59 protein-coding genes and 1 riboswitch (2 of these 60 running past the window's edge) are annotated in these 57,671 nt (G+C 32.4%); of the genes, 11 read left to right on the forward strand and 48 right to left on the reverse strand.

Annotated elements, in window-relative coordinates; translation table 11 throughout:
• The 8 genes from AC3WQX_RS04575 to cmk all read right to left on the reverse strand — a co-directional run.
• Window positions 1-849 carry the 5' portion of a polyprenyl synthetase family protein gene (locus AC3WQX_RS04575; protein WP_023350241.1) on the reverse strand. Its footprint begins 111 nt before the window's first position, so 849 of the gene's 960 nt are visible here — the first part of the coding sequence; the start codon lies at window positions 847-849; its stop codon lies beyond the left edge, outside the window.
• Window position 850: 1 nt separating this feature from the next.
• Window positions 851-1,576, reverse strand: coding sequence for a demethylmenaquinone methyltransferase (locus tag AC3WQX_RS04580; RefSeq protein WP_002433785.1), 726 nt, complete (start codon window positions 1,574-1,576; stop codon window positions 851-853).
• A 1-nt stretch (window position 1,577) separates the two neighbouring features.
• Window positions 1,578-2,150 (reverse strand): hypothetical protein, encoded by a 573-nt coding sequence (locus AC3WQX_RS04585; RefSeq protein ID WP_023350240.1) that lies wholly within the window; start codon window positions 2,148-2,150, stop codon window positions 1,578-1,580.
• Between the two features lie 434 nt (window positions 2,151-2,584).
• On the reverse strand, window positions 2,585-2,857 hold the full coding sequence (locus AC3WQX_RS04590) for an HU family DNA-binding protein (RefSeq protein ID WP_002433931.1): 273 nt from the start codon (window positions 2,855-2,857) through the stop codon (window positions 2,585-2,587).
• Between the two features lie 170 nt (window positions 2,858-3,027).
• Window positions 3,028-4,026 (reverse strand): NAD(P)H-dependent glycerol-3-phosphate dehydrogenase, encoded by a 999-nt coding sequence (locus AC3WQX_RS04595; protein ID WP_023350239.1) that lies wholly within the window; start codon window positions 4,024-4,026, stop codon window positions 3,028-3,030.
• A gap of 19 nt (window positions 4,027-4,045) precedes the next feature.
• Entirely contained in the window at window positions 4,046-5,356 is a 1,311-nt protein-coding gene (gene der / locus AC3WQX_RS04600) for a ribosome biogenesis GTPase Der (protein WP_023350238.1), read from the reverse strand.
• A gap of 212 nt (window positions 5,357-5,568) precedes the next feature.
• Window positions 5,569-6,747: a 30S ribosomal protein S1 gene (rpsA, locus tag AC3WQX_RS04605; RefSeq protein WP_002453288.1), complete on the reverse strand. Its 1,179-nt coding sequence runs from the start codon at window positions 6,745-6,747 to the stop codon at window positions 5,569-5,571.
• Window positions 6,748-7,153: 406 nt separating this feature from the next.
• A complete protein-coding gene (gene cmk / locus AC3WQX_RS04610) occupies window positions 7,154-7,813 on the reverse strand; it encodes a (d)CMP kinase (protein WP_002433890.1) in 660 nt (219 codons plus the stop codon).
• 77 nt (window positions 7,814-7,890) lie between these two features.
• On the opposite strand from cmk, the gene AC3WQX_RS04615 reads away from it, so the two are divergent.
• Window positions 7,891-8,859, forward strand: a complete 969-nt coding sequence (locus tag AC3WQX_RS04615; RefSeq protein WP_002433810.1) for an asparaginase — start codon at window positions 7,891-7,893, stop codon at window positions 8,857-8,859.
• 56 nt (window positions 8,860-8,915) lie between these two features.
• Here AC3WQX_RS04615 and ypdA read toward each other — a convergent pair whose 3' ends face one another.
• The 4 genes from ypdA to AC3WQX_RS04635 all read right to left on the reverse strand — a co-directional run bounded on the left by ypdA (window position 8,916) and on the right by AC3WQX_RS04635 (window position 14,310).
• On the reverse strand, window positions 8,916-9,902 hold the full coding sequence (gene ypdA, locus AC3WQX_RS04620; protein WP_023350237.1) for a bacillithiol disulfide reductase YpdA: 987 nt from the start codon (window positions 9,900-9,902) through the stop codon (window positions 8,916-8,918).
• Between the two features lie 189 nt (window positions 9,903-10,091).
• On the reverse strand, window positions 10,092-11,738 hold the full coding sequence (gene ebpS, locus AC3WQX_RS04625) for an elastin-binding protein EbpS (RefSeq protein WP_023350236.1): 1,647 nt from the start codon (window positions 11,736-11,738) through the stop codon (window positions 10,092-10,094).
• A gap of 243 nt (window positions 11,739-11,981) precedes the next feature.
• Window positions 11,982-13,361: a RecQ family ATP-dependent DNA helicase gene (locus tag AC3WQX_RS04630; protein ID WP_023350235.1), complete on the reverse strand. Its 1,380-nt coding sequence runs from the start codon at window positions 13,359-13,361 to the stop codon at window positions 11,982-11,984.
• Window positions 13,348-14,310 (reverse strand): YpbB family protein, encoded by a 963-nt coding sequence (locus AC3WQX_RS04635; protein ID WP_023350234.1) that lies wholly within the window; start codon window positions 14,308-14,310, stop codon window positions 13,348-13,350. The genes AC3WQX_RS04630 and AC3WQX_RS04635 overlap by 14 nt, the downstream gene beginning before the upstream one ends.
• 108 nt (window positions 14,311-14,418) lie before the next feature.
• On the opposite strand from AC3WQX_RS04635, the gene AC3WQX_RS04640 reads away from it, so the two are divergent.
• Window positions 14,419-14,667, forward strand: coding sequence for a ferredoxin (locus AC3WQX_RS04640; protein WP_002433578.1), 249 nt, complete (start codon window positions 14,419-14,421; stop codon window positions 14,665-14,667).
• Between the two features lie 148 nt (window positions 14,668-14,815).
• On the opposite strand, the gene AC3WQX_RS04645 is transcribed toward AC3WQX_RS04640, so the two are convergent.
• From AC3WQX_RS04645 to AC3WQX_RS04670, 6 genes are all read right to left on the reverse strand, one after another.
• The gene (locus tag AC3WQX_RS04645) at window positions 14,816-15,355 is read right to left on the reverse strand and encodes an ECF transporter S component (protein WP_023350233.1); all 540 of its coding nucleotides are present in this window, start codon (window positions 15,353-15,355) and stop codon (window positions 14,816-14,818) included.
• Between the two features lie 62 nt (window positions 15,356-15,417).
• Window positions 15,418-15,567: riboswitch (FMN riboswitch) on the reverse strand.
• Window positions 15,568-15,882: 315 nt separating this feature from the next.
• Complete coding sequence (locus AC3WQX_RS04650) at window positions 15,883-17,649, reverse strand: ATP-binding protein (protein ID WP_023350232.1); 1,767 nt, start codon at window positions 17,647-17,649, stop codon at window positions 15,883-15,885.
• Complete coding sequence (locus AC3WQX_RS04655; protein ID WP_002433904.1) at window positions 17,633-18,358, reverse strand: response regulator transcription factor; 726 nt, start codon at window positions 18,356-18,358, stop codon at window positions 17,633-17,635. Before AC3WQX_RS04655 ends, AC3WQX_RS04650 begins: the two co-directional genes overlap by 17 nt.
• 135 nt (window positions 18,359-18,493) lie before the next feature.
• A complete protein-coding gene (locus tag AC3WQX_RS04660; protein ID WP_002433632.1) occupies window positions 18,494-19,231 on the reverse strand; it encodes a pseudouridine synthase in 738 nt (245 codons plus the stop codon).
• Complete coding sequence (scpB, locus tag AC3WQX_RS04665; RefSeq protein ID WP_002453300.1) at window positions 19,224-19,766, reverse strand: SMC-Scp complex subunit ScpB; 543 nt, start codon at window positions 19,764-19,766, stop codon at window positions 19,224-19,226. The genes AC3WQX_RS04660 and scpB overlap by 8 nt, the downstream gene beginning before the upstream one ends.
• A complete protein-coding gene (locus AC3WQX_RS04670; RefSeq protein ID WP_002433782.1) occupies window positions 19,759-20,490 on the reverse strand; it encodes a segregation and condensation protein A in 732 nt (243 codons plus the stop codon). Before AC3WQX_RS04670 ends, scpB begins: the two co-directional genes overlap by 8 nt.
• Window positions 20,491-20,587: 97 nt before the next feature.
• Between AC3WQX_RS04670 and AC3WQX_RS04675 the strand changes: the two genes are divergently transcribed.
• Window positions 20,588-21,121: a DUF309 domain-containing protein gene (locus tag AC3WQX_RS04675; RefSeq protein ID WP_023350231.1), complete on the forward strand. Its 534-nt coding sequence runs from the start codon at window positions 20,588-20,590 to the stop codon at window positions 21,119-21,121.
• Between the two features lie 52 nt (window positions 21,122-21,173).
• Here AC3WQX_RS04675 and xerD read toward each other — a convergent pair whose 3' ends face one another.
• From xerD to AC3WQX_RS04690, 3 genes are all read right to left on the reverse strand, one after another.
• Window positions 21,174-22,061, reverse strand: coding sequence for a site-specific tyrosine recombinase XerD (gene xerD / locus AC3WQX_RS04680; protein WP_023350230.1), 888 nt, complete (start codon window positions 22,059-22,061; stop codon window positions 21,174-21,176).
• An 88-nt stretch (window positions 22,062-22,149) separates the two neighbouring features.
• On the reverse strand, window positions 22,150-22,599 hold the full coding sequence (gene fur / locus AC3WQX_RS04685) for a ferric iron uptake transcriptional regulator (RefSeq protein ID WP_002433885.1): 450 nt from the start codon (window positions 22,597-22,599) through the stop codon (window positions 22,150-22,152).
• A gap of 104 nt (window positions 22,600-22,703) precedes the next feature.
• Complete coding sequence (locus AC3WQX_RS04690) at window positions 22,704-23,246, reverse strand: NUDIX domain-containing protein (RefSeq protein WP_023350229.1); 543 nt, start codon at window positions 23,244-23,246, stop codon at window positions 22,704-22,706.
• An 82-nt stretch (window positions 23,247-23,328) separates the two neighbouring features.
• On the opposite strand from AC3WQX_RS04690, the gene AC3WQX_RS04695 reads away from it, so the two are divergent.
• Window positions 23,329-24,237, forward strand: a complete 909-nt coding sequence (locus AC3WQX_RS04695) for an aldo/keto reductase (protein WP_023350228.1) — start codon at window positions 23,329-23,331, stop codon at window positions 24,235-24,237.
• A gap of 177 nt (window positions 24,238-24,414) precedes the next feature.
• Here AC3WQX_RS04695 and AC3WQX_RS04700 read toward each other — a convergent pair whose 3' ends face one another.
• Together AC3WQX_RS04700 and AC3WQX_RS04705 are read right to left on the reverse strand one after the other, a co-directional pair.
• The gene (locus tag AC3WQX_RS04700) at window positions 24,415-24,657 is read right to left on the reverse strand and encodes a hypothetical protein (RefSeq protein WP_023350227.1); all 243 of its coding nucleotides are present in this window, start codon (window positions 24,655-24,657) and stop codon (window positions 24,415-24,417) included.
• Window positions 24,658-24,711: 54 nt separating this feature from the next.
• Window positions 24,712-25,467 (reverse strand): SDR family NAD(P)-dependent oxidoreductase, encoded by a 756-nt coding sequence (locus tag AC3WQX_RS04705; RefSeq protein WP_023350226.1) that lies wholly within the window; start codon window positions 25,465-25,467, stop codon window positions 24,712-24,714.
• A gap of 166 nt (window positions 25,468-25,633) precedes the next feature.
• Between AC3WQX_RS04705 and proC the strand changes: the two genes are divergently transcribed.
• The gene (gene proC / locus AC3WQX_RS04710) at window positions 25,634-26,449 is read left to right on the forward strand and encodes a pyrroline-5-carboxylate reductase (RefSeq protein WP_030059028.1); all 816 of its coding nucleotides are present in this window, start codon (window positions 25,634-25,636) and stop codon (window positions 26,447-26,449) included.
• A gap of 57 nt (window positions 26,450-26,506) precedes the next feature.
• Here the strand turns inward: proC and rnz are convergent, their stop codons facing one another.
• Window positions 26,507-27,427 carry a ribonuclease Z gene (gene rnz / locus AC3WQX_RS04715; RefSeq protein ID WP_023350224.1) on the reverse strand — a complete coding sequence of 307 codons (921 nt, stop codon included), beginning with the start codon at window positions 27,425-27,427 and terminating at the stop codon, window positions 26,507-26,509.
• A gap of 408 nt (window positions 27,428-27,835) precedes the next feature.
• On the opposite strand from rnz, the gene zwf reads away from it, so the two are divergent.
• Both zwf and AC3WQX_RS04725 read left to right on the forward strand, forming a co-directional pair.
• Window positions 27,836-29,320 carry a glucose-6-phosphate dehydrogenase gene (gene zwf, locus AC3WQX_RS04720; RefSeq protein ID WP_002433925.1) on the forward strand — a complete coding sequence of 495 codons (1,485 nt, stop codon included), beginning with the start codon at window positions 27,836-27,838 and terminating at the stop codon, window positions 29,318-29,320.
• Between the two features lie 255 nt (window positions 29,321-29,575).
• The gene (locus tag AC3WQX_RS04725) at window positions 29,576-30,451 is read left to right on the forward strand and encodes an AraC family transcriptional regulator (RefSeq protein ID WP_002433855.1); all 876 of its coding nucleotides are present in this window, start codon (window positions 29,576-29,578) and stop codon (window positions 30,449-30,451) included.
• Window positions 30,452-30,555: 104 nt separating this feature from the next.
• Here the strand turns inward: AC3WQX_RS04725 and AC3WQX_RS04730 are convergent, their stop codons facing one another.
• The 3 genes from AC3WQX_RS04730 to AC3WQX_RS04740 form a co-directional block, all read right to left on the reverse strand.
• The gene (locus AC3WQX_RS04730) at window positions 30,556-32,208 is read right to left on the reverse strand and encodes a glycoside hydrolase family 13 protein (RefSeq protein WP_023350223.1); all 1,653 of its coding nucleotides are present in this window, start codon (window positions 32,206-32,208) and stop codon (window positions 30,556-30,558) included.
• A 212-nt stretch (window positions 32,209-32,420) separates the two neighbouring features.
• A complete protein-coding gene (gnd, locus tag AC3WQX_RS04735) occupies window positions 32,421-33,827 on the reverse strand; it encodes an NADP-dependent phosphogluconate dehydrogenase (RefSeq protein WP_002433673.1) in 1,407 nt (468 codons plus the stop codon).
• 78 nt (window positions 33,828-33,905) lie between these two features.
• Window positions 33,906-35,030 carry a M20/M25/M40 family metallo-hydrolase gene (locus tag AC3WQX_RS04740; protein ID WP_023350222.1) on the reverse strand — a complete coding sequence of 375 codons (1,125 nt, stop codon included), beginning with the start codon at window positions 35,028-35,030 and terminating at the stop codon, window positions 33,906-33,908.
• A 163-nt stretch (window positions 35,031-35,193) separates the two neighbouring features.
• Here AC3WQX_RS04740 and prli42 point away from each other — a divergent pair, with 163 nt between their 5' ends.
• A complete protein-coding gene (prli42, locus tag AC3WQX_RS04745) occupies window positions 35,194-35,289 on the forward strand; it encodes a stressosome-associated protein Prli42 (RefSeq protein ID WP_150130644.1) in 96 nt (31 codons plus the stop codon).
• 57 nt (window positions 35,290-35,346) lie between these two features.
• On the opposite strand, the gene AC3WQX_RS04750 is transcribed toward prli42, so the two are convergent.
• The 17 genes from AC3WQX_RS04750 to AC3WQX_RS04830 all read right to left on the reverse strand — a co-directional run bounded on the left by AC3WQX_RS04750 (window position 35,347) and on the right by AC3WQX_RS04830 (window position 51,833).
• Entirely contained in the window at window positions 35,347-36,324 is a 978-nt protein-coding gene (locus AC3WQX_RS04750; RefSeq protein ID WP_023350221.1) for an aromatic acid exporter family protein, read from the reverse strand.
• A gap of 14 nt (window positions 36,325-36,338) precedes the next feature.
• On the reverse strand, window positions 36,339-36,776 hold the full coding sequence (gene brxB / locus AC3WQX_RS04755) for a bacilliredoxin BrxB (protein ID WP_023350220.1): 438 nt from the start codon (window positions 36,774-36,776) through the stop codon (window positions 36,339-36,341).
• A 173-nt stretch (window positions 36,777-36,949) separates the two neighbouring features.
• Window positions 36,950-38,257, reverse strand: coding sequence for a dihydrolipoamide acetyltransferase family protein (locus AC3WQX_RS04760; RefSeq protein ID WP_023350219.1), 1,308 nt, complete (start codon window positions 38,255-38,257; stop codon window positions 36,950-36,952).
• A 12-nt stretch (window positions 38,258-38,269) separates the two neighbouring features.
• Window positions 38,270-39,253 (reverse strand): alpha-ketoacid dehydrogenase subunit beta, encoded by a 984-nt coding sequence (locus tag AC3WQX_RS04765; protein WP_023350218.1) that lies wholly within the window; start codon window positions 39,251-39,253, stop codon window positions 38,270-38,272.
• Complete coding sequence (locus AC3WQX_RS04770) at window positions 39,246-40,244, reverse strand: thiamine pyrophosphate-dependent dehydrogenase E1 component subunit alpha (protein ID WP_023350217.1); 999 nt, start codon at window positions 40,242-40,244, stop codon at window positions 39,246-39,248. Before AC3WQX_RS04770 ends, AC3WQX_RS04765 begins: the two co-directional genes overlap by 8 nt.
• Window positions 40,245-40,258: 14 nt before the next feature.
• Entirely contained in the window at window positions 40,259-41,680 is a 1,422-nt protein-coding gene (gene lpdA, locus AC3WQX_RS04775) for a dihydrolipoyl dehydrogenase (protein ID WP_023350216.1), read from the reverse strand.
• Between the two features lie 276 nt (window positions 41,681-41,956).
• Window positions 41,957-43,633, reverse strand: a complete 1,677-nt coding sequence (gene recN / locus AC3WQX_RS04780; protein WP_023350215.1) for a DNA repair protein RecN — start codon at window positions 43,631-43,633, stop codon at window positions 41,957-41,959.
• A gap of 15 nt (window positions 43,634-43,648) precedes the next feature.
• Window positions 43,649-44,101 (reverse strand): transcriptional regulator AhrC/ArgR, encoded by a 453-nt coding sequence (gene ahrC, locus AC3WQX_RS04785; protein ID WP_002433875.1) that lies wholly within the window; start codon window positions 44,099-44,101, stop codon window positions 43,649-43,651.
• A gap of 354 nt (window positions 44,102-44,455) precedes the next feature.
• Entirely contained in the window at window positions 44,456-45,337 is an 882-nt protein-coding gene (locus tag AC3WQX_RS04790) for a polyprenyl synthetase family protein (protein ID WP_023350214.1), read from the reverse strand.
• The gene (locus AC3WQX_RS04795) at window positions 45,315-45,545 is read right to left on the reverse strand and encodes an exodeoxyribonuclease VII small subunit (RefSeq protein ID WP_030059022.1); all 231 of its coding nucleotides are present in this window, start codon (window positions 45,543-45,545) and stop codon (window positions 45,315-45,317) included. Before AC3WQX_RS04795 ends, AC3WQX_RS04790 begins: the two co-directional genes overlap by 23 nt.
• Window positions 45,538-46,875: an exodeoxyribonuclease VII large subunit gene (xseA, locus tag AC3WQX_RS04800; protein WP_030059020.1), complete on the reverse strand. Its 1,338-nt coding sequence runs from the start codon at window positions 46,873-46,875 to the stop codon at window positions 45,538-45,540. Before xseA ends, AC3WQX_RS04795 begins: the two co-directional genes overlap by 8 nt.
• 14 nt (window positions 46,876-46,889) lie before the next feature.
• On the reverse strand, window positions 46,890-47,279 hold the full coding sequence (nusB, locus tag AC3WQX_RS04805; protein WP_002433628.1) for a transcription antitermination factor NusB: 390 nt from the start codon (window positions 47,277-47,279) through the stop codon (window positions 46,890-46,892).
• A 238-nt stretch (window positions 47,280-47,517) separates the two neighbouring features.
• Window positions 47,518-47,880: an Asp23/Gls24 family envelope stress response protein gene (locus AC3WQX_RS04810; RefSeq protein WP_002453324.1), complete on the reverse strand. Its 363-nt coding sequence runs from the start codon at window positions 47,878-47,880 to the stop codon at window positions 47,518-47,520.
• Between the two features lie 11 nt (window positions 47,881-47,891).
• A complete protein-coding gene (accC, locus tag AC3WQX_RS04815; RefSeq protein ID WP_002433804.1) occupies window positions 47,892-49,247 on the reverse strand; it encodes an acetyl-CoA carboxylase biotin carboxylase subunit in 1,356 nt (451 codons plus the stop codon).
• The gene (gene accB, locus AC3WQX_RS04820; RefSeq protein ID WP_002433598.1) at window positions 49,247-49,720 is read right to left on the reverse strand and encodes an acetyl-CoA carboxylase biotin carboxyl carrier protein; all 474 of its coding nucleotides are present in this window, start codon (window positions 49,718-49,720) and stop codon (window positions 49,247-49,249) included. The genes accC and accB overlap by 1 nt, the downstream gene beginning before the upstream one ends.
• 467 nt (window positions 49,721-50,187) lie before the next feature.
• Window positions 50,188-50,745, reverse strand: coding sequence for an elongation factor P (gene efp, locus AC3WQX_RS04825; RefSeq protein ID WP_002433618.1), 558 nt, complete (start codon window positions 50,743-50,745; stop codon window positions 50,188-50,190).
• A gap of 26 nt (window positions 50,746-50,771) precedes the next feature.
• Window positions 50,772-51,833, reverse strand: coding sequence for a M24 family metallopeptidase (locus AC3WQX_RS04830; protein WP_023350210.1), 1,062 nt, complete (start codon window positions 51,831-51,833; stop codon window positions 50,772-50,774).
• 104 nt (window positions 51,834-51,937) lie between these two features.
• Between AC3WQX_RS04830 and AC3WQX_RS04835 the strand changes: the two genes are divergently transcribed.
• Both AC3WQX_RS04835 and AC3WQX_RS04840 read left to right on the forward strand, forming a co-directional pair.
• Window positions 51,938-52,519: a hypothetical protein gene (locus AC3WQX_RS04835; protein ID WP_030059019.1), complete on the forward strand. Its 582-nt coding sequence runs from the start codon at window positions 51,938-51,940 to the stop codon at window positions 52,517-52,519.
• A gap of 13 nt (window positions 52,520-52,532) precedes the next feature.
• Window positions 52,533-52,751 carry an SA1362 family protein gene (locus AC3WQX_RS04840; RefSeq protein ID WP_002433847.1) on the forward strand — a complete coding sequence of 73 codons (219 nt, stop codon included), beginning with the start codon at window positions 52,533-52,535 and terminating at the stop codon, window positions 52,749-52,751.
• A 55-nt stretch (window positions 52,752-52,806) separates the two neighbouring features.
• Here AC3WQX_RS04840 and AC3WQX_RS04845 read toward each other — a convergent pair whose 3' ends face one another.
• Window positions 52,807-53,637 carry a lipoate--protein ligase family protein gene (locus tag AC3WQX_RS04845; RefSeq protein WP_023350208.1) on the reverse strand — a complete coding sequence of 277 codons (831 nt, stop codon included), beginning with the start codon at window positions 53,635-53,637 and terminating at the stop codon, window positions 52,807-52,809.
• Between the two features lie 161 nt (window positions 53,638-53,798).
• Here AC3WQX_RS04845 and AC3WQX_RS04850 point away from each other — a divergent pair, with 161 nt between their 5' ends.
• Window positions 53,799-54,185, forward strand: a complete 387-nt coding sequence (locus AC3WQX_RS04850; protein WP_002433796.1) for a rhodanese-like domain-containing protein — start codon at window positions 53,799-53,801, stop codon at window positions 54,183-54,185.
• Between the two features lie 229 nt (window positions 54,186-54,414).
• Here AC3WQX_RS04850 and gcvPB read toward each other — a convergent pair whose 3' ends face one another.
• The 3 genes in view from gcvPB to gcvT are tightly spaced (at most 18 nt apart) and all read right to left on the reverse strand, a layout consistent with a single transcriptional unit that may run on beyond the window.
• A complete protein-coding gene (gene gcvPB / locus AC3WQX_RS04855) occupies window positions 54,415-55,899 on the reverse strand; it encodes an aminomethyl-transferring glycine dehydrogenase subunit GcvPB (RefSeq protein ID WP_023350207.1) in 1,485 nt (494 codons plus the stop codon).
• On the reverse strand, window positions 55,892-57,238 hold the full coding sequence (gene gcvPA, locus AC3WQX_RS04860) for an aminomethyl-transferring glycine dehydrogenase subunit GcvPA (protein ID WP_023350206.1): 1,347 nt from the start codon (window positions 57,236-57,238) through the stop codon (window positions 55,892-55,894). Before gcvPA ends, gcvPB begins: the two co-directional genes overlap by 8 nt.
• 18 nt (window positions 57,239-57,256) lie before the next feature.
• On the reverse strand, window positions 57,257-57,671 hold the 3' portion of the coding sequence (gcvT, locus tag AC3WQX_RS04865) for a glycine cleavage system aminomethyltransferase GcvT (protein WP_023350205.1). 677 nt of this gene lie beyond the right edge of the window; 415 of the gene's 1,092 nt are visible here — the last part of the coding sequence; the start codon falls outside the window, past its right edge; it ends in the stop codon at window positions 57,257-57,259.

Below are 57,671 nucleotides of genomic sequence, written 5' to 3' on the forward strand. Positions count from 1 at the left end.
TATTGCTTTAGATTCTTCAATGTTATCGGATTTTCGAATAGTTTGAATACATGTATCGAAATCAGATTGAGGACTTTGAGCATTTAAGTTAGTGATTTTTTGTTTGAAATCCTTATTCTTTCTCATTTCTAAAAGTACTGGCAAAGTAATATGACCGTTCATCAAATCGCTACCTACAGGTTTGCCCAATTTCTTTTCTGAGCTTGTGAAATCCAAAACATCATCAATGATTTGGAAACTCATTCCAATATAATGACCAATAAGTTTCAATTTGCGTATAGTTTCTTTAGAAGCACCAGAAGTAATTGCACCTACTTCAGTAGCTAATTGAATCAGTAAAGCAGTTTTACGATTAATACGACGCAAATAATTTGTAATATTTTGTTCGCTATTAAATTGATCTTGAAATTGAAATAACTCTCCCCTACATACGTCTACAATAGAGTTAGAAATAATAGAGTGAACGCGAGCATCTTTAATCTCAGATAGATGTTGAAGACCTAATGCAAGTAGGAAGTTTCCTGTTAATATAGCAGTGGTTTGATCCCATTTTTTAGAAATTGTAGGACGTCCTCGACGCTTGTCACTCTTATCAATAACATCATCATGGACGAGAGTAGCCATATGAATGAGTTCTAGTGCTACAGCCACACGATAGGTATCTTCTGAAGTACCTTCACTTGTGCCAAACTGACTGCTTAAAATTACAAAAACAGGACGTACTCTTTTACCACCTGAAGATAATAAGTGGAAAGAAGCCTCTTCTAGAGTTTGATCCGTACTTTGAATCGCACGTTCCAAACGTTCTTCAACTTTTTTTATTTCATTATTAATGTTTAACTTTGCCACGTTAATCACCTTTGGTAGAATCTTTTTCTTTATAGCCAAGGTGCATTGCAGCAACGCCACCTGTGAAGCTACGTACTGTTATATCATTAAATCCTGCTTCAAAGAATAAACGTTTTAACGTTTGCTTATCAGGAAAATTAAATGTTGATTGCTGTAACCATTCATACTCTTCTTTAGACTTAGCGAACATTTTACCGAATATAGGCATTACAAACTTGAAGTATAAGCTATAAACTTGTTTGAATAATGGTAAAGTAGGTTGACTTGTTTCAAGGCATACTACCATACCACCTGGTTTTAGTACACGGTGCATTTCTTGTAATGCAACAAGATAATCTGGTACATTTCTAAGTCCAAATCCAACTGTCACATAATCAAATGTATTATCATCAAATGGTAAGTTCATAGCATCACCATGAACAAGTTTCACATTGTTTAATGAAGATGTTTTTTCTTTTCCAACTTCTAGCATGTTCTCGCTAAAATCTAATCCAGTCACATGTCCCTTGTTGCCGACTGCTTTACTTAATGCGATTGTCCAATCAGCAGTGCCACAACAAACATCTAATGCTTGACTACCTTCTTTAACACGCATGTGTTTCATCACGTGTTTTCTCCAAACTTTGTGTTGTTCAAAGCTAATAATATTATTTAATCGATCATATTTTTGAGAAATATTTTGGAATACTGTATGTACTTGTTCTTTTTTTGCTTGATTTTCACCCATGTTAATTACCTCTTCTTTTTATATAGCTTTGATTAATTGTATTGAAATATTGGTCGATTGCTTGTTCATCATATTGATTTAAATATGAAGGATAATAGCCATCATCATTGTTAGTTAATTCATAGAATAAAGCGTACTTATCAACTTTCTTTCCAAAATGAGCAAGCGTAATATAAGGGAAAAGTACTTCAATATCAATGATAGCTTCACTTATCTCATATTCTGACAATGTTTGCTGATGAAGTGAAGATTTTAATTCATTTACTTTTACAATAGCTTCACTCATTGATAATTGATAAGAAAGATCATTAATTTCTGCTAATAACGTATAATAATGAGCACTTAGCAAATCTCCAATTAAAATTCCATTTTTAGATAAGTTATTCTTAGCAATATCATCTAGATGACTCATTGAAGTGTCAATAGTGAGGCAAGCAAGCTTAGCTTTTTCAGGAATAGAATATGAATCAAGTAAATTTCCTAAAGAAGAATTAATATGAATTGATTCGTAATCGTTTATACCTTTAAGCCTTTGTTCTATTTGTTTATTTAGTTTGCTTATTGTCGTTTCCATGTTCACACCTCACGATATTATCATAATAATATTAACATTATATGTATGAAATTAAAATCTATAGGAGTTGTTCTTTTATGTAAAACTCCATTTGTTTAAAAGTGTTGATGTAAATATTACTCTTAATGTTATATATGTAAAAAAATTGGGAGTAGAATAAAAAACTAATTCCTTTGTTAGCTTCATTACTCTACCCCTATTTAGTCAATTTATTTTATTTAAAAAGAAAATTAAGTATGTAAAAAAGAATACCTACTATTAAATAATATTAGGAATACATTAGTCTTTGACTAATGCATAAAACCAACTAATAACAACACAGTTGTAAAATGAACGCATTAGTCTTTGACTAATGCATAAGAACACCTATTTATTAATAAATAAAGGTGTTCTAAAAATAAAAAAAGCCCCTGTGGGGCTTTTTGTAAGTAAAATTATTTAACAGCATCTTTTAATGCTTTACCAGCTTTGAATGCTGGTACTTTACTTGCAGGAATGTCAATTTCTTTACCTGTTTGAGGGTTACGACCTTTACGAGCAGCACGTTCACGTACTTCGAAGTTACCGAAACCGATTAATTGTACTTTTTCACCTTTAGCAAGTGATTTTTGGATTGATTCGAATACAGCGTCAACTGCTGAACCAGCTTCTTTTTTAGTTAAGTCTGCTTGTTCTGCAACTGCATTGATTAAATCTGTTTTATTCATTATGAATTCACCTCCTGAGGTTTTATAATGATATATTAAATATCATTATGTTTTGACTTTAACACACTGATTACTGTCATCGCAACGATTTATGCGTCAGAAACATTGATTTTACGCGTTTCATGATGAATTTTTTGAATATTCCTTCTAAAAGTGTAATTATACACTTATTATTCAGCTTTTTTATCTCTACCCATAAGCTCTTTAACGCTCTCATTAACGGGTACATCTTCAAATAGTACACGATATAATGCACTTGTAATAGGCATATCTACATGTTCTTTTTTAGCTAAATGATAAACAGATTTAGTCGTATAAACACCTTCGACTACCATTTTCATTTCTTGTAAAGCTTCATCCATTGTTTTACCTTGTCCTAATTTAAAGCCAAGCGTATAGTTTCTTGAATGTGTTGAGGTACATGTCACGATCAAATCACCAATACCTCCTAATCCTAAGAAAGTCATTGGATCAGCACCTAATTTTTCTCCTAGACGACTAATTTCTGCTAAACCGCGCGTCATTAGCGCAGCTTTAGCATTATCACCGAAGCCCATACCCGCTACAATACCGCTAGCAACGGCTATAATATTTTTGAGTGCGCCTCCAAGTTCAACACCCACCAAGTCATTATTAGTATAAACACGTAAATAATCATTCATAAATAGATCTTGGATTAAAGCACTGATTTTCTCATCCTTAGAAGATGCTGCTACAGTAGTGGGTTGTTTAATAACTACTTCTTCTGCATGACTTGGACCTGAAAGAACACCAATACCCGCATTGTGTTCTGATGAAATAGAATCATCTATCATTTCAGACACACGTTTAAATGTACCATTTTCAATTCCCTTAGCAACGTGTATAAATGTTTTTTTAGAAGTAAGCAGTTTATCAATATTAGTAGCTACTTCTCTCATTGCTTTCGTAGGTAGAGCCATTAGATAAACATCTGCATGTTGTATTGCTTCTTCAAGATGAGTTGTTGCTTGAATCGTTTCATCTAATTTAGCATCTTTTAAATAATTTTTATTCATATGGTGCGTATTTAATTCGTTAACACTATCGTTGTTTTTTCCCCACATTAATACGTCGTGACCATTTTGGGCTAAAACATTAGCAAGTGCAGTACCGAAACTACCCATGCCAAAAACTGTTATTTTTGTCATAATTAAATCCCCTTTTTAATTAATTTCTCTTTCTAGGAATAATATGGATTGGCGTTCCTTCGAAACCAAACGCATTTCTAATTTGATTCTCTAGATAACGTTTATATGAGAAGTGCATTAATTCTACATCATTAACAAAAACTACAAAGGTAGGTGGTTCTATTGCAACTTGTGTTGTATAGAATACATTTAATCTTCGCCCTTTGTCTGTTGGTGTTGGATTCATTGAAATTGCATCCGTTACGACTTCATTAAGTGTTGAGCTTTGAACACGTTTTTTATGATTTTCACTTGCCTCAGTTATGTATGGGAAAAGTGTTCTTAAACGTAAGCTCTCTTTAGCTGATACAAATGCAATTTGAGCATAATCCAAGAATTGAAATTCATTTCTAACATCTTCAGTGAACTTTTTCATTGTTTTGCTATCTTTTTCAACGGTGTCCCATTTATTTACAACAATAACAATTGCTTTACCTTCTTCATGAGCATATCCAGCTACACGTTTATCTTGTTCAATAATACCTTGTTCAGCATCGATGACGACAAGTACGACATTTGAACGTTCGATTGCTTTTAAAGCGCGTAATACTGAATACTTTTCAGTGGATTCATAGACTTTCCCCTTTTTACGCATACCTGCAGTATCAATAAGAACATAATCCTGTCCTTCATATGAATATTCAGTATCCACAGCATCTCTAGTTGTACCTGCAACATTTGAAACGATAACACGCTCTTCCCCTAGAATTGCATTAACTAGACTAGATTTACCAACATTTGGTCTACCTATAATAGAAAGTCTAATTGTATCTTCATCATAAGGATCTTCGGTTTCTTCGCCAAAGTTCTCAACTACGACATCAAGTAAATCCCCAAGTCCTAAGCCATGTGACCCAGATATTGGATAAGGATCCCCAAAACCTAATGAATAGAAATCATAAATATCATTACGCATTTCAGGATTATCTACTTTATTTACTGCTAATACAACAGGTTTCTTAGATTTATATAACATTTGTGCAACCATTTCATCACTTTGTGTAAGTCCTTCTCTTACATTCACCATGAAAATGATAACATCCGCTTCATCGATAGCAATTTCTGCTTGTGCACGTATTTGAGTTTGGAAAGGTGCATCCCCAATTTCAATACCACCCGTATCAATGATATTAAATTCATGAGTTAACCATTCACCAGAAGAATAGATACGGTCACGTGTTACGCCTGGGGTATCTTCAACAATCGATACACGTTCGCCCACTACTCTATTAAAAATTGTAGATTTACCAACATTAGGTTTGCCTACAATTGCAACTATCGGTTTAGTCATAAGGTAACTTCCTCTCTTTCTTAATCTCTATAATTTTATCACATGAATGCGCTTATTCAAAACTTCATTAGATGTTTATCGTCATGTATAAAGGGCTTTTTCCAATTTCATAAAAAATAAAACTCCAATTAATGTTCTAAGAACTACTTAAAGTTCTAAGACTTAATTGGAGTTTTATAATATAAAATATACAAGAAAATTAATCGATAATATTAAAATTTAAGGTCTTTAAATTTATCTCCGAAAACATCCCCTAAAGTTGGGTTATCTTCATCATTATCATTTTCTAAATAAGATTGTGTTGTAGATTCATCACTTTCGATAACATCTTCTTTAGGTAATGTAGCTTTAATTGATAAAGAAATTCTTTCATTTTCTTCATCTATTCCTAAGATTTTAACGTTAACTTGTTGACCTGGTTCTAATTTTTCACTAGGTGAACCAATATGTTTATGGTCGATTTCAGAAATATGAACTAAACCTTGTACGGCAGGTGCAATTTCTACAAATGCACCGAAGTTAGCTAAACGTACAACTGTACCTTCAATAACGTCATCTTCGTGGAATTTACCTTTGATATTTTCGAAAGGTGTTGGTAAAGTGTCTTTAATTGATAATGAGATACGCTCAGAATCTTTTTCGACTGATTTGACTTTGACTTTTACATTGTCACCTACAGATACAACTTGTTCAGGTGATTCAACATGTTCGTGTGATAGTTCTGAAACGTGAACTAAACCATCTACACCACCGATATCAATGAAAGCACCAAAGTTAGTTAAGCGAGCTACTTTACCGTCAATAACGTCACCTTCGCTTAATGAATCTAATAATGATGCTTTTTTAACATCATTTTCAGCTTGTTCTACAGCTTTACGGCTTAAAATGACTCTATTGTTTTCAGGATCTAACTCTTCCACTTTAATGCGAATAGTTTGTCCATCAAATACAGAGAAATCTTCAATGAAATCAGTTGAAATTAGTGAAGCTGGTACGAATCCTCTTTGACCAACATCTACGACTAATCCACCTTTTACTACTTCAGTAACTTCAGCTTCAATCACTTCATCATTATCAAGTTTTTCTTGTAAATATTCATATGATTTTTCAGTTTCAAGCTGTCTCTTAGATAAAATATACGCGCCTGAGTCGTTTTCTTCATCGAACTCAATTTTAGTGACGTAAGCTTCAACCTCATCGCCGACTTTAACTACTTCACTTGGATTTTCGATGTGGTGAGTAGAAAGTTGACTGATTGGGATGATACCATTAAATTTACCACCGTTGATGTGCACAACAACTTGTTTATCTTCAACTTGTTGAACCTCACCAGTGACTTTGTCACCTTCTTTAATATCATTAATCATTGATTCATTGAATTCTTCAGTCATCTTGTTTGCCTCCTTATACACTACATAATTATAACATCTTATAAACTGACAGAATTGTCAAGAAATTCTACTTTAAATATACTTTCTTATTCAAGTTAATCACTTAAGAAAGTTGACTGTCAGTCATTAGCCAACCACTTCATTTAATATTATGGCTTAGATTATGATTTAAATCTTTTAAATGCATCCATCAATTCCTTAATATTATTTCAATGATATCTACTTATTAAGATATGTTAAATTATAAATTTGAAAAAATATAGTTTGTAACTATTCACGGATGCAAATCTTATTTTCCAAGTTAATTATATAGAACATTAATACTTAGTTAAACTGATATGCTTAATAAAAAGACTATAATCATATACCAAGTGGTACATCAATTATAGTCTTTAATAACTTATACTTATTTAAGATGATCTACCATAGATAAAATTTCGTTAGTTACTACTTCAATAGACTTTCCAGTTGTATCTAATGTGATTGCATCGTCAGCTTTCTTTAAAGGTGAAATCTCTCTATTCATGTCGTAGTTATCACGATCTTCAATTTCTTGTTTTAATTGCTCTAGATTAGATTCAATACCACGTAATTCATTTTCCTTTTGACGACGTTCTGCTCTCTCTTCAACGGAAGCAATCATGTAAACTTTAAGTTCAGCATTAGGCAATACAACCGTACCTATATCTCTTCCATCCATAACAATCCCTTTTTTGGCTGCTAAATCTTTTTGAATTTGTACTGCAAATGAACGAACAGGTTCTTTTGAAGCAACGTAAGAAACATGATTAGTGACGTCATTTTCTCTCAAATAATCAGTCACATCTTTCCCATCTAAAATAATTCTTTGTCCTTTTTCTTTATCATAAGTTAATTCTAACTCAGTACTTTGAATTAACTCGTCAAAATTACTCGGTTTGCCATTTTGTAAGTATTTATATGTTATGGCACGATACATTGCTCCTGTATCAACATATATCATAGTTAAACGGCTAGCAACTTGCTTAGCAATGGTACTTTTCCCTGCAGCTGCTGGACCGTCTAATGCAATATTGATTGAACTCATTATTCATTAACCTTCCTTGTTGTTTTGTAAATATTATTTTATCATAAAAAAGTAAAAGATTAATAGGAGGAAAGACAATGAAAAAACTCCTTGTTATACATACTGGTGGCACTATTAGTATGTCACAAGATGCTTCAAATAAAGTTGTAACCAATGATGATAATCCTATATCAAAACATCAAGATATCATTGGTCAATACGCTCAAGTGGAAGAAACACATTTATTTAATGTTCCTTCTCCCCACATGACTATAGAAAAAGTTACTCAACTTCAACATAAAATTATTCAATGCGTTGAAATAAGTGAATATGATGGTTATGTTATTACTCATGGAACTGATACTTTGGAAGAAACAGCATTTCTACTCGACTTATTACTTGAAATTGAAGAACCTGTTGTTATTACTGGAGCCATGAGATCCTCTAATGAAATTGGTTCTGACGGTTTATATAATTTCATTTCTGCAATAAGAGTTGCTTCTTCTAATGATGCCTCAGGAAAAGGCGTAATGGTGGTCTTTAATGATGAAATACATACAGCTCGAAATGTAACCAAAACCCACACTTCTAATATCAATACATTTCAAAGCCCTAACCATGGACCTCTTGGGGTTTTAACAAAAGATAGAGTACAATTTCATCATCATCCCTATCGTCAATCTTCTTTTAAGATGATAAACCATCAATTGTATGTGCCTCTTATTAAGTCTTATATGGGAATGGGTAGTGACCTTTTAGAGTTTTATGCGAACCAAGGTGTCGACGGTATAGTCGTAGAAGCTCTCGGGCAAGGTAACTTACCCACTACATGTTTACATGGACTTAAGCAAATCCTTGATAACGACATCCCTATCGTTCTTGTTTCAAGATCGTTTAACGGTATTGTAAGTCCTGTCTATGCTTATGAAGGTGGCGGTGCTGATTTGTTTGAAAAGGGTGTTATATTTTCAAATGGATTAAATGGACCTAAAGCAAGACTTAAATTATTAGTTGGTCTAAGTCAAAATATGAATCATCAAAAATTAAAAAATTATTTTGAAGAATAATTTATAAAAAACGAGTTGTATTCCTCTAAGTCAAGGTATACAACTCGTTTATTTTATTATGACTCAAGTGGTGTTTGTTTTTTACTAAGTATACTTTGTGTAATAATGCCACCGTGGTATTTACCATTTTCAATGAAGATAGTATTAGCATCATTACCTGCGGCAATGACTCCTGCGATATAGCAATTTTCAACGTTTGTTTCATACGTTTCACGATTGTAAACAGGTGCTGTACCATATTCATTAGTATTGATTTCTATACCAATAGATTCTAGGAAATTGTAATCAGGATGGTAACCAATCATTGCGAACACGTAATCATTTGGAATCTCAATTGTACGTCCATCCTTTTCATAAGTGACTGTATCTTCAGTAATTTGTGTTACATTAGCGTTAAATTCCATAGTTATTTTTTCATGGTTAACGAGTGATTCAAAATTTGGTAATATCCATGGTTTAATCGCTTTTGGATATCTTTCACCACGATAAATGACTGTTACATTTGCTCCAGCTTTTTCTAACTCTAAAGCTGCGTCTACTGCAGAATTTTTACCACCAATAATTACCACATTTTGATTGAAGTATGGGTGTGCTTCTTTAAAGTAATGAAATACTTTAGGTAATTCAGCGCCCTCAACCTCTAATTTATTATGTTGGCCGTAATAACCTGTCGCGACAGTTAAAAATTTGCATTCATAAACATCTTTAGTTGTTGTAATGGTAAACTTATTATCAATTTTTTTAACTGTTAAAACTTCTTCAAATGGATGTATGTTTAATTGATGATGTTTAACAACTTCTCTGTAATAGACGAGCGCTTGATTTCGTCTCGGTTTACTTTCTTCGACAATAAATGGAATATCTCCGATACTCAACTTATCACTTGATGAAAAGAAAGTTTGATGAGTTGGATAATTGTAAATTGATTCTACAACATTCCCTTTTTCTATTACTAAAGTTTCAATCCCTTTTTTCTTCTGCTCTATAGCAGCGCTTAAACCGCATGGGCCACCACCAATTATAATGCTTTCAACTCTTTGCATGATTTGCCCTCCTTTAATCACCAAATTATTATATCAGTTATTAATGATTTTAGCTAAGCATGAAAAGAATAAAATTAAAAAAATTGAGTATATTCATGTGAATATAAATATAAAAGAATGAAGTTAAATTAAAAAACGTTCTCTTGGCAATTGCCGAGAGAACGTTTTTTTTAGTGTGCTTTATGGTTTCTATTGAGGAATAACTAACGTTTGACCGTTATGAATGTCATTACTACTTAAACCATTAGCACGTTTGATTTTATCAACATTTTGCTGAGTACCCTCACCGTAATACTGGATTGCGATACGGTATAGGTTTTCTTTACCGTTTACAGTATGAGATTGTTGACCTTGGGTATTTTGTTGATTGTTATTGTTACCTTGTGTAGAGTTACCATTATTTTGTTGATTATTTTGTGTACCTTGGTTTTGGTTGTTAGCAGTACCGTTTTGGTTAGATGAATTATCTGTGCTATTTGCATTTTGATCTGAACCAGCAGCACCACCGTTAGCACTATTACCATTTTCATCTGAATTTGAAGCGCTATTATTTGAAGAAGCTTTATCTTTGTCGCTGTCTTTATTGCCATCTTTATTTTTATCTTTGTCTTTGTCTGAAGAAGCTTTATCTTTATCATTTGCCTTTTTATCAGAATCTTTCTTACTTTGGTCAGAAACTTTATTATCATCGTTTTTACTATTATTATGATTGTTTAATGCCATTCCACCAAAGATAGCAATTGCACCAAGTATAAGCACTGCAGCAATCAGTGGTAATAATATCTTCATTATTCCACCTTTTTTCTTATTGTCACGGTTATCATTTCTACGGTCATAATTGCGGTCGTCTCTATTGTTGTTTCTATCGTCTCTACGCCCATGGTCATGTTGATTGCGATTATCTTTATGTTTGTCATGTTCATGTTTTGCTAATCCAGCAGCTCCAGCGGCACCTGCAGCGCCAGTTCCAACAGCAGCAGCTTTTTTACCTTTACCAGATTTCTTATCATGATCTTTATTATCATTGTTACGTCGTTCATGATCGAAATCTTTGTCATGTTGGTTATTGCGTTTGTCATTAGTGTCATGATGTTGATCATGACTAGCATGTTTGTCTTCATGATTTTTATTTTTCTCATCATGGTGATGTTTAGCAACACCGGCAGCACCCGCAACGCCAGCAACACCTGCACCTGCGGCAGCAGCTTTTTTACCTTTACCAGATTTCTTATCATGACGTTCTCTATCTTCATCAAAGTCTCGCTCTTCGTGGTCTTGTTGACGACGATGATTGTCATCAGTTAGATCATTATTATGACCTTCATTAACTTTAGGTCCAGGACGAGCACCTGCTTTTTTATTAGAATGTTGAGCAGCGTTACCAGTAGCTCCAGCACCTGCAGCTCCACCAGCTATAGTTGCATCTTTTCCGCTACCTAATCTATCATCTTGTGCACCTTGGTCTTCACGCACGTTATTACTTGAACGGTTTAAATTTCCATCATGATCGTGTTGACCGTGGTCTGTGCGAGATGCTGTGTCGTAATTATCGTTTTCACCATTATGTAATGATGCTTCATCATAGCGATCATCTAGTGAATTATTTTCATTCGAGTTGTCGTTACGGTCATCTTGTTGTTTATTATGATTAGTAGCAACATCACGACGTCTCTTACGACGTTGTGCGTTTCTAGGAGGAAATTGTTGATTTGATTTATCCTCGATATTTTCTTTTGATTCATCTTGCTGTTCATCGTTTACACGATTGTTGTGTTCTTCTGGATCAATAGATTGACGATTTTTTTCAAAATCATCTTTGAAACTATTATTAGACACAAACATCATCCTTTCTTTGTTTAAGTGAATTTAATAACGTTACATTTAATATACCCACGAATAAGTGTGAATATGTATGAAATTTAAAAATATTTAATACATTTAAATAAGTCTTACATTTTAATTATAGCTTGATAAAATTCTTTAAGTAAAGCGATAGCTAGCCTGAGAATGAAGATTGCCAATTTAGTCAGAAATAAATGATGCTTCATAATCATTTTAACTAGATATAATTATCTGAAGTTAATCTTCAAATAAGTTTTGCAATTTTTCTTTATAATTCATTTTCCTTTTTACTTTTTTGCGATTAAAAGTTTTTATTTCTTCCAATTCAGTATCATTGTCGCAACATCTTACAGGTTTATCCGGATGTTCACCAAAAAACTCGAGTAAATAATTACGGCGACATTGATCTAAATTTTTATAGCCTAGTATGCGCATGTATCCTAAACGTTTACGTTGAAATGATTTTTTAAATATTGATTTAAGGTCATTAATTGTAAACTGACGATATAACGTATCTAGAATATCCTTTTTAACGGGTGGTAAAAATTCACCTAATTCAAACATAGAGATATCCTCTTCAGTCATCATATCTGCAAACAATAAGGTTTCTAAAATGAAACTATCATCGGGTTGATACAAACTAATGGCTTGACTCGGTTTACCATCTCTTCCTGCGCGACCAATTTCTTGTAAATAATTGGAAGGACTTGAAGATAAATGAAAGTGAATGACAGTTCGGATATCTTTTTTATTTATTCCCATCCCAAAAGCACTTGTGGCTACGATAATAGGTATATCATTATTTAAAAATTGTTGTTGAACAGTTTGACGTTCTTGATAACTCAAATCACCATGATAAATGCCCGTTAAGAATCCCGCCTCATAAATTAATTTAGCTAATTCTAGACATCTTTTCTTAGAGGAAATATAAATAATCGTGGGTCCTGAATAGCTTAAAAAAGGTATGAGCCACTTTATTTTCTCATCATCATCATTAAAATTCTTATGTTGTAAAGAAATGTTATCTCTATTCATACTCGTTTTAATGACATTTAAATCAATACTAAGAATATGTGATAAATCTTCTTCTAAATGTGGTGGAGCTGTCGCAGTTAACGCTAGTATACGCGCATTTTTGAAGTGAGAAGTGATTTGTCCAATAAGGGCATAATGTGGTCTAAAGTCATAACCCCATTCTGATAGACAATGAGCTTCATCTAAAACTATTAAACCAAAGTCTAAATGTGATATTAACTTGAAATTCTGTGGCTGTAATAGAAATTCGGGACTTAAATAAATGAATCGACTTTGTGAAATTTGATTAATATGGTTTCTCTTTTCGATTTCATCCATACCTGAATGTATATATGAGACGTGAGATTCACCATTAAGTTTCATTTGCATCACTTGATCATCCATTAAAGAAATTAACGGTGATATGACTAACGTTGGTTTCTCAATTAAATATGTAGGAAGTTGGTAACATAAACTTTTCCCGCTTCCTGTAGGTAAAATACCTAAGGTGTGCTTACCTGCTAATATGCTTTCAATAATCTCCTTTTGGCCACGTTTAAAAGTCTCAAATCCAAACCATTCTTTAAGTTTATCTTCTAACACGTAAGTCACCTCGCTCAATACCTACGATGATTAATTTTATTTGAAAATAAGTTAAGTCTTCAAATGCTTGTTTGTATTCTCTTAATCTTAGGCCTATGTGATGATCATAATATTGAATAAATTGATCAATTTGTTTTTGATTGACATAAGTGTTGTAATCATTCTGATAACCTTTAATAAATATTTCCAATACATGATCTTCAATAGTATTTATTTTAACGTTTTGATGTTCTGCTATTTCGTTCATATTCATACCGTGTAGTAATTTTTGATAACTTAGAAAAGTTTGATTTAACAACTGAGGTAAGATAATTGTTTGAGATAGTATAGGATAATTAGATTCGTCTTCAATCTCATCTAATAAATCTATCAGTTGATTCATCTCTAATTCAAATAGTTCAGATTGCTTTATATCCTCTATCAAACTAATTTGCTGACGAGTATACATAGGTTCCTCATACCCTTGTAGATAGTAATGTAGCACATTCTTATTATTGCGACGTTCTATTGCGTCGAATAGTGAATATATTTCTGATATAAATGACGCTTCTAATTGAGAGAGTTTGATATGATTATATAGCTGTTTCACTTTCTGTTGTACGTAAGTATTTTGAACTACTGGAATAAATTTAAATGTATCTTTGCGAGTATTCGATAATGTTTGGATAAGTAGTTGTATACAACTAAATGTTCGGGTTAAACTATCATATGTATATCGAGGATGCGTTTTGATATCTAATTCATGATTAAAATCATCCTTTTGTAGTATAAATCGCTCAAAAGTAGGATATTTTAAATTGGGTAAACTATGATATAATGACAAAAGTTGTTGGCTCGAAGCGTCAAAAAAAGTTTGATGAGACTTCTTGCCTATTAAAATATTATAAATACTTTTATTTGTTTTGTAGTTAAATGCATGATCAATAGCATAAGATAATATATCGTACAAATTAAACCCTCACTCTATAAAACGAATATATTGAAATGAAAAATGTCGATGTCTACAATTGTATTAGTAATACTAGTGTAGCATTTTTATCAAAGGAGGCGAATGAAAATGGCTAAATATACAATCGTTGATATGGATACTTGTATAGCATGCGGTGCATGTGGTGCAGCAGCTCCAGATATTTATGATTACGACGACGAAGGTATTGCTTTCGTAATCCTTGATGATAACCAAGGTACTGCAGAAGTGCCTGAAGAGTTATACGAAGATATGGAAGATGCACTAGAAGGTTGTCCTACTGATTCAATTAAAATTGAAGACGAACCATTTGATGGTGACGCGCTTAAATTTGAATAATAAATTGACTCGAATTCTTAATTATAATTGTTAGGAATTCGAGTTTTTATTTTTGATTACTACTTGCCTTATTTTTATTTAAGAATGATATCAAAAACGCTCTTGATACTAAGATATTTTGAGATAACTTAGTATCAAGAGCATTTATTTATTTTAAAATATTTTTTAGTCTTTTATATAGTAAAACAAAGATAATTGAAATGATGATACCTTTGATAATATTAAACGGTATTACACCGGAGACAATAACAATTTTAAGATTTTTAACGACATCTCCTAAATTAAATATCATTCCATATAATGGAAGTAATACAAAGTAATTTAAGATACTAAGTACAATAGTCATTACAATCGTACCAACTATTAGACCATAAATTAAAGTGCGTGTTGAACGTTTGTTTTTATATACATAATAAGCTGATAATAAGAAACTTGCCCCGGCTAAAAAGTTTGCTACAGGCCCAACAGGGTCTCCCATGTTAAATAAAAAGTTTAAGATATTTTTAATGAATGCGACAATAATACCTGCAATGGGACCTAATAAAAAAGTAGCAAGTAACGTTGGCACATCACTAAAATCTAACGTTAAGTATGGTGGTAAGAATGGTAGCGGAAACTTTATAAATGTTAATACAAACGCAACCGCACTTAACATACTTATAGTTATAAGACGTTTATTTTGTTGCATATTTAATTTTCTCCTTCCATTCATCTTGCTTAGAAAAGGAGGAAATTTGCACAACAAAAAACCTCCATCTTCTCCCATCCAGACTATACTGTCGGCTTCAGAATCTCACTGAATCAAGAAATAATATGACAACTACGTGTGTTATCGAATTATTTCGTCGCAGGCTTAAATTTACTGCCGGTTGGGAATTGCACCCGACCCCGAAGATGAATATTGATAATGTTTTTATTTAATTTTTATATTACACGATAAAGGTGATAAACTCAATGACTCTGCTTTCTTATTAAAAAATAAAATCGTTAGTATAAAGTACTTAGTTATTTATTATCAAAAAGATATTCGATCAATATAAAAGTGCTTCCTTTCATCAAATCATTCAATTGACCTAATTTTCTATAAATCAAAAATGAAACTTTATCGTTGATGTGAAGTTAGAACATATTAGAAACACAAAAATGCACCCCAATAGTTAGATTAAATCTCCAACTTAATGAGATGCACATCGAATTCGTATTTTAAAATTTTGTTTACTCTGCTACATAATTTTTAGGTTGAGGGAGCTTAATTATAAATGTGGTACCTTTACCGAGCTCACTTTTTACTTCAATTTGTCCACCATGTTCTTCAATAATCATCTTACAAATAAAGAGACCTAAACCAGTTCCCTGCTTACCACGTTTACGTGAGGCATCCACTTTATAGAAGCGGTCAAACACTTGTTGTAAATGTTCTGGAGCAATACCTGTACCTGTATCGCTAATATATAAAATATTATATTGCTCATCTTTACTTGCAGTTACTGCAATTGTGTCACCTGGTTGTGTATATCTTGATGCATTATCAATGAGATTAGTTAAAACTTGATCCATTCGATCCATGTCATAATCCCATAGAAGATGATCATTGCCAGAGTTAAATTCCATTGTTAATCCTAAATCGTCTGCTTGCATACGGTATTTAGCTTTCATTTTATCTAAAAGATTTTTTATTGGTTGTACTTCTTTCTCAACCGATAGACCTTCAGCATCCATTCGTGCAACATTTAATAATTCATTAACTAGACGATTTAATCGCTTAGATTCATCTAATACAACACCAAGCGAATCACGAATTTCATCTGGTTCAGTGACTATGCCATCAACGATTGATTCCGTATAACCTTGTAATAAGGAAATGGGTGTGCGTAATTCATGGGATACATTAGCGATAAAGTCTTTTTTCATTTGATCTAAATTATGTTCATTTGTCATATCACGAATAATCACTACAATACCACTTCTACCATTTGGCTGAATACGATTGATATAACTTGTGATAAAGACGTAATAACGCGTACTAATTTCTATTTCGAGAAATTCAGTTCCTTTGGATTCAAATGTTTTTTCGATTTGTTGTTCGATTGATTCTTTTGAAAAATCATCAATAAAATGGATGATATCATCAGCCATTTTATTAGAAAAGATAACGACTCTTTGATCGTTTATACCTAATACACCTTCGACCATGGAGTTTAATAAACTGTCACGAATACTTTTAGATGATGATAAAACGTCAATATGTTCTTGAATCTCGTAATTCATATTATTGAAAGCTCTTGATAAGTCGCCAATTTCATCTTTAGTAGAGACTGAAGATATTTGACTATAATCACCTTCAGAAACTTTTTGTGCTTGTGTCTTTAATTGTCTCAAGGGTTTCGTAATTCTGTTCGATAAGAAGAATGCAAATACTGTACTAGCTGCTATAAATATAATTGCAGTAATCAAAATGATAATAGTTATAGCATTATTTGTATCTTCAATAGATTTTAAGTCTTTATAAATAAACACACCACTATGCTTACTACTAGCATCTTCTTGTGGTTTCATTGGATAACCTAATAGTATATATGATTGTGTATTACCGTTATTTTTAATTGTGACGTTTTGAGTTTCAAATTCGCCGTTATTGAAGACTCTTTTAAATTTAGGGCTCTTTTTAATTTCATTGAGCATTTGAGTTTTAGTATTATTATATGATGCGTGTGGTTTATCATTAAAATTATTCATAATGATTAAACCACCAGGACCATCTACAAGTTTTTGACTGTTTTGGATAGCAAGTGATTTATTGTGAGATTTCTCAACGAGTGAACTAATTCTTTTGGCATCTTCTTTAATAGAATTTTCAGTTTCTTGCGTAAAATAATATTGAATAAAGGTAATTAAGGATACACTTAATAAAATTAAAACTGTCGCTACTATTAAGATAATAGTTAACCACAGTTTTATAACTACGCTATTTAGTCGGTTCATCACTGGCTTTGACCTCGAACTTATAGCCTACACCCCAAACAGTTTGAATCATTTGAGCTGCATCGTTAGATACACGATTTAATTTCTCTCTTAAACGTTTTACATGTGTATCTACTGTTCGCAAGTCGCCATAAAATTCATAATGCCATACTTCTTTAAGTAATTGTTCACGATCGAACACCTTATTAGGTGTCTTAGCTAGATATATGAGTAATTCATATTCTTTAGGTGTTAAATTCACTTGCTCGTTATCTGCAAGTACTCTATGTGCATCATTATCAATCACTAAATGATTGAATTCAATAATATCACGTGCATGTGGTTCGCTTTGTTCTGAGTTTGCAGATTGAGTACGTCTTAATAAAGCTTTAACTCTTAATACAACTTCTCTAGGTGAAAAAGGCTTAACAATATAGTCATCGGCACCGGATTCAAAACCTTCAACTCGGTTAGTTTCTTCTCCTTTTGCCGTAAGCATAATAATAGGTGTATCTTTGTGTTCTCTTAGTTTAGATGCGACTTCTATACCATCCATTTCTGGTAGCATTAAATCTAAAAGAATGCACGCATAGTTATTATCCATCGCAAGTTGATAAGCTTCCTTACCATCACTAGCTTCATGGATTTCAAAAGATTCTCTTTCTAAGTATAATTTAAGCAATCTTCTGATTCTGTCTTCATCATCAACGATTAAAATTTCGTTAGCCATATTACTTTTTACCTCCTACACATGCTGTTCAAATTCATTTGTTATTATAGCACAGGTTGAACATATTAAGTGACTGATAGTTAAAACTATGTGAAAAAAATCTCAATCTTATTGGTAAAAACATATTTTTTGTGTTTATTTACCATTTTCGGCTAAATGTCTTAACGTTTTCACCTCATGAGGAGTCAACACACGACCTTCTCCGGCATTTAAACCTTTCAAGTCTAAAGGACCAAATTGAATACGTGTTAATTTATTCACTTCATGACCAAAATATTCAAACATACGGCGCACTTGACGATTTCTACCTTCACTAATAGTAATTTCGACTAATGTAGTGTTTTTCTCTTTATCTTGTCTTTTTATTTTTACCTGAGCCGGTTGAGTGAAACCATCTTCTAATTCAATGCCTTGTTCTAATTCTTTAACTTGTTCTCTCATTAAATAGCCTTTTAATTTAGCAACATATTTCTTTTTAATGTGATAACGTGGATGAGTCATTAAGTTAGTGAATTCTCCGTCGTTTGTTAACAATAAAACACCTGATGTATCATAATCTAAACGTCCAACTGGATATATACGAGTTTCAATATCTTCAAAATAATCTGTCACAACTTTACGACCACGATCATCAGATACACTCGTAATAACTTGAGTAGGTTTATAAAATAAGATATACATTTTATCTTCTTGTTCTATTTTAATGCCCTCTACTTCAACTGTGTCTGAGTGAGACACTTTTGTTCCTAATTCAGTCACAACTTGTCCATTTACTTTGACTTTTCCTTCGGTTATGAGTGTTTCAGCTTTGCGTCGTGATGTATAACCACTATTCGCAATTCTTTTTTGTAGTCTCTCTAATTCTTTACTCATTTGAATCTCCTTTTTGATTAACTAAATTACTAAAGAATTCATCCATTTCAGCATCATCCTCTTCAGTCGTTGGTAATGACTCAAGACTTTCTATACCAAATACATTTAAAAATAAATCGGTAGTTATTAAATGATGACTTCTAGAATGATCGACCTCTTTAGCTTCTACTAAACCTCTAGCTATAAGTGTTTTAACAGCGCCATCGGAATTAATCCCTCTTATCATTTCTATATCGCTACGAGTGAGTGGTTGATTATAAGCGATAATAGAAAGTGTCTCCATAGCTGCCTGAGATAACTTCATTTTAGATTTTTGTTCAATAAGCTGTTCAATATAAGACGATGCGTCTTTTTTCGTTGTTAAAACATATGTTGTACCAAATTTTTGGATAACCAAACCAGGAGATTGATAGGTATCGATTAACTGGTCGAGTTCATTTTCATTCAACTCCAAAATTTCCAATAATTGCTTCTGCTCTAATCCTTCATCACCAGAAGTATATAATAAAGCCTCTAATATTCCTTGGTTATCCAATGTTGTAATTCACTCCTCTAATGATATCGATGTCCTCAAATTGATTGTTTTGATTAATATTGACGATACCAGATTTAGACATTTCTAATATAGCTAGAAAATGTGTTACTACTTGTTCTACTGGTTCGTGGAAAGTAAATAAACTAAAGAAATTAAATGATTCATGCTCTTTTAGACGATTTGTAACTTGTTCGGTTGCTTGTTGAATTGTAAATGTCTCTTTTTTAATTTCTACAGATTTAGGAGTATTGAGTTCTACTCGATTTTTAACTCTTTGATAAGCTACGATGAGTTCTGTTAAATCTATAGTCTGATTTGGATCCCATGATTCATCAGTTTCCAAATGTGATAAATCAGTAGGATACTTCGTATAATAAAGTTCTCGTTGATCTTTCATATCATTAAGTATTTCAGTATATTCTTTATAGTTTTGATATTCGATTAAACGCCCTACTAAATCTTCACGGGGATCTTCTTCAATGTCATCTTCTACACTCGTTTGAGGTAGCAATAATTTACTTTTAATCATTAAAAGTTCAGAAGCCATGACTAAATATTCACTAGCAATATTAATTTCAAGTTGATTCATCGCATGAACATATTGCATATATTGCTCAGTTAAAGCTTTCATGGGAATATCATAAATATCTATTTCAAATTTCTGTATTAAATGCAATAACAAGTCTAATGGTCCGTTAAACGCATCTAGTTTCACTTCATACATCGTATCTACCTCAATCTCGTGTTGCATCTTTAGTGCATATTTCACACAAATATTATAGCATGAATACATATAACTTTTAAATTTTGGGTGGATTGCCATGGATGACGCGTTAATTCATTTCTATTATCAATTTCATAAGCATCAACATTATTTTTTATGTCATGATATTTTAGAAGAAGCTTGGAAATTAAATCCCTCTTTCTCTAAAAATGACGCGGTAGTGAGTTTGATACTATTTGCCTCAGCTTGTTATCATTACCGCCGGGATAATATTAAAGGTGCTTTAAAGTCATATAAAAAGTCACTGTCTGTTATTAAACAAGCAAAAGATAAAACTCAATTACATTTAAATATAGATGAGTATCAAAGCATGATTTTACATCAAATAAATTCTATTAAAGATCATAATGCATTTGTACCTGTCAAACTACCTATACACACATCATTTGAGAAAGTTATTAAACGTGTATATCAAGATTATAATTTTACTCAATTTGTAATATCAGAGCCTTACATTGTTCATCATCATATAAAACGTGATCGAACAGAAGTTATACAAGCCCGTGAAGAAGCAAGACAATTACGTCGTTCACATACTCAACGGCCTTATAATACATTAAAAGACCAATAAACGTATGATAGCTACATTAAATCACTACGTTTATTGGTCTTTTAAATTACAATTAAGCTCTAGGATGAAATTGATTATACATTTTTCGAATTTGAGATTTTGATACATGTGTATATAACTGTGTCGTAGATATATCAGAATGGCCTAACATTTCCTGGACAGCCCTTAAATCAGCGCCATTTTCAAGTAGATGTGTAGCAAAGGAATGTCTTAACGTGTGAGGTGTTAATGTCTTGTTAATGTTCGCTTTAAAACCATTCTGTTTAATCATCTTCCATATACCTTGTCGTGATAAAGGTTTACCATGCATATTAAGAAATAATACATGTGTGACAGTTTGTTTTAATAATTGAGGGCGAACTGTTTCAATGTATGTAGTTAAATACTCAATAACAGCATCACCTAAAGGAACAATACGTTCTTTATTTCCTTTACCAAAAACTCTGACAAACCCCATCATTAAATTGACATCTTCGACTTCTAATTGAATAATTTCAGAAACGCGCATACCTGTAGCATATAAAAGCTCTAACATCGTCCGATCACGATAACCATTATTCTTACTCAAATCTGGTGTTTCTAATAAATCCAAAACTTCCTGAACCTCTAATACGTCAGGTAGTTTCTTTTCGTATTTTGGCGTTTCAATTAACACCGTCGGATCTTTCGCTGCATATCTTTCTCTTAATGCGAACTGATGAAAGCTTCTAATTGTAGATATAAAACGTGCGAGTGATTTTGAGGATTGACCCAAATCTATTAAATGACCTAGGCACTCCTGAATCACTTGACGATCCACGAAATCAATATGGGAAATTTTTCTTTCTTCAAGATATTCTTCATATTTTTTTAGATCCCTACGATAAGCGCCAATGGTATTACTACTCAAACCCTTCTCGATTTGAATAAAATTCAAATATTCTTCAATGATTGTATTCATATAAGCACCTCTATTGAAGCGGTGGCTTCTTTAAACTTATTAGATTGCGTTAGAATTTTTAAGTATATTTGTGAAAATAAACCCCTAATTAGCCTTTACCTTTCGCTTGGCAATCAGAACAAACGCCATGGAAAGTTAAACGATGGTCAAGTATTTTAAAGTTAAATTCATTTTCAACACGATTTTCAACTTCAGGTAGTAAATCTTCATCAATTTCATCTACCTTACCACATTCCATGCATACAAGATGATGATGGAAATGTTTAGCCCCTTCTTTACGTAAATCGAAACGAGCTACTCCGTCACCAAAGTTTATTTTATCAACGACTTTGAGTTCAGCTAACAACTCTAAGGTTCTGTATACCGTAGCTAAACCAATTTCAGGCGCTTTATCTTTCACTTTTAAATACACATCTTCAGCACTAAGATGATCTTTTTCATTCTCTATTAAAACTCTAACTGTAGCCTCTCGTTGTGGAGTTAATTTATAAGATGATTGTTGTAATTGTTGCTTCACGCGATTGAGACGTTCTTCCACGGAAGCCTCACTCCTCTACTAAGAATTATAATCATTTTAATTTAATCTATGATTCACTAAATAAAATATCAATATTCTCAATAAAAAGCAAGAGTTTACGCTAGTTATTTAGAATGATTATAATTTAATAATAAGTGCTGTAGAGCGATAATTGTTTTAGCATCCTCGAGTTCCTTGTTTTTTAACATAGATTTTACATTCTCAATAGATACCTTATGTAGTTCTACAAATTCGTCATCATCTAAATTCATTTCACCTTCAGACAACTGATCTGTAAAATAAATTGATAATTTCTCACTTGAAAAACCTGGAGATCCATACATATCTGTTACAAATTCTAGATTTGAAGCAATATATCCTGTCTCCTCTTGTAATTCACGTTTCGCAGCTTCTTCACGCTCTTCACCTTTTTCAAGTTTGCCTGCTGGTATTTCAAGCAAAGGTTTTTCAGCTGGCTTTCTAAATTGTTTAACTAATAGGACTTCGTCTTCAGGTGTTACTGCACACACTGCTACGGCACCATTATGATAAACTAATTCACGTTTAGATGTACTGCCGTCGGGTAATTCAACATCATGTAGTTCTAGGTCAATAATTTTTCCATTGTAAATGACTGTGCGGTCAATAGTTTTTTCGTTTAATCTCATATGTAAACACGTCCCTTTTATTTATATTTATAAATTGATAAACTGAATGCGTCAGTTAAAGTGTATCGAAAGGAGAATGGACATGCAAAAAAATATTTTAAAAAGTGGCATCGAAATTTCTGAACTTGGTTTGGGTTGCATGAGTTTAGGTACAGATTTTAATAAAGCGCAACCTATCATTGAAAGTGCAATCGAACAGGGTATTACATATTTTGATACTGCAGATATGTATGATCAAGGAATTAATGAGGAAATTGTAGGAAAAGCTTTAAAGAAATATCAAAATCGTGATGACATCGTAATCGGTACGAAAGTCGGCAATCGACTAACTGACGATGGAAACGTAACATGGGATCCCTCTAAGAAACACATTAAAGAAGGTGTGAAAGGATCTTTAAAACGTTTAGGACTAGACCGTTTAGATTTATATCAATTGCATGGTGGAACAATTGATGATCCACTAGATGAAACTATCGGTGCTTTTGATGAATTAAAACAAGAAGGTATTATTAGAGCTTATGGTATTTCATCCATCCGTCCAAACGTTATTGATTACTATTTAAAACATAGTCAAATCGAAACTTTAATGTCTCAATTTAATTTAATAGATAATAGACCTGAAAGTCTTTTAGATACTATTCATGAGCAACAAGTTAAAGTGTTAGCGCGTGGACCAGTGTTTAAGGGATTATTAACCTCTAATAGTGTCGACGCATTAGATAAAAAGTTTAAAGATGGTATTTTTGAATATACTCGTGATGAGTTAGGTGAAACCATTGCATCAGTTAAAGAAATTGAAAGTAATTTAAGTGCCCTTTCATTTAAATATTTAACTTCTCATGATGCTCTTGGTTCAATCATCGTCGGCGCAAGTAGTGTAGAACAATTAGAAGAAAATGTGCGTAACTATTATAAGGATGTAAGTTTAGATCAAATTAAATCTGCGCGTGAACGTGTGAAGAATTTAGAATATACTCAACATCTAAAATAATGTATAAGAGAGTTTAAAATATAAAAGCTTTAAGATGATTTCAACTTACTGAAATGGTCTTAAAGCTTTTTTTGCTTACTCTGAAGCGAGAGTAGTATGAGTAGTCTCATTATAGATTTCTTGAAACCAATAAACATTCTTAATAAAAGCCACCCATCTCAAAATAAGTTTCGGTCATTAAAATTGTTTGATGTAAACATGGGTCTTTTGTGTCGTTTTTACATTCACTTCTATTCCAAGAATCTGCTGTTGGATTACAAGTTGATGAAACTTTGCCTCAATATATTCAATTTCAGCATCACTGAGCGTGTTATAAAATTCAGTTCCAACTAAATATTCTAAAGTAAAACTTCTATTAATTGGTAGTCGTTTAGAATTAGCGATTGCTTTATTAATAATACCATCAATGCTACATATCATTTTTAGCCCACCCTTTTAAAAGGACTTATAGCAAGCCTGCTTCATAATTAATCACTATTCTTTGTTTTTAAATAAATTCGGTAAACAATTTTCCAGTGTTCTCGGTGCAAGGTGATATAATTTTAAAATATTATGCATCCACCCAGGTTGATTGATTTCTTTTTTATTCTTTAAAATTCCTAAAATGATGCGCTCGGCAAGTTGCTCAGCATCAATCATTATAAGTTTATATTTATTAAAAAAAGCAAGTGACGGGTCTGCCTTTTTATGAAATGGTGTATCGATAGGTCCAGGATGTACTGCCATAATATGAAATTCAGGTTCTTCTAATCTCAATGCGTTAAGAACGGCAGTCAATGCAGCTTTTGAAGCGCCATAGTGTGCCGCGTTAGCTTGCGTAACAAAGGCCGCTTGACTTGAAATGCCGATAATATGTGCATGTTTTACTAACTTTGGTCGTAGAATTTGGTACATTAAATTAAAACTTACGAGATTAACGTCATATGTTTCAATGACTTCGTCTAAAGTATGGTTATTAATGGATTTAAAATAACCTAAACCTGAACTGTATATGAAACCATTGACTGGCGCTTTTATTTTTTCTGAGAGTTGGTAAATATCTTCTCGTTGTTGTAAGTCACATTGAATGACATTTATATTTTTAGAATGACTTCTGAAATCAATTTGATTAAATTTAGAAATGTTTCTAGCTAAAACAGTGACATGAGCGCCTCTTTTAAGAAGTTGGTGAACGAGGGATAATCCAAGACCACTTGTTCCTCCTGTCACGATATAATGTTGTCCTATCATATTTAACATCCTTTTTGTACTAACAATGCATTTTATAAGGAAAATGAAGTAATATCATGCGTTTATACGAGTTATATTACTTCTTATAGATATGTGTTACTATGTATTTATAATCTTAAGGCAATATAAATGATTAATCAAAAGAGATGAAGGTGATGTGGTTAAAATGAAACTTGTATTCTATGGTGCAGGTAATATGGCACAAGCTATTTTTACAGGAATTATTAATTCTAATAATTTAGATCCCAATGACATTTATTTAACAAATAAATCAAATGAACAAGCTCTGAAAGATTTCGCGGAAAGATTGGGAGTTAATTATAGTTATGACGATAAAGAATTATTGAAAAATGCTGACTACGTTTTTCTTGGAACGAAGCCACATGATTTTGAAGCATTAGCAGAAAGAATTAAAGATGATATTACTGATGATAATCGCTTTATTTCTATTATGGCTGGCCTATCGATTGATTATATTAGACAGCTATTAGATACGAATAACCCATTAGCACGTATTATGCCAAATACTAATGCGCAAGTGGGACATTCTGTAACAGGAATTAGCTTTTCAAATAATTTTGGACCTAAATCTAAAGATGAAGTTAATGAATTAATTAACGCATTTGGATCGGTTATAGAGGTTTCTGAAGATCATTTACATCAAGTGACTGCGATTACAGGTAGTGGTCCTGCATTTTTATATCATGTATTTGAGCAGTATGTAAAGGCAGGTACTGAACTAGGATTAGAAAGAGATCAAGTAGAAGAATCTATTCGTAATTTAATCATCGGGACAAGCAAGATGATAGAACGCTCTGATTTAAGTATGGAACAATTAAGGAAGAATATTACTTCTAAAGGTGGAACTACTCAAGCAGGCTTAGATGCCCTATCTCAATACGATATTGTATCAATGTTTGAAGACTGTTTAAGTTCTGCTGTTAATCGTAGTGTAGAATTATCAAATAAAGAATCTGAATAAATAAGCTAAAACGCTTTTTCCCTTTCCCGGCTTAAAGGGTAAGGAAAAAAGCGTTTTTTATATTTTATATGTCTCGAAATCTTTAACGAAATAAAATTGTGGAATCTGAGATTGATTGTTAATTTCTTTATAAATAGATTCTACATCTTCTAAGTTGTATCGATTGCTAATATGAGTAATAAGACTTTTACCAACATTAGCGTTCTTAATCAATTGAAAAACATCATCTATGTGGCTGTGATGATAATTGTTGGCAAGTGTCTTTTCCCCTTCTATATAAGTAGCTTCGTGTACCATGACATCTGCATTTTTAGCTAATACATATTCATTATCACAAGGTTTCGTATCTCCAAATATAGCAATGATTGGGCCAGGTTTCGCTTCTCCTTTAAAGTCATCAGATTGGTATATCAAACCATTATGTTCAAATGTATCTTGTATTTTTACTTCTTGATATTTTGGACCAGGTTCTAACCCAATGGCTTTTAGAGCTTCCACATTAATTGTTCCTGGTGTGGTTGGTGCTTCTATACGATAGCCATAAGATGTAATACCATGATTTAACACTTCTGCTTGTACCGTAAAACCCTCATGATGATATGTAAATTGTTGATTAATTTCAATATATGTAATTGGGTAATTAAGATGTGATTCCGATAACTTTAAAGACGTTTCAATATAATTTTGAATTCCTTTAGGACCAATTAGAGTTAAAGGTTTATTTTCTCCGCCTTGGAAGGAGCGACTTGTAAGTAATCCAGGAAGACCAAATATATGATCGCCATGCATATGAGTAATAAAGATGTGATCAACTTTTCCTAACTTTATTGAATGATGTAGGATTTGGTGTTGCGTTCCCTCGCCAACGTCAAATAACCATACTGAATTTGAATATGGTTCTAAATTTAAAGCGATGGATTGTGTGTTTCTCTCTTTAGTCGGTAATCCTGCACTCGTACCGAAAAATGTAACTTCCATGCATGATCCTCCTTTTCTTTCATATATTCTATCATATGTCATCATATTTTCTATATGAAGAAATAAAATATAATCAATACATTGTGTTTAATCCTTATACTTGCTAATCACTTATATGTATTTGTATGGTAAAGATATATGGTTAAATAGGATATAATCATGATATGATTTTGTTAACATTAAAACAATGTACTTCATAGTGTTAGTGCTATTGGAATAATCATTTTCGAAAAAAATAAATTGTGCTTAATTTCAAGCATATTTGATGACCATAAGTAATGATTATCATATAATATAATAATCTAGTATAATGATATATTTATTAAAAATGAAAGCATTGATACTAATATAAATCGGTGAGTCAATTGATATTCATCATATATCTATTTAAGAATTGAGGTTTTGATCTTGAGTACTAAAAGTAAACACATCCCTTGTTTAATAACAATATTCGGTGCCACTGGTGACCTTAGTCACAGAAAGCTATTCCCTTCTATATTTCATTTGTTCCAACAAGATAATTTAGATGAGCATATTGCTATCATTGGTATAGGTCGTCGTGATTATTCAAATGAGGAGTTTCGTGATCAAGTTAAATCATCAATTCAGAAACATGTTAAAGACACGAATAGAATTGATGAATTTATGAATCATGTCTTCTATCATAAGACGGATGTAAGTGATGAAAGAAGTTATGAATCCTTACTACAATTTAGCAATCAATTGGATAAAGAATTAGGTTTACAAGGTAATCGTTTATTCTATTTAGCGATGGCACCTCAATTCTTTGGAGTTATCTCTGATTTCTTAAAATCATCTGGCCTTACTAATACAAAAGGTTTTAAACGATTAGTGATTGAGAAACCATTTGGTAGTGATTTAAAATCAGCAGAATCATTAAATAACCAAATTAGACGTTCATTTAAAGAAGAAGAAATTTATCGTATTGATCATTATTTAGGTAAAGATATGGTGCAAAACATTGAAGTACTACGCTTTGCGAATGCCATGTTCGAACCCCTATGGAACAACAAATACATTTCTAATATTCAAGTAACGTCTTCAGAAATTTTAGGTGTTGAAGATCGTGGTGGTTATTATGAATCAAGCGGTGCTTTAAAAGATATGGTGCAAAATCACATGCTACAAATGGTTGCCTTATTAGCGATGGAAGCACCTATTAGCTTGAACAGTGAAGACATTCGTGCTGAAAAAGTTAAAGTTCTTAAATCATTACGTCAATTTAAACCTGAAGAAGTTAGAAAGAACTTCGTACGAGGTCAATATGGTAAAGGAACTATAGAAGGTAAAGAAGTTAAGTCTTATCGTGAAGAAGATCGTGTGGCCGAGGATTCTAATACACCTACATTTGTATCAGGAAAATTAACAATTGATAACTTTAGATGGGCTGGTGTCCCTTTCTACATTAGAACTGGTAAACGCATGAAATCGAAATCGATTCAAGTTGTTGTTGAATTTAAAGAGGTTCCTATGAACTTGTATTATGAAACAGATAAATTATTAGATTCTAATTTACTAGTCATTAATATTCAACCTAATGAAGGCGTTTCGTTACATTTAAACGCTAAGAAAAATATTCAAGGCATCGATACTGAACCAGTTCAATTATCTTATGCTATGAGTGCACAAGATAAAATGAATACGGTTGATGCATATGAGAACTTGTTATTTGATTGTCTTAAAGGTGATGCTACTAACTTTACGCATTGGGAAGAATTGAAATCAACTTGGAAATTTGTAGACGCTATTCAAGATGAGTGGACTATGGTTGAACCATGCTTCCCTAACTATGAAGCGGGTACTAATGGCCCTCTTGAAAGTGATTTATTATTAAGTCGTGATGGAAATCACTGGTGGGACGATATTCATTAATTTACTGTGATAACGTAATAGATTTTTAATGATTGTTTAGAAAGTAATTTAAATTTAAGTGAATGATGGCGAACTTATTTATAGTATTGCACATAAGGTGTTCTTATCTAATGAATACTTAGCAAGCTATACCTTCAAGTCCGTTGTTGTTCACTTTTTTGATTTTAATTTTAAAATACTAGGGCTTTCAGATGTATCTTAGGCGAAAATAATGTACAATAATGATTATGATTCAAAGTAATTGGAGTGAAAGTTTTGGACGTTATCAAGCAAATACAACAGGCAATCGTATACATTGAAGATCGTCTATTAGAGCCTTTTAATTTGCAAGAACTCAGTGATTACGTTGGTCTTTCGCCATATCATTTGGAACAATCATTCAAAATGATTGTTGGTCAATCGCCAGAACAATATGCTCGCGCTCGTAGAATGACGATTGCAGCAACAGACGTCATGCACGGCGCAAGTCGTTTAATGGATGTAGCTAAAAAGTATAGATATGCTAATTCTAATGAATTTGCTAATGACTTTAGTGATTTTCATGGCATTTCACCTATCCAAGCCTCAACAAAAAAAGATGAACTTAAATTTCAAGAAAGATTATATATAAAATTGTCAACGACAGAAAGAGCTCCGTATACATACAGGCTTCAAGAAACAGAGGATATTTCACTTGTTGGATACTCTAGGTTCATCCCTACTAAGGACTTATCTAATCCTTTTAATGTCCCTGATTTTTTAGAGGATTTATTGGTTGAGGGCCTTATTAAAGAACTTAGACGATATAATGATGTGAGTCCATATGAATTATTTGTCGTTAGTTGTCCGCTTGACCAAGGTTTAGAACTTTTCGTTGGTGTTCCTAGCGAACGTTATCCAGCTCACTTAGAAAGTAGATTCTTACCAGGACGGCACTATGCGACATTTAATTTACAAGGCGAAATTGATTACGCTACGAATGAAGCGTGGTACTATATTGAATCGAGCTTACAACTCACGTTACCTTATGAACGAAATAGTTTGTATGTTGAGGTTTATCCATTCGATATTTCATTTGACGACCCATTCACTAAAATACAATTATGGTTGCCTATTAAACAAGAAGCTTACGATTTTGATGAACTAGATTAAATTTGAAAATGATAAAAGGTAAAGTGATGTAAACTTTGAATAATACATCACTTTACCTTTTCTTTATGTGGAAGACTGTTGTTGCTCGTCTTCTCACGTGGTGTTTAGACTTTAATGACAAACGCTTCATATGGCTGTATTTTGTCAAAGTCTATAACATGGCTACTATAGTTGTGAAGCATGACTTGCTGTTCATTTTCAATGAGATAAGGGACATTGAGTTTTGAAACTTGATCAGTAAGATTTCCTACAACAAGTATTTTCTTGTTATTCAGTGTACGAGTGTATGCAAAGAGATTAGGATTGTCTTCATCTACTAAATTAAACTGTCCATATGTGTATATTTCATCAGATTTTTTTAATTGAATTAAATCTTTATAGAATTGTAGTATTGATTGAGGATCATGGATTTGTTGTTCAACATTGATTGTTTTATAGTTAGGATTGACCGGGAACCACGGTGTGCCATTGGTAAAACCTCCGTTAGTTGATTGATCCCATTGCATAGGTGTTCTTGAATTATCACGATTCTCCATTTTATATTTATTTAAAAGTGCATTAACATCGCCACCTTGAGCTTTAACGATGTTGTATTCGTTTTTTACTGCAACGTCATTGAACGTTTCTATACTATCAAATGGGTAATTAGTCATACCTATTTCTTGACCTTGATATATAAATGGTGTGCCTTGCTGTAAAAAGTATGTTACAGCATGACTTGTAGCAGATTCGTACCAATACTGTTTGTCATCTCCCCATGTTGATACACGACGTGGTTGGTCATGGTTTTCGATAAATAATGCATTCCAACCAACATCTTCTAAGCTTTTTTGCCAACGATTTAAAATAGTTTTGTAAGATTTTACATCAAATTTTGAATCTCCTGTACTCCATAAACCTAAGTGTTCGAATTGAAAAATCATATTAAATTTGCCTTCTTCTTCGCCAACCCATTCTTTAGCGTTATCAGGGTTTACACCATTAGCTTCACCTACTGTCATAATATCGTATTGACTTAGTGATTTATCCTTCATTTCTTGAAGCCATGGTTGGATACCAGGTTGATTCATATCAACATCAAAGGCTGGCGCATATGATTTTCCCTCTGGCAAAGGTAAATCTCCAGCTTCAAATGTCTTTTTGATATGAGTGATTGCATCAACTCTAAAGCCATCAATACCTTTATCAAACCACCAGTTCATCATTTCAAATACAGCATTGCGTACTTCTGAATTATCCCAATTCAAGTCGGGTTGTTTTTTACTAAATAAGTGGAAATAGTATTGGTTTGTTAATTCATCATATTCCCAAGCTGATCCATTGAAGATACTCTCCCAATTGTTAGGCTCAGAACCATCCTCTTTAGGATCTTTCCAAATGTACCACTCTCTTTTAGGGTTATCCTTACTTGATTTAGACTCTATAAACCACGGATGTTCATCTGATGTATGATTTACAACTAAATCTAAGATTAATTTCATACCTTTATGATGGACTTCTTTAAGTAAACGATCAAAATCTTCCATGGTGCCAAATTCGTCCATGATAGCTCTATAGTCACTAATATCATAACCATTATCATCATTAGGAGATTGATACATCGGGCTTAACCAAATCACGTCGATACCTAAATCTTTAAGGTAATCTAATTTTTCGATAACACCAGGCAAATCACCGATACCATCATTGTTACTATCATTGAAACTCCTAGGATACACTTGGTAAGCTACTGCTTCTTTCCACCATTTTCTGTTCATTTGGTTCACTCCTCATTCGTTATTGTCGTTTGTCTCTCTATAAAGTGTGTTGGATTGATACTCTCTTTTAATATACATTTGTAGTTTAACAATTTTATAATTCTTTGTGTGCATTTATGCAAGCGCTTGCATAGATATTGTAAATAGAGCCTCACTCCATAAAATTAAAGTTTTGAGTGAGGCTAGTATCTTTATTTATTCAATATTGATAATTATTCTTCAACCCATTGTGTGTGGAATACACCTTCACGATCTTTACGTTCATAAGTATGTGCACCGAAGTAGTCACGTTGAGCTTGAATTAAATTTGCAGGTAAGTCTTCTGAACGATAACTATCGTAGTAGTTAATACTTGCTGAGAAACCAGGTGTAGGAACACCATTTTGAACACCTGTTGCAACAACATCACGTAGTGCATCTTGATATTCAGTTACAATATTTTTGAAGTAAGGATCTAGTAATAAGTTTTGTAATTCTGAGTTATTATCATAAGCATCTTTAATTTTTTGTAAGAATTGAGCGCGAATGATACAACCCTCTCTCCATATCATAGCTAATTCGCCCAGTTTTAAATTCCATTCATGATCTTCACTTGCTTTACGCATTTGAGCAAAACCTTGTGCATATGAACAAATTTTACTCATATATAATGCTTTGCGAATCTTTTCTAAGAATTCTTCTTTATTACCTTCAAAAGAAGCTTTAGGACCATTCAATGTTTTAGAAGCATTAACACGTTCTTGTTTAATTGATGAAATAAAACGCGCAAATACTGATTCTGTAATAATTGTCAACGGTATACCTAATTCAAGTGCATTGATTGAAGTCCACTTACCAGTACCTTTTTGCCCTGCAGTATCAAGAATTTTTTCAACTAGTGCTTCCTTATCATCGTCTAATTTTGTGAAAATATCACCAGTGATTTCGATTAGATAACTTTCTAATTCACCAGCATTCCATTCTTTAAAGGTATTAGAAATTTCTTCATGAGACATTCCTAATAAGTCTTTCATCATCGCGTAGCTCTCTGCGATAAGTTGCATGTCAGCATATTCAATTCCATTATGAACCATTTTGACGTAATGTCCTGCGCCATTTGGCCCAATATAAGTCACACATGATGCACCATCTTTAGCTTTTGCAGCGATTGCATCAAGAATATCACTTACTTTATTATATGCGTCTTCTTGGCCACCTGGCATTAATGAAGGTCCAGTTAATGCACCTACTTCTCCACCAGACACTCCCATTCCGATGAAATTAACGCCACTTTCAGCAAGTGCTTTATTACGACGGATTGTGTCTTGATAGTTTGTGTTGCCTCCGTCGATTAATATATCATCATCATCTAGTAAAGGTAATAAGCCATCAATTGTTGCATCAGTAGCAGGTCCAGCTTTGACCATTAGTAAAATTTTACGGGGCTTTTCGAGTGAATTAACAAATTCTTCTAAAGAGTAAGTTGGGTGAATTTGTTTACCTTGTGATTCTTCAATCATTTCATCTGTTTTTTGTCTTGAGCGGTTATATACTGAAACACTATATCCTCGAGATTCAATGTTCCAAGCAAGGTTTTTACCCATTACAGCTAAACCTACTACTCCTATTTGTTGTGTCATATTACTTACCTCTCTTGTTCAAAATTTTCAATAATATTGTAACATAAAACGCATATTAACAATTACTAAAAGACTGTATTATTCGCTAACAAGTTCTATAATTTTTAAAATTTGACTTGCTAACATACATAAATCTTTAGTAGCGATACGTTCAGATGTTGTGTGGATGTTTTCATAACCTACTCCTAAAATAACTGAAGGAATTCCATATCTATTCATTATATTTCCATCAGAACCACCGCCAGCAATACAAGTATCACCATTAAGTCCTAAAGCAACTGCACTTGCTATTGCATATTTTGTCACGTCTTCATGATCTTCCACCTTAAATCCTGGATAACTTGTTTCTATTTCTACATGAGCTTCACCACCAAATTCTTTAGCAGTGCTCTCAAAGGTATCTTTCATATGTTGAACTTGTACTTCAATACTTTGGTCATTGTGAGATCGTGCTTCAGCTTCAAGAACAACTTCATCAGCAACAATATTTGTTGCAGAGCCACCATGGAATTTACCAATATTTGCAGTTGTTAAATCATCGATTTGGCCTAAATTCATTCTACTAATCGCTTTAGCAGCGATATTAATAGCACTAATACCTTTAGTTGGGGTACTCGCGTGAGCCGTTTTACCTTTAATGGTAGTATAAATCTTCATTTGTGTAGGGGCACCGACAACAGTTGTACCTACCTCTTTACTTGCATCAACGGCATAGCCAAAGTCTGCATCTAGTAATTGCGTATTTAATGCCTTAGCTCCCAATAAACCTGATTCTTCACCAACTGTAATGACAAATTGAATTTGTCCATGAGGTAAATTATGCTCATTTATCTGTTCGATTGTTTCGAGTATAGCAGCTAAGCCTGCTTTATCATCTGCGCCTAGAATAGTTGTACCATCAGAGTAAATGTAACCATCGTCCTTCACTTGAGGTCGTATATTTACACCAGGCACTACTGTATCCATATGACTAGTGAAATAAAGCTTTGGTATCTGTTTGTTTGATAAATTACTAGGTAAAGTGCATATTAGGTTGTTAGCGCCTAATCCTTCTTGTTCTGAAGCGTTATCCTCCTTGACGATTAGCCCTAGATTTTCAAATTTTTCTTTAAGTATAGGTTGAATAGTTTGTTCATAACCTGTTTCTGAATTAATTTTTGCTAACTCTAGAAAAGTATTCAATATACGTTCTTTGTTAATCATGATTGCAAGTCCCCTTTCGTATATAAATATATTTTAACTGACTTTCAAGTTTATCAAAAATAAATTGATTGCTTTTTAGAATTAAATCATATAAGGTTACGATATATAGACGTATTTAAGTCGTTGTTAAACGATTTATATAAATATACGGAGGAATTAAGAATTGAATAATAAAGTTTTACGTATCATTATTATTGTTATGCTTGTAGCCGTAGTACTTGCATTACTACTTACAAGTTTGGCACCAGTTATGAACTAATAAATAAACCGTTACATCGAACTTTTTTCAAAATAAGTTTAATGTAACGGTTATTTTTCATATTTCACTATGCAATTTTAACGAACCAAATTGTGATTTGATATTTAAGTATTCTTCTAATTCATTTAATATCTGTATAACATTTGCTCGTGAATTTAATGCTTGATGTGTAGTTGGTAACGGTAATTGATCTAAGGATAGTCGAATCTCATAAAGTGAGTGAAGTCGCAATGCTGTATAATCGTTACTATTAACGTTGCTGCCTATTTCTGACATTAATTGAGATATTTTTTCAAGGATAGGGTCATCAGTAGAAATACTCTCTATAAGATGCGTCATTCTTTTTAATAACTCTACTTGTTCTTCTCTCATATCAAAGTAGTGATAGTAGGAGTTTTCATTTCTGACAAAATGATTTTTAACATCCCTAAAAGCTAAGGACTTTGCTTTCTTGATGTTCAATAGTAGTGCGTCGAATTTAATATCTAGTTGATCTTTGCGCATTGTACAAGCATGACTAAAAATAGTGAAAATATCTGTAATTTGATGTTCAATATCATTTTTATAACGTTTTAAATTTTTGTCTAAACTTGGCATCATGAGATTCATAATAAAGGCAATACCTAAACCTACTGTTAAAAGTAGTATTTCATTAATCATCAAGTGCCCATTAATTTCTTTAGCATTAAAAACATGTAATAAAATGACGCAACTCGTTATTACGCCTTCTTGAGCATTGAGAACAACTGTTAAAGGAATAAATAAAAGGACAATTAAACCTAAAACTAATGCATGTTGACCTAATAAACTAAAAATAGCTGAGCCTAAAAACAAAATTAATAAACATGAGACTAGGCGTGAAACAATAGCTTGTACAGAATGCATTTTAGTATGCTTGATACATAATACGACTAAAATCGCACTAGAAGCATAATTATCTAAACCTAGTAACTTACAAATTATAACTCCTAGCGTCATTCCTACTGCAGTTTTGAGAGTTCTAAATCCAATCTTATAAGGATTTAACTTTAACATGTGTTTTAGGCCTCTTATCTTTCTTCACAATATTTTTCGAATAAGCCTTGTAATTGGTTGATTACATCCATAACATCATGACCTTCAATTTGATAACGTTCTATCATTTCAGTAATTTTACCGTCTTTAATTAATGCAAAAGAAGGACTTGAAGGTGCATATCCTTCAAAATAATCTCTTGCTTGTTGAGTTGCTTCTTTATCTTGTCCAGCAAAAACTGTGACTAGTCGATCTGGTAATTTATCATAGTGTAATGCGTGAGAGGCTGCTGGACGTGCAATACCACCAGCACAACCACAAACTGAATTGACCATAACTAAAGAAGTGCCATCTTGTTTTAAAACACTATCTACTTCATCAGCAGTTGTTAATTGTTCATAACCTGCTTCTTCAATTTCATTACGTGCTTGTTCAACAACCCCGTTCATATATAAATCGAAATTTAAATCCATATTAGGTCACCTTTCATTTCATTGTTAATTTTAACTTCTTTTATTCTACTAATTAAAAGTATATTGTTCAACAAGCTTGATTAAGTATTCTCACTCATTTTCAAATAAAATAAACTGTCGACAATATCAATGAAGTTGTCGACAGTAATATATGGATATGTGAGATTGAAATCTTAATAGATATTTGTATTCTCAATAGAATATTGTTCAATACGTTTTTTAATATGATTCATAAATTGACCTGTTTGTAGTCCGTCAAGGATACGATGATCGATCGAAATACATAAATTAACCATACTTCTAATTGCAATCATATCATCTATAACAACAGGCTTTTTAACCACAGATTCCACTTGTAATATTGCGGCTTGAGGATGGTTAATAATTCCCATTGAAGACACTGAGCCAAATGAACCAGTATTATTTACTGTAAATGTGCCACCCTCCATATCTGCTTGAGTAAGTTGGCCATTGCGAGCTTTTGTAGCTAAGTCATTGATTTCTCTAGCAATACCCTTGATAGATTTTTCATCAGCATGTTTAATGACCGGCACATATAATTTATCTTTATCAGCTACAGCAATTGAAATATTAATATCTTTATGAATAACTATTTCATCACCTTGCCATGTGCTATTTAGTAAAGGATGTGCTTTCAAGGCATCAGCTACAGCTTTTACAAAGAATGCAAAGAATGTCAGATTATAACCTTCGTTTTGTTTAAATGTGTTTTTGTGATGATTTCTTGTTTTAACTAAATTCGTTGCATCAGCTTCTATCATCATCCAACCATGAGGAATTTCAGTAACACTTGTCACCATATTTTGAGCAATTGCTTTACGAACCCCTTTAACAGGAATTGTACTTCCTTGATTGTATGTTATATCGGACTCAGATTGACTTTGAGATTGTAAAGTTTGTTGAGATGATTGGTTGTTTTGACTCTGATTACTAGTGGAATTGCTAGTTGTATTTTCAATCATTTCAGGATTATTAATTACTTTTTCAATATCTTTTTTAGTGACACGTCCACTGAAACCTGTACCCACTACTTGAGTTAAATCGATGTTGTTTTCAGAAGCTAATTTGAAGACAACAGGTGAAAAACGACCATTATTTTTAGGTTGTAAAGATGAATCATTAGTATTTTCATTTATTTCCGATTGAGACAAATTTTTTTTATGACTAGAAGATTGTTCTTCATAAGAATGATTTGCTTCTGTCTCACTATCTATATCATCTCTTTCTTCTCCTGTATCGATTTTACAAATTACTGCATCAACGCTTACTGTTTCTCCTTCATTAACTATAAGTTCGGTAACTTTACCTGAAACTGTAGAAGGTACTTCAGCGGTAACTTTATCTGTAATTACTTCACATAAAGGTTCATATTCTCCTACTTCATCGCCTACAGCAACTAACCATTGTTCTATTGTACCTTCATGAACACTTTCACCTAATTTAGGCATTTTAATTTCCAATTGATACCCTCCTTAGAATTCCGCTAATTCGCGCATTTTTTCTCGTATCTTTTCAGGACTCATCATTATTTCATTTTCTAAGACAGGTGAAAATGGCATAGATGGAACGTCGGGTGCAGCTAAACGCATAATCGGTGCATCTAGTTCAAATAAGCAATGTTCTGCTATAATTGCCGAAACCTCTGACATAACGCTACCTTCTAAATTATCTTCTGTAACGAGTAAAACCTTGCCGGTTTGTTTAGCACGATCAATAATAGTTTCTTTATCTAATGGATATACCGTTCTTAAGTCTACAACTTCAACATTAATACCGTCTTCAGCTAAAATATCAGCTGCTTGTAAACAATAATTAACCATTAAACCATAAGTGAAAACAGTGATATCATTGCCTTCTCTTTTTACATCTGCTTTTCCTAAAGGTACTGTATAGTAATCTTCTGGAACTTCTTCTTTTAAAAATCGATAAGCTTTTTTGTGTTCAAAGAATAAAACTGGATCATTAGATTCAATTGATGATAATAATAATCCTTTTGCATCATAAGGTGAAGAAGGAATTACTATTTTTAATCCTGGGGTTGAAGCGAAAATGCTTTCAATACTTTGTGAGTGATACAAACCACCATGAACACCTCCACCAAAAGGTGCTCTAATAGTTATAGGACAGCCCCAATCATTGTTAGAACGGTATCTCATCTTAGCAGCTTCACTTATTATTTGATTAGTCGCTGGTAGAATGAAATCCGCGAATTGAATTTCTGCGATAGGACGTTTACCCATCATTGCTGCGCCTATTGCTGTTCCTATAATATTTGACTCTGCAAGTGGGGTATCAATTACACGTTCTTTTCCATATTTTTCTTGTAAGCCTTGTGTAACGCCAAATACGCCACCCTTTTTACCTACATCTTCACCTAAGATGAAAGTATTTTTATTTTTTTCAAGTGCTAAATCATGAGCTTGGCGAATTGCTTCTAAATAGGATAATTTAGTCATTTTCTTGGCCTCCTTCATCATAAACGTGTGCATATGCTTCTTCGATTGAAGGATATGGAGCCTCTTCAGCGGCCTTCGTCGCTTTATTAATTAATTCTTTGTGTTCTTGTTCTAAATCAGAAAGCCATTGTTCATCTATAATCTCATTTTCAAGTAAGAAGGATTTAAATTTAATATTACAGTCTCCTTCTTTAAGACTATCACGTTCTTCTTGAGTACGATATTTATCATCGTCATCTGAAGAATGTGGTGTCATTCGAGAAGTAACAGCTTCTATTAAAGTAGCGCCTTCTCCATTTAAAGCACGATTTCGTGCTTCTTTCATAGCTTTATAAACAGCAATAGGATCATTTCCATCTACTTGTTCACCATACATACCATAACCTAAAGCACGATCAGAGAGTTTTTCAGCAGCGTATTGTAATGAATCTGGTACTGATATAGCATATTTATTATTAATAATCACGCAGACAAAAGGTAAATCGTGCACACCTGCAAAGTTAAGACCTTCATGGAAGTCGCCTTGATTTGAACTTCCTTCCCCAACAGTTGCGGTAGCAATATTTTGTTTATTATCCATTTTTAATGCAAGGGCAGCACCTACTGAATGCGGAATCTGAGTTGCTACTGGAGAACTCTGAGATAAGATGCCTTTATCTTTATGACTAAAGTGAGATGGCATCTGTTTACCGCCGGAATTGATATCATCTCTTTTACCGAAAGCAGATGACATCGTGTCTAAGGGTGTTATACCCATATATGTAACAAATGCTAAGTCACGATAATATGGAGAAGAAATATCCCCTTCTTCCATAGCGTATGCCATACCAATTTGAGTGGCTTCCTGTCCTTGACCACTTACAACGAAAGGAATTTTACCTGCGCGGTTAAGAAGCCATAATCTCTCGTCTACCTTTCTTCCTAAGTCCATCCATTTATACATCATCTTGAGGTCTTCTTCAGTAAGGCCTGCTGACTTATAATCAATCATTATTTTACCTCCTACTATACGTGAATCGCTCTACCTTCAACTTTTAATCCTAATTCCATCAAAACTTCAGATAAAGATGGATGAGCATGGGTAGTTAATCCAAGTTCTAAAGATGAGCCATTCATAAATTGCAATAATGAAACTTCATTAATCAATTCAGTTACATGAGGTCCAATCATGTTAAGACCAATGATTTCATCATTTTCTTTATTAATAATCACTTCGCAAAAACCATTTTGCTCACCAATATCATCAATCATCGCTTTCCCAATTGCTTTAAATGATACTTTATAAGCACGCGCTTTAATGTTTTGAGCTTTGGCTTCTTCAATATTTTTACCAATTGAAGCGATTTCTGGATATGTGTAAACACATTTTGGTACCAGGTCATAATTAACGGGTATAGGACGCCCATCAAACATGTGTTCAACTGCAACTAAACCTTCTTTTGAACCTACATGAGCAAGCTGAAGTTTACCTATGCAATCTCCTGCAGCATAAATATGCTTATCTTCAGTTTGTTGATATTCATTAGTGATAATATGTCCTGCTTTATTTGTTTTGATTTTTGTATTATTAAGACCAATATCTTGTGTATTTGGTGTTCTACCAACAGATATTAAAACTTTATCTACTTTAATTGCATTATTTTCAAAATAAATTGTAACACTATCATCATCTTTTTTAATACTATTTTCATCTAATTGGATATTCTCGTAGAAAGTTACACCTCTATGAGATAATTCTTTTTTTAATGATGAAGCGATTTGAGTACTTTCAGTTGGTAAAATACGGTCATTTGCTTCGATAACAGTAACTGAAGTTCCTAGGTCATTCATTAGTGAAGCAAATTCTAATCCGATGACACCACCACCTATAATCGCCAAATGTTCTGGTAAAGACTCAATTGAAAGGATATCGTCACTTGATAAAATACGTTCATGATCAAATTCAATAAATGGTAATGATTTCGGTGTAGAGCCAGTAGCAATTAATACAAATTGATTTGGTATTAAATCAGACTCACCATCTTCGTATTCCACTGAAATCGTACCACTTTGAGGTGAAAATATAGATGTTCCTAATATTCTACCAGTTCCATTATATATATCTATGTGATGGTGTTGCATTAACTGGTTTACACCTGTATGCATTTGATTCACAATATCATTTTTACGTTTTAAAATATTTTCAAAATTAACATTAAAATTACTTACATCAATACCAAAAGTACTAGCATTTTTAATAGTATGATGTATTTCAGCAGATTTTAATAAAGATTTAGTAGGTATACACCCTTTATGTAAACATGTGCCACCTAATAAAGATTTTTCAACTATTGCTACTTTCTTACCTAATTGCGAAGCTCTGATAGCAGCTACATAACCAGCAGTTCCTCCACCAAGGACGACTAAATCATATTGTTTTTCTGACATGGTCTTACTCCTTAAATATTTAGAAGACTAAATATGTCTGACATTTATAATCAAGACATCTTAGTCCTCTAATAAAATTACTTATTTTAATATTGAATTACATATTGAACTAAAGGTGATGTAATTCAAGATGTTCTTATAAATTAATACTTTCCTATTTTACATCAATTCGGATAGTTATTAAATTTAAAAATTAATGACAAATTTTTAAGAATCGATTCATTATACTCTTTTATAGAAAAATTTTAAATGTGCTACTACTAAAATGGATAAAGATTAATCCCTGTGATTTTGAGCAATCATTTCTTTAGCGTTTTCTCTTGTTAAATCAGTAACACTAGCTCCGGAAATCATTCGCGCTACCTCGTTAATTCTATCGTCATCTAATAACTCTTTAACTTGAGTAGTTGTCCTGTCATCATGTGAGGCTTTACTTATTAGAAGATGATGATCACTCATTGAAGCAACTTGAGGTAAATGAGAAATACATATGACTTGTATGAATTGAGCTATGTCTCTCATTTTTTCAGCCATTTTCTGTGCTGCCTGTCCAGAAACACCTGAATCCACTTCATCAAATAGAATTGCTGTTTGGCCACGTGATTTAACAAATATGCTTTTTAATGCAAGCATTATTCGAGATAATTCCCCTCCTGAAGCAATTTTATTCAAGCTTTTTAAAGGCTCTCCTTTATTAGGGCTAATTAAAAATTCTACAAATTCGATTCCTTCGTAGTTAGGTTCATCAAGAGGTTTGAAAGATATTTCTAAATTTGCATCTTTCATTTGTAAATTTTGAATTTCAGAAACAATATGGTCACGTAATTCCCTAGCGACGCGTCGCCGTTCTTTTGATAATGCTTTACCTATATCAATTACTTCTTGATAAAGTTGGTTAATTTCTTCTCTTAATTGTGATGAACTTTGTTCATAGTTTTCAATTTTATTAATCTCATTCTCTAACTTACTTTGATAAGCAATGAGTTCAGGAACATCTTTTCCATATTTTCGTTTTAGGTTATTTAAAAGATTCATCCTTGATTCAAGTTCATTTAATACTTGTTCATCAAATTCGGTGTTTGCCATTTCATCATATATATCATGTTTTGCGTCTTCAAGAACATAGTAGAATTGGTCAATATCTTCTTTCAATTTTTCGTATTTTTCAGGAACAATATCATTGATAGATTGAAGATGATTACTTAATTCGTATAATCGATCCGGAATAGCATTCTCATCTGTTAGTACTTGATGCGCATTATTCAATGCTAGGCTCAATTTTTCAGAATTCTGAATACGTTTAATATCAACTTCTAGTTGTTCTACTTCATCTTCTTTTAAAGAAGCTTCTGTAAGTTCTTCGAATTGAAATTTCATCAAATCAAGACGCTGTAGCAATGCTTGATCGGCTGATTCCAAATCTTCTAATTCTTTTCTTTTATCTTTATATTGATTGAAAATATTTTTATATTGTTGTAGCAAATCAGAATATTGATTTTCTGCATAATCATCGAGTAATTGAAGATGATATTTTTGCTTGAGTAATGATTGAGTTTCATGTTGTCCATGAATATCTAATAATTCTTGCATCACTTTTCTTAAATCTTGAAGTGTGACAATTTGATTATTGATACGACAAATGCTTTTACCAGAACTAAAGATTTCTCTCTTAACTAATAAAAAGTCTTCATCAATATCAATGGATAAATCTTCTAGAATAGATATTGCATCTTTGCTTTCATCTATATCGAATATACCTTCAATGATAGCTTTTTTCTCGCCATGACGCACATAATCAGAAGAAGCGCGCATTCCTATTAGCTGTCCAATTGCATCAATGATGATAGATTTACCTGAGCCTGTTTCGCCACTTAGGACTGTTAATCCATCTGAAAATTGTATTTCAAGTTTATCAATGATAGCAAACTGTTTTATTGATAAGGTTTGTAACATAAATTCATCGCATCCTTATAATAAATTAAAAATTCTAGTTTTTATCTCTTCACTTGCTTCTTCATTTCTACAAATAAGTAGACATGTATCATCGCCACAAATGGTACCAAGTACTTCATCCCAATCAATTTGATCAAGTATAGCTCCGATTGATTGTGCGTTACCTGGAAGTGTTTTAAGTACAAGTAAGTTTCCAGTTCCCTCTATATTTACAAAAGAATCCATTAAATATCGTCCTAATTTTTCTAAAGGATGATATTTTCTATCATTCGGTAAACTATAAACATATTGACCTGAAGGTGCGGGAACTTTAATTAATTGTAATTCTTTTATATCTCTTGAAACTGTTGCTTGTGTCACGTTTAAATCATATTCATTTAATCGTTTTACCAATTCATCTTGTGTCTCTATTTGTTCGTTCGAAATAATTTCTCTAATTTTTATATGTCTAACTGATTTTTTTGGCACAATAAACACCTCTAGTTACGAATATTTATACAATGATTTTAACACAAGCGACTCGTAACTACTACTAAACACTATTTAACTTTAACATTATTATTTTTTATCTTTGGCATGATAAAGGCATTTATTATAAAAATCCAAACTTTAACATGATAAAATAATTTATTGAATAAAAATTAGCGAATGAATATTTTTTGTATATGGAAAACAAAATATATATCAAATAATAAGGTTTTGTATCTAAGATTTCAAAATGAAAATATAATAGCTAAAACAAATCTAAAATTTAGCCTATAAATGAACTAGAACTCATCCATTTATAGGCTATAAATTAAAATCTAAATATCTTTATTAAATTTAATGATCTCTATTGTAAAATAAATCAACAATTTTTATTAATTCTGAAGTTTGATATTGTGAAGATATATTATTCAGACATTCCAAAGCTTGATTCTTATGATATTCCAGTTTGTCTTCAGCACCCTCTTTGCCTAATAAGGAAACATAAGTACTTTTATTATTCGATTCATCACTACCTACCGCTTTACCTATTTTTTTCTCATCGCCATAAACATCTAATAAATCGTCTTTAATCTGAAACATAAGTCCTAAATGTTCGCTGAATTCATTTAGATTGTGAGACGTCTTCTGATCTACTTGTGCAATATCTACAGCAGCCATTACTGCAAAAGTAAGAAGAGCACCTGTCTTTGCTTTATGAATAGACTCTAAAGTTTTTAAATCAACTGTTTGATTTTCGCTTTGCATATCTAATGTTTGTCCGCCAACCATACCGATATGTCCGCTTGCTTTAGATAATCGTTGTAAGACTTTTACTTTAACATTATCTTCAATTAAATCGTCATTTGAGACTAATTCAAATGCCTTTGTTAAAAGTGCATCTCCAGCTAATATTGCTTTCCATTCACCATAGACTTTGTGATTAGTTAGTTTACCGCGACGGTAATCGTCATCATCCATTGCAGGTAAATCGTCATGAATGAGTGAGTATGTATGAATCATTTCTAAAGCTAAAGCACTTTGAAGTCCTTTATGATAGTCTTCATTTAGCATATTTAATGTAAGTAATAATAATACAGGTCGAATTCTTTTTCCGCCGGCCTGAAGTGAGTACATCATGCTCTCTTCTAAATCGGTATTTAGATGAGATTCTGGAATTGCCTGCTTAAGATTAGTATTAACTTCTTCGATTAAATTACTCATTGTTAACTTCTTCATTTTCTTGTTCCTCAGCTTCTTCTTGCATTAATTTGTTCACTTTTTTCTCTGCATCTTTTAAAGTTGTATCACAAGCAGTTGATAATTTCATTCCTCTTTGATATAAGTCTAGTGATTCCTCTAATGAAACTGTTTCATTATCTAATTTTTGAACGATATTTTCTAGTTCTTGCATCATTTCTTCAAAGCTTTGCTTTTCTTTACTCATCATTACACCTTACTTTCTTTACAGTAGCATCAACGTTGCCATCTTTCATTGTTAAAGTGATTGTATCATTCTCAGTAATATCATGTGTACTTGTAACTACTTTATCATCCTTATTTACAATTGCATAGCCACGTAACATTGTATTAGTAGGACTCAAATTATTTAGATTTTCAATTTTATTTTTTAAATCTGTTTGTAATTTTGATAATTCATTTGTTATTGCTTGAGTCATACGTTCACGATATTGGGACACATGCATTTTATCTTGAGAAATGTTGTTATTGAGTGTTTTTAAATTGAAATGTTGTTTCAATAGCTTGAGGTTTTGAGTATGCTTTTCAAGATATGTCGACATCAATTGCTTAAGTTGTTTTTCAAGGTCATCACGCTTTTGAATTTGTTGATCATACAATAGTGAAGGTTGCTTAAATTTATAATAAGAATTTAGATGATTTAATTGTTTCTTCTGTTGTTCGATATATTGTTTAATAAACCTAGTTAATGAAAATTGATATTGTTTAATTTGTTGCATTAATTCATATTGGTCGGGTGTTGCGATTACAGCTGCTTGTGTAGGAGTAGCTGCTCTAACATCAGCTACAAAATCACTTAAAGTAAAGTCAGTTTCGTGTCCCACAGCTGAAATAATTGGTGTATTACAACTATATATTGCTTTAACTACTTCTTCCTCATTGAAGTTCCATAAATCTTCAATAGAACCACCACCACGCCCAACTATGATGGTGTCTACATCAAGTGTGTCAGCATGTTCAATTTTCTCTATAATATCTTGTTTTGCTTGCGTACCTTGTACCAATGTACTGATGTGTATCTGTTCAACTAAAGGATATCGACTGTTAATTGTTGAATGAATATCTCTAATTGCAGCACCAGTACTAGCTGTTAGGACCGCAATTCTTTTGGGAAATTTGGATATAGGTTTCTTAACGCTGCTATCGAAATAACCTTCTTTTGTAAGTTTCTTCTTAAGTTCTTCTAACTTTTGATATAAATTTCCAATTCCGTCAAGTTGCATCTTATTTACATAAATTTGATAGTTGCCCCTTCTTTCATAAACGGAGACACGAGCTTCGAGTAGAACTTCATCACCTTCTTTAGGTTCAAAGCCTAATTTAGAAGCATTACCTTTAAACATCATAGCGCTAATCACACTCTCTTTATCTTTAACGTTAAAGTATAAGTGTCCGCTTGAATGTTTCTTAAAGTTTGATAATTCTCCCTTTATTAAAACAGATTGCAAATGAGGATCTTGATCAAATTTATATTTAATGTATTTAGTTAAAGTAGTAACACTTAAATATTCAGTCATACATATCACTCATTTTAATTATTTATATTACTTAAAACACCATTAATAAATTTATAATGACCATCATCACTAAATTGTTTAGTAAGTTCAACAGCTTCATTGATGATAACTTTTTCAGGAGTGTCACTGTGTAACATTTCAAATGTAGCCATTCTTAAGATAATACGGTCAGATTTTAGTAAACGTTCAATTGACCAATCTTTTAAATATGGTTTAAACTTCTCATCTAATACAGCTTCATGATCTTTTACTCCTGTAACTAACCAGTTAATAAAATCAAAGTCTAAATCTGGATAATCATCTTTTATAAAGTTGATTGCTTCAGTGATACTTAAATCAGATTCTTTCATTTCTAATTGAAATAAAGTTTGAAAAGCTTGAATTCTTGATTCTTTACGACTCATATTTTACTCCTTCAAACGTATTTATATAATTAATGAGGCTGAAACATAAAACATTGTCTCAGCCATAATTAGCATATTGGTGAAAATGACTGAATTAAAAATTTTTTAAGTTTTTTTCAATTCAAATCAGTCTAACCAGTAGGAATATCATAGAGTGTACTACATTTATAAGTGACGCTTTATTTTGAATTAGAATTTTAATAAATGCTACTTCTATAATACCTCTACTTTGTACTATTTATTTTTCCACTACAATTTGTGTAATATGAATGTTAATTTGTTTTGGTTCAATTGCTGTCATAGTTGTTATTGAATTAAAAATTGCAGATTGAATATTATTGGCTGTTTTAGAAATATTTACTCCGTGCTTTAAAGCACAATAAATATCAATGTATATACCATCATCTTTAGCCTCAATTTTTACATCTCTATAGAGGTTTTTTCGACTAATTTTCTCTAAATTCGTCTTGCTTAATTCAGCAAAATGGCCTGTGATTCCATCGATTTCTGACGTGGCAATACTAGCAATAACAGATAAAACTTCTGGCGCAATTTCAATTTTACCTAAATTCGATTGAGAATAATCTGCTACATTGACCATCCGATAACCTCCTATTGATCATCATCCATAATATTGTATTTTTCTAAGAATTTTGTATTAAATTCACCACTTCTAAAGATTTCATTATTTAGTAGTCTAAGGTGGAACGGAATAGTAGTATCTATTCCTAATACAAGATACTCACTTAGTGAACGAATACCAGTCATAATGGCTTCATCCCTAGTAGGTTCATGTACAATAAGTTTAGCTACCATAGAATCATAATATGGAGGGATTGTATAGTTAGTATAACATGCTGATTCTATTCTCACTCCAAAACCACCTGGTGCTAAATATTGAGTAATCTTACCTGGTGAAGGCATAAAGTCTTTATATGGATTCTCAGCATTTATACGGAATTCTATAGCATGGCCATTAATTGAAATATCCTCTTGTTTGAATGGTAAAGCTTCACCCATAGCTACTTTAAGTTGTAATTTAACTAAATCCACACCAGTGACCATTTCAGTAACAGGATGTTCTACTTGAATACGAGTGTTCATTTCCATGAAATAGAAATTATCATCATCAAGATCGTAAATGAATTCTATCGTACCAGCGTTCTCATAGTTAACTGCTTTAGCTGCTCTAACAGCCGCATTTCCCATTTCTTGACGTTTTTCTTCACTTAAAATGGGAGAAGGCGCTTCCTCAACTAATTTTTGCATTCTACGTTGAATCGTACAATCACGCTCACCTAAATGTATGACATTACCATAACTATCTCCGACAATTTGAATCTCAATATGTCTAAAGTTCTCAATAAACTTCTCTAGGTATAAACCACCGTTACCAAAGGCAGTTTCTGCTTCTTGTTGAGTCATACGAATACCTGTTTCAAGCTCTTTCTCGTCACGTGCAACACGAATACCTTTTCCGCCACCACCTGCAGTAGCTTTAATTATTACAGGATAACCAATTTTTTTAGCTACTTTCTTAGCATCATCGATACTTTGGATAAGTCCTTCACTACCAGGTACGACAGGTACATTAGCTTTAATCATTTCTGCTTTAGCTACGTCTTTAATTCCCATTTTTTGAATAGATTCATAACTTGGACCAATGAATTTAAGTTGACATGCTTCACATAATTCTGCAAAGTCGCCATTTTCAGCTAAAAATCCATAACCAGGATGTACTCCGTCACAACCAGTAGAAGTCGCAATAGATAATATATTAGGTATGTTCAAATAAGAGTCCTTAGATAAAGTTGGACCGACGCAATATGCTTCATCAGCAATTTGAGTATGTAATGCATCTTTGTCCCCTTCGGAATATATAGCTACTGTTTGGATACCTAAATCATGAGCAGCTCTGATTATTCGAACAGCTATCTCCCCACGGTTTGCGATTAATATCTTATTCATTATTTCACCTTAAATAACGGCTGGCCATACTCTACCATTTGTCCGTCTTCTACTAAGATTTCCACGATCTCACCTGATGTTTCAGCTTGAATCTCATTAAATAATTTCATTGCTTCAAGAATACATACAGTTGTGTCGTTTGAAACTTTATCCCCTACTTGAACATAAGCATCTTCCTCTGGCGAAGGTGATTTATAGAATGTACCAACCATTGGCGCATTAATCGTTTCGTAATTATCACTAGCAGATTCTTGAGTTTCTTCCCCTGATTGAGTAGTTGATTGAGGTTGTGGCGCTGCTTGTGGTTGAGAAATCTGTTGTGCAGGTTGTTGAGCTACTTGAGGTGTAATGATTTCAGTTTCTTTCTCTTTTTTAAGATTAACAACGCTACCTTTGTTATCCTCAATGTTAATTTCAGTTAAATTAGATTGATCAAGAATTTCAATTAATTCTTTTATTTCTTTAAAGTTCATTTCGTACTGACTCCTTAGGTTTGTTTTCATCTACCCGTCTATTTTACTTGAGTCATTCACTCAATTCAAGCATGTTCATATGATGAAACATAGATAACAGGCTTAGTAACTTATAATTTAAAAAACAAAAATTGCAACAAACGGGTTAAGTAATAATTATTAATTAAATCAAGAAAAATACTCAAATATAGATGCCATTATATTTTCTAGTAAGTTTTGTAGCGATAATGATGCGAAGACGTTTGAATGCTTATCAAAATGATTCTGAGGTTGGGTAAATAGTGGTTCAGATTAATAATTCTAAGTTAAATTAAACTACGACATGAATTAAATGTTCAGTGGTGGATAAATTTTGATTTTATGTTACTTTTATTGAAGTAAAAGTCCAAAAAATATTACCCCCCTTAAGAATGCACACCAATTTCAATGTACACTTTAAGTGGGGATAGTTAATAAGTATAATTTGTCTAGCCTCTAGAAATGTAACTTCCGTCACCAGTATTAATTACTAAAATATCTCCTTCATTAACGAATAAAGGCACATTTAAAGTATATCCAGTTTCTACAGTAGCAGATTTTGTTGCGCCTGTTGCTGTATCACCTTTAATACCTGGTTCAGTTTCAGTTACTTCTAATTCAACTGTTTTAGGTAATTCAACTCCAATAATTTCTCCTTCATATGATTGAACTTGAACTTCCATATTTGCTTTTAAATAGTTTAATTCATCTTTTAAATAATCACCAGGCAATTCGATTTGATCGAAAGTTTCATTATCCATGAAAATATGATTATCTCCATCAGCATATAAATATTGCATGCGACGGTTTTCAATCATCGCCTGTTCAACTTTCTCTCCTGCTCGGAATGTTTTTTCTTGGATAGCACCTGTTCTTAAGTTTCTTAATTTAGAACGAACAAATGCAGAACCTTTTCCTGGTTTTACGTGTTGGAAATCAATAACTTTCCAAATTCCATTATCTACAGAAATTGTTAAGCCTGTTTTAAAATCATTTACTGAAATCATTCAGTCTCCTCCTCAATTATACGCGCTTACTCTAAAATAATAAGGTCTTTTGTGCATTTAGTAAAGACATCACAGCCATTTTCTGTGATTAATATATCGTCTTCTATTCTAACACCACCAAGTCCATCGACATATATACCTGGTTCAATTGTTACACAATTATTAACTTTCAATTCACCTTCGCTATTCTTAGATAGCAATGGTCCTTCATGAATATCTAAACCTATACCATGTCCAAGAGAATGACCAAATTCCTTTCCATAACCATGAGACTCGATATAATCTCTTGATAAAGCGTCAGCTTGTTGAACAGTCATACCAGGTTTTATTTCTTCGATTGCCTTAATTTGAGATTGTAGCACGATTTCATATATTTCTTTCATCTTTGGATCAGGTTCACCTATAGCGAAAGTACGCGTTATATCGGAACAATAACCACGATAGTACGCTCCAAAATCTAAAGTAATCATATCACCTTTTTCGATGCGTTTGTCACTAGCTACTCCGTGAGGTAATGCGCCTCTATAACCTGATGCTACAATTGTATCAAAAGATGGACCATCAGCACCTAATTCTAACATTTTACTTTCTAGGCGCGCTTTGATTTCTCTTTCACTCATACCCACTTTTGCTATTGATAAAATATATTCATATGTTTTATCCACAATTTCTGCTGCTTTTTTTATAAGTTGAATTTCTTCTTTATTTTTCACTTCTCTTATCTTATCAATAGAATCCCTTATACTAATCAAAGTAATTATACCTTTATTAAGTTCAACATATGTATCATAACTAATTAAGTGTCCTTCAAAACCGACATTCGTTAACTTTTTACTTTCTAATATTTGTTTTATTTCTGAAATTAACCCACTTTGACGATTAATAATTTCAAATTCAGTTGCTTGATTAGTCGCTTGTTCAATATATCTAAAATCAGTTACAAGATAATTTTTATCAGGGGTTATTATCAAAGCGCCACTTGTTCCCGTGAATCCTGAAAGATATCTTCGATTAAAATCAGATAGAACAATAAGTGCATCCAAACGTTTATGCTCCAAGATTTCATGAACTTGTTTTAATTTATTCATTTGCATCACTCCTAATGATAACGTTTGTACATTTTTATTTTATACATTAAAATGATAGCATAATTAATAACGATTATAATAGTTTTTGGTTTAGGGAGAATACAATGAAAAAATTTATATTAGTGCTAGGAGCATCTTGTTTGTTAGCAGGTTGTGGAAGTCAAAACTTGGCTCCATTAGAGGATAAGACTACTAAATTACGAGATGATAATCACCAACTTAAGTTAGATATACAGCAACTTAATCAAGATATAAGTAACCAAAAATCAAAAATTGCTGGATTAAAACAAGATAAAGAAAATAGTAAAAAGACATCCTCTAACAAATTGAAAATCAAAAATTTAAAAGCATCGTCCAATTTTTATGATAAAGTAGCTGAGGCTATAGGAGATTATAAGAATATAGAGGCAGATGTTACAAAGAACAAAGGTAAAAAAGATATTCAAGATAAGTTAGATAAAATTACGAATAAAATTAATGAAGCTTTTTCAACTTATAAAAGTTCGGTTGACAATGATTCTAATTCTGAAGAAGATAAACAGAAAAGAAAAGAGATTAGCAAATTTGATAAAGATTTATCAGGTGCGATGAATAAAATTAGAAACGGCTATCAATCAAAAGACGCTAAACAAATTAAAAAAGGTCAACAAAAACTTACTACCGTAAGTTCAAATATTAGTAGTTAATAGGAGTTTTTAGATGCGTTATATCATCTTTTATATTATATTGGCTATTGCTGCTTTTGGATTAATAATGAATTTAGATGAATTTCTTTTTTCAATAATTAAGACTTTAATAAGTTTTGCAGTAGTAGCTTTAATTATTTATCTCATTTATTATTTCTTTTTCTTAACTGAAGATCAAAGGAAGTATAAGAGAGCTGCTCGAAAGTACAAACGAAAAAATAGAAAACATTAAACAAAAATAGCATTGAAGTATGCGAATTAAACTTAACTTCAATGCTATTTTGATATTATTTTCGAAACATCCAATCGTCAGAACGATATTTTTCTTCAAGTTCTTTTACCTCAGCAAGCTGTTGTTCTGATAATTCTAAAGGTTTGAACTCAATATTTAATCCAGTCTTGAACCCTTCTTCAAAGGCTTTTTCCATTTCACTTAAAGTAATATGAGTGTCAGAAATGTCATTAATTGCCACTGCTTTTTCAACGAAAGCTTCCTTCATTTTAGCTTTAAGTCGATCATTTTTGAAAATAAACATATCAAATAGTTCGTCAATATCAATATCTTGTAAAATTGAGCCATGTTGTAAAATGACGCCTTTTTGTCTTGTTTGAGCACTTCCTGCTATCTTTCTACCTTCAACGACTAATTCATACCAACTCGGAGCATCAAAACATACTGAACTTCTAGGTTGTTTTAACTTTTCTCGCTCTTCCTTTGAACGAGGAACGGCAAAGTATGTCTCAAACCCTAAATTTTTAAACCCTTCTAATAAACCTTGAGAAATTACTCTATAGGCTTCTGTAATCGTTGAAGGCATATTTGGGTGGGACTCAGGAACTATCACGCTATAAGTTAATTCTTTATCATGTAAGACGCCTCTCCCCCCTGTTTGACGTCGAACTAAACCGAATCCTTTTTCATTAACCTTTTCAATATCTATCTCTTTTTGTAATCTTTGAAAATATCCAATTGAAAGTGTCGCAGGATTCCAAGTATAAAATCTTATAACAGGATCAATCTCTCCTCTAGAAACAAAATTAAGTAATGCTTCATCCATAGCCATATTATAGTACGGATCTTGATTTCCTGTATTAATAAAGTTCCAAGTTTCAGTCATAAAAAAAACCCCTAACAAAATGTTTAAAGACTTAACTATTAAGTATATTTGTATATATCTAGTTTATATGATTTAAACATAAACTAACCCGAAAAAATATTTTGATAAATTGTCCTAACAGTCTTATAATTATAATATCGGTTAATTAGGGAGGATGCAAGATGGGTATCTCTTTGTACATTGCAATTGGAATCATCGTGATTATCATTGCGTATATGGTCATCCAACAAATTCTTAATAAACGAGCTGTTAAAGAATTAGACCAAAATGAATTCCACAAAGGCTTGAGAAAAGCTCAAGTTATAGATGTTAGAGAAAAAGTGGATTATGATTATGGTCATATTAATGGTGCGCGTAACATTCCAATCACAACTTTTAAACAACGTTACCAAGGTTTAAGAAAAGACCAACCAATTTATTTGTGTGATGCTAATGGAATAGCGAGTTATCGTGCTGCTCGTATATTAAGAAAAAATGGCTATAAAGATTTATACATGCTTAAAGGCGGATATAAAAAATGGACAGGTAAAATTAAATCTAAGAAATAATTTTACGACCATATCGTTTCGCCTAGTAAATTTCACCCTTGAAATGTTGTAATTTGAATTATAACTTTTTAAGGGTATTTATTATTGCAGTAAAAAATAATATTTAGGCTTTAAAGGTAATCTTTTGAAAAATAATTTATTTAGCTTAATAAGAGAAAAAAGCTCAATGATGTATTATAGCTTAAACATCATTGAGCTTTACTATTTTAAGTATAATTAATTTTCAATATTAATGTTCAATTGTTTTTTCTTGTTTTAAATCTTCGAATTTAAGAATTGGCTTACGTGCTGCAGTTGTTTCGTCTAATCTATCTATAATGGTTGTGTGCGGTGCTTCAAGCACTACATCAGGATTATCTTTCGCTTCATTAGAAATTTGTATTAGTGAATCTACAAAATGATCTAATGTTTCTTTAGATTCAGTTTCTGTAGGTTCGATCATCATTCCCTCTTCAACATTAAGTGGGAAATAAATAGTCGGAGGATGAACTCCAAAATCTAAAAGTCTTTTTGCCATATCTAATGTACGGACGCCAAATTGTTTTTGTTTCGTTCCGCTCAAAACAAACTCATGTTTACAATATTGGTCATATGGGATTTCGAAATGGTCTTTTAGACGTGCTTTAATATAATTAGCATTCAGCACAGCAGCCTCTGAAACTTCTTTAAGTCCTTCAGCACCCATAGTTCTAATATACGTATAGGCTCTTAAATAAATACCAAAGTTACCATAGAATGGTTTAACTCTTCCAATTGAGTTTTCAATGTTATTATCATACTTATAGAACTCGCCATCTTTAATGACCATCGGCTTAGGTAAGTAGCTAGATAACTCTTTTACCACACCTACTGGTCCTGAACCAGGGCCACCGCCACCATGAGGTCCAGTAAACGTTTTGTGTAAGTTCAGATGAACTGCATCAAAGCCCATGTCTCCAGGTCTAACTTTATCCATTATTGCGTTTAAATTTGCGCCATCGTAATAAAGTAGACCACCAGCTTCATGAACGATTTCTCTAATTTCCATAATATTCTTCTCAAATATACCTAATGTATTTGGATTAGTTAGCATGATAGCAGCTGTATTCTCATTTACAACTCTTCTTAAATCATCAATATCTACTTCTCCGCGCTCATTAGATTTAACAGTGACTGATTTAAATCCGGCAAATGAGGCTGAAGCAGGGTTTGTACCGTGAGCAGAATCAGGTACAATAACCTCATCTCTATGTCCTTGTCCATTATTCTCATGATAAGCTTTGAAAATCATGAGAGCTGTCCATTCACCGTGCGCGCCTGCTGCTGGTTGAAGTGTTACTTCATCCATACCTGTAATTTCTTTTAGCTCTTCTTGCAAACTATAAATAATTTCAAGTGAACCTTGAATGTGTTCTTCCTCTTGCAATGGATGAGATTCACTAAATCCAGGTATTCTAGCAACTTTTTCATTAACTTTAGGATTATATTTCATCGTGCATGATCCCAATGGATAAAAACCAGTGTCTACACCAAAATTTTTATTGGAGAGTTCTGTGTAATGTCGAACTAAATCTAGTTCAGCTACCTCAGGAAACTCGGCTTTATCTTTACGAATATATTTGTCATCCAATACAGAGGAAATTGTAATGTCCTCAATATCACTTTGAGGTAAAGAATACGCATATCTACCTTTTTTGGATCTTTCAAAGATTAATGGACTTGATTTACTAACCATTTAATTCACCAGCTTTCTGAACAAAATTATCAATTTCTTCTTTAGTTCTTAATTCAGTTACGGCAACTAGCATATGATTGTTGAAGTCATCAGAAACTTCACTTAAATCAAAACCACCAATAATACCTTGGTCAGCTAATTTTAAATTTACTTCTTTAATAGGTTCATCAAATTTAACTACAAATTCATTAAATGAATTACCATCTAATACCTCAAAGCCTTTATGTTTAAATAGTTGTTTAGCATAATTAGCATGTTTTAAATTTTGAACAGCAATATCATATATACCTTGTTTACCAAGAGCTGACATAGCAATTGAAGATGCAAGTGCATTAAGTGCTTGGTTAGAACATATATTTGAAGTCGCTTTATCTCTTCTAATATGCTGCTCTCTAGCTTGTAAAGTTAGTACAAATCCACGATTGCCTTCATCATCCTGAGTTTGACCTACTAAACGTCCAGGTACTTTACGCATTAACTTTTTAGTTGTAGCAAAATAGCCGCAATGAGGTCCACCAAATTGTGTAGGTATACCGAACGGTTGAGTATCTCCAACAACTATATCCGCTCCAAAAGTACCTGGTGGTGTTAAAAGACCTAAAGCTAGAGGGTTAGCATATACTATAAATAATGCTTTTTTATCTGCAATAAAACTATTTATTTTTTCAAGATCTTCAATTGAACCATAAAAATTTGGATATTGTACTGCAACTGCGGCAGTATCATCATCAATTGCTTGTTCTAATTTTTGTAAATCAGTTATTGTTCCATTTAAATCGATTTCAACTACTTCAAACTCTTTACGTGTTTTAGCGTAAGTATGTAAAACTTGTAAAGCTTGATAGTGTAAACCTTTTGAAACAACAACTTTATTCTTTTTAGTCTGACTGAAAGCTAAAATACAAGCTTCAGCAAAACTAGTCATACCATCATACATAGATGAATTTGCAACATCCATATCTGTTAGTTCACAGATTAAAGTTTGAAATTCAAAAATTGCTTGTAACTCACCTTGAGAAATCTCAGGTTGATAAGGTGTGTACGCAGTATAAAATTCTGATCTAGAAATCATGGCATCTACAACTGCAGGAGCATAATGATCATATACACCAGCACCTAAAAATGAAGCGTGAGTTTCTTTTGTGATATTTCTATTGGCAAGAAGATTAAGTCTTCTTACTAAACTAGTTTCTGCCTCTCCCTTAGCAATATTTAAATTTCTATCTAATAAAATATCGGCTGGGATATCACCAAATAATTCTGAAATTGATTTTGCTCCAATAGTATCTAGCATTTCTTGTTTATCTTGATCTGTTAAAGGTATATAACGATGACTCACTATTTACACCCCTCCGTATTATTTAGTAATTTGATTTTTCTTAACAATTTTTGCTTTAACTTGGCGCTTACGAACTTGTATAAGCACTTCTTTACCCATTTCGAATGCATCTCTATTTATAATAGCTAGTGCGATAGATTTACCTGAAGAGGGAGATTGAGTTCCGGATGTTACCTCTCCAATGTGGTTACCTTCTAAATCAAATACTTCGTAACCTGTTCTAGCAATACCTTTACCTATTATCTCTAATCCAACAGTTCTTTTAGTGGAACCATTTTCTTTTTGATCTTTAAGAACAGATTTGCCAATAAATTCTTCTTCAATAAGAGGTTTAGCAGCAAAAGCAATACCTCCTTCATAAGGAGTAATAGATTCTGTTAAATCTTGACCATGTAGAGGTAAACCTGCCTCAAGGCGTAAAGTATCACGAGCA

This window comes from Staphylococcus sp. FW104-15G4D (assembly GCF_058790135.1).

Bases quoted from the DNA above. Each gene is read 5' to 3' on its own strand.
- der (WP_023350238.1), bottom strand. From the start codon at position 5,356: ATGACTAAACCGATAGTTGCAATTGTAGGCAAACCTAATGTTGGTAAA.
- AC3WQX_RS04695 (WP_023350228.1), top strand. From the start codon at position 23,329: ATGCAAAAAAATATTTTAAAAAGTGGCATCGAAATTTCTGAACTTGGT.
- AC3WQX_RS04795 (WP_030059022.1), bottom strand. From the start codon at position 45,545: ATGAGTAAAGAAAAGCAAAGCTTTGAAGAAATGATGCAAGAACTAGAA.
- AC3WQX_RS04660 (WP_002433632.1), bottom strand. From the start codon at position 19,231: ATGAGTAAAGAATTAGAGAGACTACAAAAAAGAATTGCGAATAGTGGT.
- AC3WQX_RS04640 (WP_002433578.1), top strand. From the start codon at position 14,419: ATGGCTAAATATACAATCGTTGATATGGATACTTGTATAGCATGCGGT.
- recN (WP_023350215.1), bottom strand. From the start codon at position 43,633: ATGTTACAAACCTTATCAATAAAACAGTTTGCTATCATTGATAAACTT.
- rpsA (WP_002453288.1), bottom strand. From the start codon at position 6,747: ATGACTGAAGAATTCAATGAATCAATGATTAATGATATTAAAGAAGGT.
- AC3WQX_RS04750 (WP_023350221.1), bottom strand. From the start codon at position 36,324: ATGTTAAAGTTAAATCCTTATAAGATTGGATTTAGAACTCTCAAAACT.
- AC3WQX_RS04655 (WP_002433904.1), bottom strand. From the start codon at position 18,358: ATGGCTAACGAAATTTTAATCGTTGATGATGAAGACAGAATCAGAAGA.
- accB (WP_002433598.1), bottom strand. From the start codon at position 49,720: ATGAACTTTAAAGAAATAAAAGAATTAATTGAAATTCTTGATCAATCT.
- AC3WQX_RS04585 (WP_023350240.1), bottom strand. From the start codon at position 2,150: ATGGAAACGACAATAAGCAAACTAAATAAACAAATAGAACAAAGGCTT.
- AC3WQX_RS04650 (WP_023350232.1), bottom strand. From the start codon at position 17,649: ATGAACCGACTAAATAGCGTAGTTATAAAACTGTGGTTAACTATTATC.
- proC (WP_030059028.1), top strand. From the start codon at position 25,634: ATGAAACTTGTATTCTATGGTGCAGGTAATATGGCACAAGCTATTTTT.
- brxB (WP_023350220.1), bottom strand. From the start codon at position 36,776: ATGGATTTAAATTTCGATTTATATATGAACGGGGTTGTTGAACAAGCA.
- AC3WQX_RS04740 (WP_023350222.1), bottom strand. From the start codon at position 35,030: ATGATTAACAAAGAACGTATATTGAATACTTTTCTAGAGTTAGCAAAA.
- AC3WQX_RS04840 (WP_002433847.1), top strand. From the start codon at position 52,533: ATGCGTTATATCATCTTTTATATTATATTGGCTATTGCTGCTTTTGGA.
- AC3WQX_RS04810 (WP_002453324.1), bottom strand. From the start codon at position 47,880: ATGGTCAATGTAGCAGATTATTCTCAATCGAATTTAGGTAAAATTGAA.
- xerD (WP_023350230.1), bottom strand. From the start codon at position 22,061: ATGAATACAATCATTGAAGAATATTTGAATTTTATTCAAATCGAGAAG.
- AC3WQX_RS04770 (WP_023350217.1), bottom strand. From the start codon at position 40,244: ATGATTGATTATAAGTCAGCAGGCCTTACTGAAGAAGACCTCAAGATG.
- gnd (WP_002433673.1), bottom strand. From the start codon at position 33,827: ATGACACAACAAATAGGAGTAGTAGGTTTAGCTGTAATGGGTAAAAAC.
- ypdA (WP_023350237.1), bottom strand. From the start codon at position 9,902: ATGCAAAGAGTTGAAAGCATTATAATTGGTGGTGGCCCATGCGGTTTA.
- AC3WQX_RS04690 (WP_023350229.1), bottom strand. From the start codon at position 23,246: ATGAGATTAAACGAAAAAACTATTGACCGCACAGTCATTTACAATGGA.
- AC3WQX_RS04705 (WP_023350226.1), bottom strand. From the start codon at position 25,467: ATGATAGGACAACATTATATCGTGACAGGAGGAACAAGTGGTCTTGGA.
- cmk (WP_002433890.1), bottom strand. From the start codon at position 7,813: ATGAGTTCAATCAATATTGCATTAGACGGTCCAGCAGCTGCAGGGAAA.
- lpdA (WP_023350216.1), bottom strand. From the start codon at position 41,680: ATGTCAGAAAAACAATATGATTTAGTCGTCCTTGGTGGAGGAACTGCT.
- AC3WQX_RS04645 (WP_023350233.1), bottom strand. From the start codon at position 15,355: ATGCAACAAAATAAACGTCTTATAACTATAAGTATGTTAAGTGCGGTT.
- AC3WQX_RS04670 (WP_002433782.1), bottom strand. From the start codon at position 20,490: ATGTATGAAGTGAAACTAGATGCGTTTAACGGACCATTAGACTTGTTA.
- efp (WP_002433618.1), bottom strand. From the start codon at position 50,745: ATGATTTCAGTAAATGATTTTAAAACAGGCTTAACAATTTCTGTAGAT.
- AC3WQX_RS04835 (WP_030059019.1), top strand. From the start codon at position 51,938: ATGAAAAAATTTATATTAGTGCTAGGAGCATCTTGTTTGTTAGCAGGT.
- AC3WQX_RS04850 (WP_002433796.1), top strand. From the start codon at position 53,799: ATGGGTATCTCTTTGTACATTGCAATTGGAATCATCGTGATTATCATT.
- gcvPB (WP_023350207.1), bottom strand. From the start codon at position 55,899: ATGGTTAGTAAATCAAGTCCATTAATCTTTGAAAGATCCAAAAAAGGT.
- AC3WQX_RS04580 (WP_002433785.1), bottom strand. From the start codon at position 1,576: ATGGGTGAAAATCAAGCAAAAAAAGAACAAGTACATACAGTATTCCAA.
- rnz (WP_023350224.1), bottom strand. From the start codon at position 27,427: ATGGAAGTTACATTTTTCGGTACGAGTGCAGGATTACCGACTAAAGAG.
- AC3WQX_RS04765 (WP_023350218.1), bottom strand. From the start codon at position 39,253: ATGACTAAATTATCCTATTTAGAAGCAATTCGCCAAGCTCATGATTTA.
- AC3WQX_RS04830 (WP_023350210.1), bottom strand. From the start codon at position 51,833: ATGAATAAATTAAAACAAGTTCATGAAATCTTGGAGCATAAACGTTTG.
- accC (WP_002433804.1), bottom strand. From the start codon at position 49,247: ATGAATAAGATATTAATCGCAAACCGTGGGGAGATAGCTGTTCGAATA.
- AC3WQX_RS04675 (WP_023350231.1), top strand. From the start codon at position 20,588: ATGGATGACGCGTTAATTCATTTCTATTATCAATTTCATAAGCATCAA.
- AC3WQX_RS04595 (WP_023350239.1), bottom strand. From the start codon at position 4,026: ATGACAAAAATAACAGTTTTTGGCATGGGTAGTTTCGGTACTGCACTT.
- xseA (WP_030059020.1), bottom strand. From the start codon at position 46,875: ATGACTGAATATTTAAGTGTTACTACTTTAACTAAATACATTAAATAT.
- AC3WQX_RS04615 (WP_002433810.1), top strand. From the start codon at position 7,891: ATGAAAAAACTCCTTGTTATACATACTGGTGGCACTATTAGTATGTCA.
- AC3WQX_RS04590 (WP_002433931.1), bottom strand. From the start codon at position 2,857: ATGAATAAAACAGATTTAATCAATGCAGTTGCAGAACAAGCAGACTTA.
- AC3WQX_RS04845 (WP_023350208.1), bottom strand. From the start codon at position 53,637: ATGACTGAAACTTGGAACTTTATTAATACAGGAAATCAAGATCCGTAC.
- AC3WQX_RS04790 (WP_023350214.1), bottom strand. From the start codon at position 45,337: ATGAAGAAGTTAACAATGAGTAATTTAATCGAAGAAGTTAATACTAAT.
- AC3WQX_RS04730 (WP_023350223.1), bottom strand. From the start codon at position 32,208: ATGAACAGAAAATGGTGGAAAGAAGCAGTAGCTTACCAAGTGTATCCT.
- nusB (WP_002433628.1), bottom strand. From the start codon at position 47,279: ATGAGTCGTAAAGAATCAAGAATTCAAGCTTTTCAAACTTTATTTCAA.
- AC3WQX_RS04700 (WP_023350227.1), bottom strand. From the start codon at position 24,657: ATGATATGTAGCATTGATGGTATTATTAATAAAGCAATCGCTAATTCT.